The organism is Streptomyces daliensis (assembly GCF_054782395.1).
This window is the reverse complement of the sequence record NZ_BAAGSO010000123.1, coordinates 1-55,290: the sequence shown is the minus strand read 5'-3', so window position 1 is coordinate 55,290 and position 55,290 is coordinate 1. Positions and strand designations below refer to the sequence as shown.

At 72.3% G+C, this 55,290-nt stretch carries 53 protein-coding genes and 1 pseudogene; 34 read left to right on the top strand and 20 right to left on the bottom strand.

The genetic code is table 11. The features are described 5' to 3' along the window. The first annotated feature begins 482 nt into the window (after positions 1-482). From ACYVOO_RS35655 to ACYVOO_RS35635, 5 genes are all read left to right on the top strand, one after another. Positions 483-1,529, top strand: coding sequence for a ParA family protein (locus ACYVOO_RS35655; RefSeq protein WP_461019870.1), 1,047 nt, complete (start codon positions 483-485; stop codon positions 1,527-1,529). Next, complete coding sequence (locus ACYVOO_RS35650; RefSeq protein WP_461019869.1) at positions 1,526-2,401, top strand: hypothetical protein; 876 nt, start codon at positions 1,526-1,528, stop codon at positions 2,399-2,401. The genes ACYVOO_RS35655 and ACYVOO_RS35650 overlap by 4 nt, the downstream gene beginning before the upstream one ends. A gap of 96 nt (positions 2,402-2,497) precedes the next feature. Beyond that, positions 2,498-3,664 carry a segregation and condensation protein A gene (locus ACYVOO_RS35645; protein WP_461019868.1) on the top strand — a complete coding sequence of 389 codons (1,167 nt, stop codon included), beginning with the start codon at positions 2,498-2,500 and terminating at the stop codon, positions 3,662-3,664. Next, positions 3,661-4,380, top strand: coding sequence for an SMC-Scp complex subunit ScpB (scpB, locus tag ACYVOO_RS35640; RefSeq protein ID WP_461019867.1), 720 nt, complete (start codon positions 3,661-3,663; stop codon positions 4,378-4,380). Before ACYVOO_RS35645 ends, scpB begins: the two co-directional genes overlap by 4 nt. Next, on the top strand, positions 4,380-5,720 hold the full coding sequence (locus ACYVOO_RS35635; protein WP_461019866.1) for a pseudouridine synthase: 1,341 nt from the start codon (positions 4,380-4,382) through the stop codon (positions 5,718-5,720). Before scpB ends, ACYVOO_RS35635 begins: the two co-directional genes overlap by 1 nt. A gap of 39 nt (positions 5,721-5,759) precedes the next feature. On the opposite strand, the gene ACYVOO_RS35630 is transcribed toward ACYVOO_RS35635, so the two are convergent. Next, positions 5,760-6,080 (bottom strand): DUF952 domain-containing protein, encoded by a 321-nt coding sequence (locus ACYVOO_RS35630; RefSeq protein WP_453350979.1) that lies wholly within the window; start codon positions 6,078-6,080, stop codon positions 5,760-5,762. Positions 6,081-6,208: 128 nt separating this feature from the next. Here ACYVOO_RS35630 and aroH point away from each other — a divergent pair, with 128 nt between their 5' ends. The 5 genes from aroH (at position 6,209) to der (ending at position 10,846) form a co-directional block, all read left to right on the top strand. After that, positions 6,209-6,571, top strand: a complete 363-nt coding sequence (gene aroH, locus ACYVOO_RS35625; RefSeq protein WP_461019865.1) for a chorismate mutase — start codon at positions 6,209-6,211, stop codon at positions 6,569-6,571. Next, the gene (locus ACYVOO_RS35620; protein WP_461019864.1) at positions 6,571-7,659 is read left to right on the top strand and encodes a prephenate dehydrogenase; all 1,089 of its coding nucleotides are present in this window, start codon (positions 6,571-6,573) and stop codon (positions 7,657-7,659) included. Before aroH ends, ACYVOO_RS35620 begins: the two co-directional genes overlap by 1 nt. A 155-nt stretch (positions 7,660-7,814) precedes the next feature. Further along, entirely contained in the window at positions 7,815-8,546 is a 732-nt protein-coding gene (gene cmk, locus ACYVOO_RS35615; protein WP_461019863.1) for a (d)CMP kinase, read from the top strand. Positions 8,547-8,620: 74 nt separating this feature from the next. After that, complete coding sequence (locus ACYVOO_RS35610; RefSeq protein WP_461019876.1) at positions 8,621-9,208, top strand: lysophospholipid acyltransferase family protein; 588 nt, start codon at positions 8,621-8,623, stop codon at positions 9,206-9,208. 150 nt (positions 9,209-9,358) lie between these two features. Further along, positions 9,359-10,846, top strand: a complete 1,488-nt coding sequence (der, locus tag ACYVOO_RS35605) for a ribosome biogenesis GTPase Der (RefSeq protein WP_461019862.1) — start codon at positions 9,359-9,361, stop codon at positions 10,844-10,846. Between the two features lie 107 nt (positions 10,847-10,953). Here der and ACYVOO_RS35600 read toward each other — a convergent pair whose 3' ends face one another. Next, positions 10,954-11,247, bottom strand: a complete 294-nt coding sequence (locus ACYVOO_RS35600; RefSeq protein WP_461019861.1) for a hypothetical protein — start codon at positions 11,245-11,247, stop codon at positions 10,954-10,956. A 167-nt stretch (positions 11,248-11,414) separates the two neighbouring features. Then, positions 11,415-12,242 (bottom strand): hypothetical protein, encoded by an 828-nt coding sequence (locus ACYVOO_RS35595; protein WP_461019875.1) that lies wholly within the window; start codon positions 12,240-12,242, stop codon positions 11,415-11,417. A 469-nt stretch (positions 12,243-12,711) separates the two neighbouring features. Between ACYVOO_RS35595 and ACYVOO_RS35590 the strand changes: the two genes are divergently transcribed. Then, positions 12,712-13,335: a LysM peptidoglycan-binding domain-containing protein gene (locus tag ACYVOO_RS35590; protein WP_461019860.1), complete on the top strand. Its 624-nt coding sequence runs from the start codon at positions 12,712-12,714 to the stop codon at positions 13,333-13,335. A gap of 213 nt (positions 13,336-13,548) precedes the next feature. Further along, positions 13,549-14,271 (top strand): transglycosylase family protein, encoded by a 723-nt coding sequence (locus tag ACYVOO_RS35585; RefSeq protein WP_461019859.1) that lies wholly within the window; start codon positions 13,549-13,551, stop codon positions 14,269-14,271. 7 nt (positions 14,272-14,278) lie between these two features. Here the strand turns inward: ACYVOO_RS35585 and ACYVOO_RS35580 are convergent, their stop codons facing one another. Genes ACYVOO_RS35580 through ACYVOO_RS35570 form a run of 3 tightly spaced genes read right to left on the bottom strand, consistent with a single transcriptional unit; the run spans position 14,279 to position 18,089 of the window. Next, positions 14,279-14,956, bottom strand: coding sequence for an ATP-binding cassette domain-containing protein (locus ACYVOO_RS35580; protein WP_461019858.1), 678 nt, complete (start codon positions 14,954-14,956; stop codon positions 14,279-14,281). Further along, positions 14,953-17,559, bottom strand: a complete 2,607-nt coding sequence (locus tag ACYVOO_RS35575) for an ABC transporter permease subunit (RefSeq protein WP_461019857.1) — start codon at positions 17,557-17,559, stop codon at positions 14,953-14,955. Before ACYVOO_RS35575 ends, ACYVOO_RS35580 begins: the two co-directional genes overlap by 4 nt. Continuing rightward, a complete protein-coding gene (locus tag ACYVOO_RS35570) occupies positions 17,556-18,089 on the bottom strand; it encodes a hypothetical protein (protein ID WP_461019856.1) in 534 nt (177 codons plus the stop codon). The genes ACYVOO_RS35575 and ACYVOO_RS35570 overlap by 4 nt, the downstream gene beginning before the upstream one ends. A gap of 127 nt (positions 18,090-18,216) precedes the next feature. Here ACYVOO_RS35570 and ACYVOO_RS35565 point away from each other — a divergent pair, with 127 nt between their 5' ends. The 6 genes from ACYVOO_RS35565 (at position 18,217) to ACYVOO_RS35540 (ending at position 24,350) form a co-directional block, all read left to right on the top strand. After that, on the top strand, positions 18,217-18,750 hold the full coding sequence (locus tag ACYVOO_RS35565; protein WP_461019855.1) for a hypothetical protein: 534 nt from the start codon (positions 18,217-18,219) through the stop codon (positions 18,748-18,750). Positions 18,751-18,841: 91 nt separating this feature from the next. Beyond that, complete coding sequence (locus ACYVOO_RS35560) at positions 18,842-20,116, top strand: ABC transporter substrate-binding protein (protein WP_461019874.1); 1,275 nt, start codon at positions 18,842-18,844, stop codon at positions 20,114-20,116. Positions 20,117-20,332: 216 nt separating this feature from the next. Continuing rightward, the gene (locus ACYVOO_RS35555) at positions 20,333-21,589 is read left to right on the top strand and encodes a glycosyltransferase (protein ID WP_461019854.1); all 1,257 of its coding nucleotides are present in this window, start codon (positions 20,333-20,335) and stop codon (positions 21,587-21,589) included. A 410-nt stretch (positions 21,590-21,999) separates the two neighbouring features. Further along, positions 22,000-23,058, top strand: coding sequence for a hypothetical protein (locus ACYVOO_RS35550; RefSeq protein WP_461019853.1), 1,059 nt, complete (start codon positions 22,000-22,002; stop codon positions 23,056-23,058). 44 nt (positions 23,059-23,102) lie between these two features. Beyond that, positions 23,103-23,273, top strand: coding sequence for a hydrophobic protein (locus ACYVOO_RS35545; protein ID WP_453351141.1), 171 nt, complete (start codon positions 23,103-23,105; stop codon positions 23,271-23,273). Positions 23,274-23,351: 78 nt separating this feature from the next. Beyond that, positions 23,352-24,350 (top strand): helix-turn-helix transcriptional regulator, encoded by a 999-nt coding sequence (locus tag ACYVOO_RS35540; RefSeq protein WP_461019852.1) that lies wholly within the window; start codon positions 23,352-23,354, stop codon positions 24,348-24,350. Here the strand turns inward: ACYVOO_RS35540 and ctaD are convergent. The 11 genes and pseudogenes from ctaD to ACYVOO_RS35485 all read right to left on the bottom strand — a co-directional run bounded on the left by ctaD (position 24,271) and on the right by ACYVOO_RS35485 (position 31,744). Then, entirely contained in the window at positions 24,271-26,019 is a 1,749-nt protein-coding gene (gene ctaD, locus ACYVOO_RS35535) for an aa3-type cytochrome oxidase subunit I (protein WP_461019851.1), read from the bottom strand. The two genes, ACYVOO_RS35540 and ctaD, sit on opposite strands and share 80 nt — an antisense overlap. Positions 26,020-26,169: 150 nt before the next feature. Continuing rightward, on the bottom strand, positions 26,170-26,484 hold the full coding sequence (locus ACYVOO_RS35530) for a gas vesicle protein K (RefSeq protein ID WP_461019850.1): 315 nt from the start codon (positions 26,482-26,484) through the stop codon (positions 26,170-26,172). Between the two features lie 101 nt (positions 26,485-26,585). Next, positions 26,586-26,732, bottom strand: a pseudogene (locus ACYVOO_RS35525) (gas vesicle protein); the annotation flags it as partial. A 199-nt stretch (positions 26,733-26,931) separates the two neighbouring features. Beyond that, positions 26,932-27,837 (bottom strand): GvpL/GvpF family gas vesicle protein, encoded by a 906-nt coding sequence (locus ACYVOO_RS35520; RefSeq protein ID WP_461019849.1) that lies wholly within the window; start codon positions 27,835-27,837, stop codon positions 26,932-26,934. Continuing rightward, positions 27,834-28,145, bottom strand: coding sequence for a gas vesicle protein (locus ACYVOO_RS35515; protein ID WP_461019848.1), 312 nt, complete (start codon positions 28,143-28,145; stop codon positions 27,834-27,836). The genes ACYVOO_RS35520 and ACYVOO_RS35515 overlap by 4 nt, the downstream gene beginning before the upstream one ends. After that, positions 28,142-29,197, bottom strand: coding sequence for an SRPBCC family protein (locus ACYVOO_RS35510; protein ID WP_461019847.1), 1,056 nt, complete (start codon positions 29,195-29,197; stop codon positions 28,142-28,144). Before ACYVOO_RS35510 ends, ACYVOO_RS35515 begins: the two co-directional genes overlap by 4 nt. Next, a complete protein-coding gene (locus ACYVOO_RS35505; protein WP_461019846.1) occupies positions 29,190-29,921 on the bottom strand; it encodes a DNA primase in 732 nt (243 codons plus the stop codon). The genes ACYVOO_RS35510 and ACYVOO_RS35505 overlap by 8 nt, the downstream gene beginning before the upstream one ends. Position 29,922: 1 nt before the next feature. Continuing rightward, positions 29,923-30,177 (bottom strand): gas vesicle protein GvpG, encoded by a 255-nt coding sequence (locus ACYVOO_RS35500; protein WP_461019845.1) that lies wholly within the window; start codon positions 30,175-30,177, stop codon positions 29,923-29,925. A gap of 5 nt (positions 30,178-30,182) precedes the next feature. Next, the gene (locus ACYVOO_RS35495) at positions 30,183-30,965 is read right to left on the bottom strand and encodes a GvpL/GvpF family gas vesicle protein (RefSeq protein WP_461019844.1); all 783 of its coding nucleotides are present in this window, start codon (positions 30,963-30,965) and stop codon (positions 30,183-30,185) included. Continuing rightward, complete coding sequence (locus ACYVOO_RS35490) at positions 30,965-31,411, bottom strand: gas vesicle structural protein GvpA (RefSeq protein ID WP_461019843.1); 447 nt, start codon at positions 31,409-31,411, stop codon at positions 30,965-30,967. The genes ACYVOO_RS35495 and ACYVOO_RS35490 overlap by 1 nt, the downstream gene beginning before the upstream one ends. A 60-nt stretch (positions 31,412-31,471) precedes the next feature. Then, positions 31,472-31,744 (bottom strand): gas vesicle protein GvpO, encoded by a 273-nt coding sequence (locus ACYVOO_RS35485; RefSeq protein ID WP_453351267.1) that lies wholly within the window; start codon positions 31,742-31,744, stop codon positions 31,472-31,474. A 269-nt stretch (positions 31,745-32,013) separates the two neighbouring features. Between ACYVOO_RS35485 and ACYVOO_RS35480 the strand changes: the two genes are divergently transcribed. Beyond that, positions 32,014-32,229, top strand: coding sequence for an I78 family peptidase inhibitor (locus ACYVOO_RS35480; RefSeq protein WP_453351268.1), 216 nt, complete (start codon positions 32,014-32,016; stop codon positions 32,227-32,229). Between the two features lie 144 nt (positions 32,230-32,373). On the opposite strand, the gene ACYVOO_RS35475 is transcribed toward ACYVOO_RS35480, so the two are convergent. Then, entirely contained in the window at positions 32,374-33,504 is a 1,131-nt protein-coding gene (locus tag ACYVOO_RS35475; protein ID WP_461019842.1) for a phosphatase PAP2 family protein, read from the bottom strand. Positions 33,505-34,006: 502 nt separating this feature from the next. On the opposite strand from ACYVOO_RS35475, the gene ACYVOO_RS35470 reads away from it, so the two are divergent. Both ACYVOO_RS35470 and ACYVOO_RS35465 read left to right on the top strand, forming a co-directional pair. Then, positions 34,007-35,848: an MFS transporter gene (locus tag ACYVOO_RS35470; protein WP_461019841.1), complete on the top strand. Its 1,842-nt coding sequence runs from the start codon at positions 34,007-34,009 to the stop codon at positions 35,846-35,848. 43 nt (positions 35,849-35,891) lie between these two features. Further along, positions 35,892-37,073 (top strand): acyl-CoA dehydrogenase family protein, encoded by a 1,182-nt coding sequence (locus tag ACYVOO_RS35465; protein WP_461019840.1) that lies wholly within the window; start codon positions 35,892-35,894, stop codon positions 37,071-37,073. A gap of 67 nt (positions 37,074-37,140) precedes the next feature. On the opposite strand, the gene ACYVOO_RS35460 is transcribed toward ACYVOO_RS35465, so the two are convergent. Next, complete coding sequence (locus tag ACYVOO_RS35460; protein WP_453351026.1) at positions 37,141-37,587, bottom strand: cell division protein SepF; 447 nt, start codon at positions 37,585-37,587, stop codon at positions 37,141-37,143. Positions 37,588-37,939: 352 nt separating this feature from the next. Here ACYVOO_RS35460 and ACYVOO_RS35455 point away from each other — a divergent pair, with 352 nt between their 5' ends. Beyond that, positions 37,940-39,220 (top strand): DUF5685 family protein, encoded by a 1,281-nt coding sequence (locus ACYVOO_RS35455; protein ID WP_461019839.1) that lies wholly within the window; start codon positions 37,940-37,942, stop codon positions 39,218-39,220. A gap of 153 nt (positions 39,221-39,373) precedes the next feature. Here ACYVOO_RS35455 and ACYVOO_RS35450 read toward each other — a convergent pair whose 3' ends face one another. Then, positions 39,374-40,360 carry an ABC transporter substrate-binding protein gene (locus ACYVOO_RS35450; protein WP_461019838.1) on the bottom strand — a complete coding sequence of 329 codons (987 nt, stop codon included), beginning with the start codon at positions 40,358-40,360 and terminating at the stop codon, positions 39,374-39,376. Between the two features lie 524 nt (positions 40,361-40,884). Between ACYVOO_RS35450 and ACYVOO_RS35445 the strand changes: the two genes are divergently transcribed. From ACYVOO_RS35445 to ACYVOO_RS35390, 12 genes are all read left to right on the top strand, one after another. Next, positions 40,885-41,787 (top strand): amino acid ABC transporter permease, encoded by a 903-nt coding sequence (locus ACYVOO_RS35445; RefSeq protein WP_461019837.1) that lies wholly within the window; start codon positions 40,885-40,887, stop codon positions 41,785-41,787. After that, entirely contained in the window at positions 41,784-43,787 is a 2,004-nt protein-coding gene (locus ACYVOO_RS35440; RefSeq protein ID WP_461019836.1) for an FAD/NAD(P)-binding protein, read from the top strand. Before ACYVOO_RS35445 ends, ACYVOO_RS35440 begins: the two co-directional genes overlap by 4 nt. A 185-nt stretch (positions 43,788-43,972) precedes the next feature. Then, positions 43,973-44,725 carry an amino acid ABC transporter ATP-binding protein gene (locus tag ACYVOO_RS35435; RefSeq protein WP_461019835.1) on the top strand — a complete coding sequence of 251 codons (753 nt, stop codon included), beginning with the start codon at positions 43,973-43,975 and terminating at the stop codon, positions 44,723-44,725. Between the two features lie 14 nt (positions 44,726-44,739). Next, positions 44,740-45,759, top strand: coding sequence for an LLM class flavin-dependent oxidoreductase (locus ACYVOO_RS35430; protein WP_461019834.1), 1,020 nt, complete (start codon positions 44,740-44,742; stop codon positions 45,757-45,759). Positions 45,760-45,884: 125 nt separating this feature from the next. Continuing rightward, positions 45,885-47,156: an NtaA/DmoA family FMN-dependent monooxygenase gene (locus tag ACYVOO_RS35425; protein ID WP_461019873.1), complete on the top strand. Its 1,272-nt coding sequence runs from the start codon at positions 45,885-45,887 to the stop codon at positions 47,154-47,156. A 40-nt stretch (positions 47,157-47,196) separates the two neighbouring features. Beyond that, positions 47,197-48,075: a DUF1684 domain-containing protein gene (locus ACYVOO_RS35420; RefSeq protein WP_461019872.1), complete on the top strand. Its 879-nt coding sequence runs from the start codon at positions 47,197-47,199 to the stop codon at positions 48,073-48,075. A gap of 154 nt (positions 48,076-48,229) precedes the next feature. Then, positions 48,230-49,135, top strand: coding sequence for a S1 family peptidase (locus tag ACYVOO_RS35415; protein ID WP_461019833.1), 906 nt, complete (start codon positions 48,230-48,232; stop codon positions 49,133-49,135). A 204-nt stretch (positions 49,136-49,339) separates the two neighbouring features. Then, positions 49,340-50,368: a slipin family protein gene (locus ACYVOO_RS35410; RefSeq protein WP_461019871.1), complete on the top strand. Its 1,029-nt coding sequence runs from the start codon at positions 49,340-49,342 to the stop codon at positions 50,366-50,368. 301 nt (positions 50,369-50,669) lie between these two features. Further along, on the top strand, positions 50,670-51,740 hold the full coding sequence (locus tag ACYVOO_RS35405) for a S1 family peptidase (RefSeq protein ID WP_461019832.1): 1,071 nt from the start codon (positions 50,670-50,672) through the stop codon (positions 51,738-51,740). A 201-nt stretch (positions 51,741-51,941) separates the two neighbouring features. Beyond that, the gene (locus ACYVOO_RS35400; RefSeq protein ID WP_461019831.1) at positions 51,942-53,171 is read left to right on the top strand and encodes a helix-turn-helix domain-containing protein; all 1,230 of its coding nucleotides are present in this window, start codon (positions 51,942-51,944) and stop codon (positions 53,169-53,171) included. Positions 53,172-53,349: 178 nt separating this feature from the next. Continuing rightward, on the top strand, positions 53,350-54,603 hold the full coding sequence (locus ACYVOO_RS35395; RefSeq protein WP_461019830.1) for a helix-turn-helix domain-containing protein: 1,254 nt from the start codon (positions 53,350-53,352) through the stop codon (positions 54,601-54,603). A gap of 121 nt (positions 54,604-54,724) precedes the next feature. After that, a complete protein-coding gene (locus ACYVOO_RS35390; RefSeq protein WP_461019829.1) occupies positions 54,725-55,132 on the top strand; it encodes a hypothetical protein in 408 nt (135 codons plus the stop codon). Positions 55,133-55,290: the final 158 nt, after the last annotated feature.

Below are 55,290 nucleotides of genomic sequence, written 5' to 3'. Positions count from 1 at the left end.
CGTCAACGTCGGCAACATCACGTCACCGGCCGGACCTTGCCGCGCGAGGTTCGGCCGGTGGCGTAACCGATGGCACACCGCCGACCCTGTGGCCATGGCTCAACTCGCCTTGAACGTCACACTCTCACCGTTTTGCCCACCCGGGAAACGGGTCCGAGTGCCCTCTGTGCCTCTTGACATCAGGGTGTTGACTTGCCGACACATCGTGCCGTCTCCGGCGGATTGTGTTGCTGTGAACCGCCGACACGCCATAGAGTCGCCAACCGTCGGCATGGTGTCACGCTGACCTGTCTAGAAGTTTCCTGGTCACCAAGGAGGTAGGACGACTTGTGAATGAGTCGACATTTTCTCCCGGGGGTGGTCAACCAGGAGCGCCTGCGAGGGACCGGGGTCCCTCGGGGCCCGAGGCTGTCGGCTCCGTCGCCGTCCGCACCTTCGCATCCCGTCAGAACTCCACACCGAACACGACAGCCCACCAGAGCATGGACGGCCACCACGTGAACGCCATGGCCGGGGACCCCGCGGGCGGCCAGTCCGCCGAGCGCGTCGCCGACTACAGTGACCCGAAGTACGCCGTTCCGCACGGCGAGCTGCCCGAGGGGCACTTCTACGACCCCGACGCGGAGTACGAGCCGGACCCCGAGTACGCGGCCACTCTCGCGCCCGACGCCGCGCGTCAGCGCCGCGAGCGTGTCGGCCCGACCGGGCGCCCCCTCCCGTACTTCCCGATCCCCGGACCCGTCAGCGAGCACGGCCCGGCGAAGATCATCGCGATGTGCAACCAGAAGGGCGGCGTCGGCAAGACGACGTCGGCCATCAACCTGGGCGCCGCGCTCGCCGAGTACGGACGCCGGGTGCTGCTGGTCGACTTCGACCCGCAGGGCGCGCTCTCCGTGGGCCTCGGTGTGAACCCGATGGAGCTGGACCTCACCGTCTACAACCTGCTCATGGAGCGGGGGCTCGCGCCCGACGAGGTGCTGCTGAAGACGGCGGTCGCGGGGATGGACCTGCTTCCCAGCAATATCGACTTGTCGGCCGCCGAGGTCCAGTTGGTCAGCGAGGTAGCGCGCGAGTCGACACTCCAGCGCGCCCTGGGCCCGCTGCTGAACGACTACGACTTCATCGTCATCGACTGCCAGCCCTCGCTGGGCCTGCTCACGGTCAACGCGCTGACGGCCGCGCACAAGGTGATCGTGCCGCTGGAGTGCGAGTTCTTCGCGCTGCGCGGTGTGGCCCTGCTGACCGAGACGATCGAGAAGGTGCAGGAGCGGCTCAACCCGGAGCTGGAGCTCGACGGCATCCTCGCGACGATGTACGACTCGCGCACCGTGCACAGCCGCGAGGTCCTGGCGCGGGTGGTGGAGGCGTTCGACAACCACGTCTACCACACGGTCATCGGCCGCACCGTCCGCTTCCCCGAGACCACCGTCGCCGGTGAGCCGATCACGACGTACGCCTCCAACTCCGTCGGTGCCGCCGCCTACCGCCAGCTCGCCAGGGAGGTGCTCGCCCGGTGCCACGCCGAGTGAGTCTGCCGGCAGCCGACGAACTGTTCCGTACCACCGGGGGATCCGCCGTCCAGCCCTCGGCCCCCCAGCAGGAGAACCAGTCCAACGGTGAGGCACCCCCGCACGGCGGCGCCGGAACCGGTCAGGGCTCCGGTTCCGGCGCCCGCCCCGGACGGGTACCGGGGCCCGCCGCCGAGCCCGGCACAGGCACGGGGCCGACGGGCGCGGGGCACGGGGACGACGCGCACACGTCCTCGGACGAGGACGCCGAGTCCCCGTCCGCCGGTGGCACCTCCTCGGGCTCCGGGACGGGCCCGGGGGCGACGGGCGACGAGCACGGCGGCAGGGAAGCCCAGGAAAGCCAGGGGAAGCGTCAGCCGCAGCGGCAGAACTCCGTTCCGGCGCAGGGCACGGGACCGGGTCAGGCCCAGCGGCACGGCCAGCCCCAGGGCCAGCAGGGTCTGGGCAACGGCACGTCCGAGGGGCGGCGCTCCGTCGCCCAGGCGGCGGCGCAGGGCGTCCAGTCGCCGCAGTCGCAGTCTCCGTCGCAGGCGTCCCAGGGGCAGGGCCAGGGCCAGGCGGGTCCGGGGTCCTCGGCCGCCGCGCGCGGCCAGGCCAAGGGGCGGCAGGCCGCGGGCGGTTCGACGGCCAGGCGTGGCCGCGGGGCCAACCGCCGGCCCAGCGGGCGCGAGCGCCACGATGAGAAGATCACGGTCTATGTCTCCGCCGAGGAGCTGATGGACCTGGAGCACGCGCGGCTCGTGCTGCGCGGCGAGCACGGGCTCGCCGTCGACCGCGGCCGTATCGTCCGCGAGGCGGTCGCCGTGGTCCTCGCCGACCTCGAATCGCGGGGCGACGCGAGCATCCTCGTACGCCGCCTGCGGGGACGCTGAGCGGGCCCGGGTCCGGGTCCGGGCCCGGCGCCGGGCGGCCGTTGACCGGCCGTGCCGCCGCCGTCGGCGGTGGTGGTTGCCAGTACGCTGCCCGCGATGTCCACTCCTGACGACTACGCGGAGCCCCCGTCCAGAGCCGCACGCCGCCCCCTGGGCCGGGGCCCGGGCGCGTTCCCCGCGGTTCCGGAGGGCGAGGGCGAGCCGGAGCGCGCACCGGAGCCGGAACCGGCTCCCGAGCCGGAACCCGAGCCCGAGCTCGAGCCGGTCGTCACCGTCCCCGCACCGGCCGGGCCGGTACCGGCGGAGGCCCCCGCTCCCGTGGCGGAGGAGCCCGAGACGGAGCCCGAGGGGGAGTCCCCTCCCGAGAGCGAACCGGCCCCCGCCCCGGAACCGGACGACGGGCGGTTCAAGGTCGTCCTCGACAACTTCGAGGGGCCCTTCGACCTGCTCCTCCAGCTCATCTCCAAGCACAAGCTGGACGTCACCGAGGTCGCGCTGTCCAAGGTCACCGACGAGTTCATGGCGTACATCCACGCGATGGGCCCCGACTGGGACCTGGACCAGACGACGGAGTTCCTCGTCGTCGCCGCGACGCTGCTCGATCTGAAGGCCGCGCGGCTGCTGCCCACGGCGGAGGTCGAGGACGAGGCGGACCTCGCGCTGCTGGAGGCGCGGGACCTGCTGTTCGCGCGGCTGCTCCAGTACCGCGCGTACAAGGAGATCGCCGGAATCTTCGCGCGGCGGCTGGCCGACGAGTCGCGGCGCTACCCCCGTACCGTCGGCCTGGAGCCGCATCACGCCGAGCTGCTGCCCGAGGTCGTCATCAGCATCGGGGCCGAGGGCTTCGCCAGGCTCGCCGTGAAGGCGATGCAGCCGAAGCCGAAGCCGCAGGTGTACGTCGAGCACATCCACGCGCCCCTGGTCAGCGTCAGGGAGCAGGCCGAGGTGGTCGTGGCGCGGCTGCGGGAGCTGGGCGAGGTGACCTTCCGGACGCTGACCGAGGACGCGCCGGACACCCTCACCGTCGTCGCCCGCTTCCTGGCCCTCCTGGAGCTGTATCGCGAGCGCGCCGTAGCGCTGGAGCAGGAGGAGGCGCTGGGGGACCTCGTCGTGCGCTGGAGCGGGGGCGAGGCCGAGGCGGCGGAGGAGCTGGTGTCCGACGAGTTCGACCAGGGCCCGCAGCCGCTGCGCGACGAGCAAGCCCAGCGAGCAGAGCCGGACGCGCCGGAAGCACGGGACGACGACGAGGGAGCACGCGCATGAGCGAGGAGACGTACGAGCTTCCGGAACCCGCGGGGACCGAGCCCCAGGCCGGGGCGCAGGCCGGATCCCAGGCCGACCCCTCGGCCGAGCCCCCCGCGGGGGCCAGCGCGGTCGCCGAGCTGGAGCTGAAGCCCGCGCTGGAGGCCGTCCTGATGGTCGTCGACGAGCCCGCGACCGAGGAGCACCTGGCGAAGGTGCTCCAGCGCCGCCGCCGCGAGGTCTCGGACGCGCTGCGCGAGCTGGAGGACGAGTACGCGCGCCAGGGCCGCGGCTTCGAGCTGCGCCTCGTGGCCGGGGGCTGGCGCTTCTACACCCGCGCCGAGTACGCCGACGCCGTCGAGAGCTTCGTCCTCGACGGCCAGCAGGCGCGGCTCACGCAGGCCGCACTGGAGACGCTGGCCGTCGTGGCGTACCGGCAGCCGGTGAGCCGCTCCAGGGTCTCGGCGGTGCGCGGAGTGAACTGCGACGGGGTCATGCGGACCCTCCTCCAGCGGGGTCTGGTGGAGGAGGCGGGCACGGAACCCGAGACAGGTGCGATCCTGTACAGGACGACGCATTACTTTCTGGAGCGGATGGGCCTGCGCGGCCTGGACGAGCTTCCGGAACTGGCGCCCTTCCTCCCAGAGGCCGAGGCCGTCGAGGGGGACTCCCAGGAAGGCATGCCGTCGTTCGACGTAGACGACAGCGGCGACGACCCCCAGACGACGGAACATTGATGCGAAGCAGCGGCAGGAACACCGGCGGTAACCGCGATTACCGGGGCGCGGGCAACAAGCGCGACGACAAGCAGCAGCGTGCGGGCCGACCCCGTCCGGAAGAGCGCCGCTACGACCAGGACGGCGGCCGCCCTGGCGCGGGGCAGTCCCGTTCCGGCGGCGGCCCCTCCCGTTCCGGCGGCGGACAGGGCGGCTCGGGCGGCGGCGCGGGCTCCGGCTCCGGGGCCCGTAAGGGCGCGTCCGCGCCGAAGGGCGCGCGGACCGGCGGCCCCGGCGGGCCCGGTGGCCCCAAGGGCGGCCCCAAGAGCGGCCCCAAGGGCGGCTCCAGGAGCGGCGCGCCCTCCGGAGGCGGTCGGGGCGGCCCGCAGGGCTCCGGGGGCTCTCAGGGCGGCCAGGGCGCTCCGAAGGGGCCGCGCGGCGGCCCCGGCGGCTCGCAGGGCGCTCCGAAGGGCCCGAAGAGCGCGGCGCGGAACGTCACCAAGAGCGGCGCCCCCAAGGCGCGCGCCCGCAGGGCCTCGGCACCGGCACGGCCCCGCGAGTACGAGGCGCAGATCGAGGAGCGCAACAGGGCCCGGCACAGCAAGCCCGCGCTCCAGCTCCCCAAGACCTTCGGCGAGGTCGACGGCGAGCGGCTCCAGAAGGTGCTCGCCCGCGCGGGCATGGGCTCGCGCCGCGCCTGCGAGGAGCTGATCGAGCAGGCCAGGGTCGAGGTGAACGGCCAGATCATCCTGGAGCAGGGCCTGCGCGTCGACGCGCAGAAGGACGAGATCAAGGTCGACGGGCTGACCATCGCGACGCAGTCCTACCTCTTCTTCGCGCTGAACAAGCCCGCGGGCGTCGTCGCGTCGATGGAGGACCCGGACGGGCGCCAGTGCCTGGGCGACTACGTCCAGAACCGGGAGACCCGCCTCTTCCACGTCGGCCGCCTGGACACCGAGACCGAGGGCCTCATCCTGCTCACCAACCACGGCGAGCTGTCCCACCGGCTGACCCACCCCCGGTACGGCGTGAAGAAGACCTATCTGGCGGCCATCCAGGGCCCGCTGCCGCGCGATCTCGGCAAGCGGCTCAAGGACGGCATCAAGCTGGACGACGGGTACGCGCGTGCCGACCACTTCAAGGTCGTCGAGAACACGGGCAAGAACTACCTCGTCGAGGTCTCCCTCCACGAGGGCCGCAAGCACATCGTGCGGCGCATGCTCGCCGAGGCGGGCTTCCCCGTCGACAAGCTGGTGCGCACCCGCTTCGGGCCCATCGCGCTGGGCGACCAGAAGTCCGGCTGGCTGCGGCGCATGACCAACACCGAGGTCGGGATGCTGATGAACGAGGTCGGCCTCTGAGCGGTGCCGGTGCCTGAGCGGGGCCGGATTCGGCCCCGCTCAGGACCAGAGCGCCAGTGACACCGCGCGGCCGTCCTCGTCGCGCCGGACCTCCAGTATCCCGACGACGGCGGTCCGGTTGACGCGGCCGTAGACGTGGGGCCAGGGCTCCCAGCGGACGCGGGCCTCCAGCTTGTGCTCGTCGATCATCAGGGCCATCACGGGGCCCGCCGTCCCACGGAAGCGCGCGTCGGCCTCCGCCAGCGCAGCCTGCTCGTCGGGGGCGCAGGCGACGAAGCCGTCGTCCGTGAGGGCGGCCGGGGCGAACGGGCGGTCGGGGGCGACCAGCCAGTCGTCGAGCGGCGCCACAAGGAAGATCATGCCTCCCTGTCTAGCGTCTCAGTGTGCGGTCCCGAGGGACATCCGCGCGCGGACACGCTTACGCTGGTCGCCGCGGTGCCGAGCCGCGACGAGCACGGCAGGAACACGAGCGGGAGCGGAGCGAACACGTGGCGGTACGAGCGGTACGGGGCGCCGTCCAGTTGGACCGGGACGAGTCCGGGCACATGCACGAGCGGGTCTCCGAGCTGATCACGACCGTCCTGGAGCGCAACGCCCTGACGCCCGACGATCTGATCAGCGTCTGGTTCACGGCCACCCCCGACCTGCACAGCGACTTCCCGGCGGCTGCCGCGCGCAAGCTCGAGATCGTGGACGTTCCGCTGATCTGCGCCCAGGAGCTGGAGATCGAGGGCGCCATGCCGCGCGTGGTGCGCGTGCTCGCGCACATAGAGACCGGGCTGTCCAAGCAGGACGTCAGCCACGTCTACCTCGGCGCCGCCGCCGCGCTCCGCAAGGACATCGCCCAGTAATGCGCACAGCCCTCGTCCTCGGCACCGGACTCATCGGCACCTCGGCCGCGCTCGTCCTCGCGGCGCGCGGGGTGCGGGTGCATCTGCGTGACCACGAACCGGAGCGGGCCCGCACGGCCGCCTCCCTGGGCGCGGGCACCCTGGACGAGCCCGAGGGCCCCGTCGACCTGGCGATCGTGGCCGTGCCGCCCACGCACATCGCCGCCGTCGTCGCCGAGGCGCAGGGCCAGGGGCTGGCGCGCGGCTACATCGACGTCGGCAGTGTGAAGGGCGGCCCGCTCGGGGAGCTGGAGCAGCTCGGCTGCGATCTGTCGACGTACCTCGGCACCCACCCCATGGCGGGCCGCGAGCAGAGCGGCCCGCTCGCAGCGGCCGGCGACCTCTTCGAGGGCCGCCCCTGGGTGCTGACCCCGACGGCGGCCACGGACACCGCGGTGCTCAACATGGCGCTGGAGCTGGTCGCGCTGTGCGGAGGGGTGCCGGTGGTGATGGACGCCGACGCGCACGACCGCGCCGTCGCGCTCGTCTCGCACACCCCGCAGTTGCTGTCCAGCATGGTCGCGGCCCGCCTGGAGAGCGCCGACGAGACGGCCGTACGCCTCTGTGGCCAGGGCATCAGGGACGTGACCCGGATCGCGGCCTCCGACCCCGCGATGTGGGTGGAGATCCTCTCCGCCAACCCGGGGCCCGTCGCCGACATCCTCGCCGAGGTGGCGGGGGACCTGGACGAGACGGTGCGGGCGCTGCGCGCCCTGGAGTCCGCCGACCTGGAGAAGCGCGGCGGAGGCGTGGACGGCATCGAGCGGATGCTGCGCCGGGGCAACGCGGGCCGCACACGGGTGCCGGGCAAGCACGGCCAGGCCCCCGCAGCCTACGAGACGGTCGCGGTGCTGATCAGCGACCAGCCGGGCGAGCTGTCGCGCATCTTCGCGGACGCGGGAGCGGCCGGGGTGAACATCGAGGACGTGCGGATCGAGCACTCCACGGGCCAGCAGGCCGGACATGTGCAGATCATGGTCGAGCCGGGTGCCGTGCGGATGCTCAAGGCGGCCCTGCGGGAGCGGGGCTGGTCCATCCGCCAGGAGTGAGCGCGGGGCCGGGCCCGGGACGCCGTGTGAGGGGTGGGACGGCGGGGGCCGCACCGGTTTCCCGATGTCGGCTCCTCGCGTGAGGCAGGTAGCCTTGGGCGGGGCCATTCGGCCCTCGCGCTCCTGCCCGTGTTTCGAGAAAGGTCACCCCCACCGTGTCTGTAGTGATTGTCGCCATCGACGGCCCCGCCGGCACGGGCAAGTCCAGCACGTCGAAGGCGGTCGCGGCCAAGCTGGGGCTGAGCTACCTCGACACCGGAGCGCAGTACCGCGCGATCACCTGGTGGATGCTGACCAACGGCGTCGACGTGAACGACGCGGACGCCGTGGCCGCCGCCGCGGGCAAGCCCTCGATCGTCTCCGGCACGGACCCGGCCGAGCCCACGATCTTCGCCGACGGGCAGGACGCCTCGGGCCCCATCCGTACGCAGGAGGTCTCGGCGGCGGTCAGCGCGGTCAGCGCCGTGCCCGAGGTGCGCACCGTGATCACCGAGCTTCAGCGCACCATCGCGGCCGGGGCCGAGCGCGGCATCGTCGTCGAGGGCCGGGACATCGGCACCACCGTCCTGCCGGACGCCGATCTCAAGGTCTTCCTCACCGCCTCGGCCGAGGCCAGGGCGGCCCGGCGCAGCGGCGAGCTGAAGGGCAAGGAGGCCACCGACCTCGGCGCCACGCGCGAGGCACTGGCCAAGCGGGACCAGGCCGACTCCAGCCGTAAGACCTCCCCGCTCAAGAAGGCGGACGACGCGGTCGAGGTGGACACCACCGAGCTGTCCCTGGACCAGGTCATCGAGTGCGTCGTCACCCTGATCGACAAGGCGGCGACGGAGAAGGCGGCACGCGAGCAGGCCGCTGAGGACCAGAAGGCGGGGCAGGCCGCCACGTGACCGGCAAGGCAGAGCCGGCCCCCGTGCCCAGCGCGCGCGGGGCCGCCACGGGGCGGCGCATCGGCATCGGGCTGATGTACGGGCTGTGGAAGCCCCGCGTCCTGGGCGCCTGGCGGGTGCCGCCGACGGGGCCCGCGATACTGGCGGTCAACCACTCCCACAACATCGACGGCCCGATGCTGATGGGCACGGCCCCCAGGCCCGTGCACTTCCTGATCAAGGCGGAGGCGTTCGTCGGCCCCCTCGACCCGTTCCTGACGGGCATCGGCCAGGTCAAGGTCGACCGCACCACCGCCGACCGCGCCGCCATCGGCAACGCGCTCGGCGTGCTGGAGCGGGGCGGGGTGCTCGGCATCTTCCCGGAGGGCACCAGGGGAGAGGGCGACTTCGCCTCGCTCCGCTCGGGCCTCGCGTACTTCGCCGTACGCTCGGGGGCGCCCGTCGTCCCCGTGGCCGTGCTGGGCAGCGCCGAGCGGCGCTCCCGGCTGATAGGGGCCCTGCCGCCGCTGCGCAGCAGGGTCGACGTCGTCTTCGGCGACCCGTTCGAGGCGGGGGACGGCAGCGGGCGGCGCACCAGGGCGGCGCTGGACGAGGCGACGGTGCGCGTCCAGAAGCGGCTCACCGACCACCTGGCCGAGGCGAAGCGGCTCACGGGGCGCTGATGGTGCGGACTCCGGGGCGCGGATGCTCCGGGGCCGCGGCCCGACCGTACAGAACCGTACAGACGTGAAGCAGCGGCCTCCCGTACGTGCCCGAACCGGCGCGCACGGGGGCGGCGGACCACCTGAGAAGAACGACGAGGACGAGACGTCATGAACGACCAGAACCACTCCGGCGGCTCCGGCGGCGACGAGCACGAGCATGGTGAGCTGGGCGACGCCGAGTTCGCGGAGTTCATGGAGATCGCCGCGGAGGAGGGCTTCGACCTCGAAGAGGTGGAGGGCGCGCTCGGCGAGGCCGGGCACGGCCCGCTGCCGGTCCTGGCGGTCGTGGGCCGCCCGAACGTCGGCAAGTCGACTCTCGTGAACCGCGTCATCGGCCGCCGCGAGGCCGTCGTCGAGGACCGTCCCGGAGTCACCCGCGACCGCGTCACCTACGAGGCGGAGTGGGCGGGCCGCCGCTTCAAGGTCGTCGACACCGGCGGCTGGGAGCAGGACGTGCTCGGCATCGACGCCTCCGTCGCCGCGCAGGCCGAGTACGCGGTGGAGGCGGCCGACGCGGTCGTCTTCGTCGTGGACGCGCAGGTCGGCGCGACGGACACGGACGAGGCCGTCGTGAAGCTGCTGCGCCGCGCGGGCAAGCCCGTGGTGCTGTGCGCCAACAAGGTGGACGGCCCCTCGGCCGAGGCGGAGGCCGCGTACTTGTGGTCGCTGGGCCTCGGCGAGCCGCACCCCGTGTCGGCCCTGCACGGGCGCGGCACGGGCGATCTGCTGGACGCGGTGCTGGAGGCGCTGCCCGAGGCGCCGGAGCAGAGCTTCGGCGCGGGCGGGCTCGGCGGGCCCCGGCGGGTGGCGCTGATCGGCCGTCCGAACGTGGGCAAGTCGTCGCTGCTGAACAAGGTGGCGCGCGAGGACCGCGTCGTCGTCAACGAGGTCGCGGGCACGACCCGTGACCCGGTCGACGAGCTGATCGAACTGGGCGGCAAGACCTGGAAGTTCATCGACACGGCGGGCATCAGGCGCCGCGTCCACCTCCAGGAGGGCGCCGACTACTACGCCTCACTGCGCACCGCGGCGGCGCTGGAGAAGGCGGAGGTCGCTGTCGTGCTGATCGACGTCAGCGAGGAGATCAGCGTCCAGGACCAGCGCATCATCACCATGGCGGTGGAGGCGGGCCGCGCGCTCGTCATCGCCTACAACAAGTGGGACACCCTCGACGAGGAGCGCCGCTTCTACCTGGAGCGGGAGATCGAGCGCGACCTCGTGCAGGTGCAGTGGGCGCAGCGCGTCAACGTCTCGGCGCGCACAGGGCGGCACATGGAGAAGCTGGTCCCGGCGATCGAGACCGCGCTGGAGGGCTGGGAGACCCGGGTGCCGACCGGGCGGCTGAACTCCTTCCTCGGCGAGATCGTCGCCTCGCACCCGCACCCGGTGCGCGGCGGCAAGCAGCCCCGCATCCTGTTCGGCACCCAGGCGGGCACCAGGCCCCCGCGGTTCGTCCTCTTCGCCTCCGGCTTCCTGGAGGCGGGCTACCGGCGCTTCATCGAGCGGCGGCTGCGCGAGGAGTTCGGCTTCGCGGGCACGCCGATCCACCTGTCGGTGCGGGTGCGCGAGAAGCGGGGCCGGAACAAGAAGAAGTAGGACGCGCTGGACGTCCGCTTGGGCGCGCGACAGGGGCGGGGCGGTGAGCATGTGCTCGCCGCCCCGCCCCTGTTCCTGCCGCCCCCTCGTGCGTGCGCCGTCCCGGGTCAGAGGCCGTACGCATGCCCGTCGCGCGGGCCCGGCGGGAGGGCGGGGAGTGGCCGCTGCCGTGCGGCCTCCACGCCCCAGTTGCTGCTCCAGCTTCCGCTGTGCCAGGCGGTGGTGTCCCAGTTGCCCGTGCCCGTGCCGTGCACCGTCCCGAAGCCCTCGAACCGCAGCTCCTCCTCGCCCGTGCGGTCTCCCGGGAGCGCCCGGAAGAGTCTGCGGTACTCCGCGTAGAGCGAGTCGTAGATCGGCGTGCCGGAGCCTGTTCCGGGAAGCGTGTCGTGCGCCCCGCGCATGCCGGGGATCTGGCTCTGGTTGAGGTGCGGATTGTGGGCTCGGGGAGGTTCGTAAGGGTGCACGTCTGAGCCAACGACCGCGTTGCCGGGCGGATGCGGGCGCCGCCGTTGAATGACCTGATCGCACGGGTGGCGGTGCGGTGGCGCGGGCGCGTGGCCGGTGCCGCTCATGTACCCGCGAGGGGCATCGTCGCGGCGACGAGCACGCCGTGCAGCGCGGCCTTCTCCAGCGCCTCGCGCAGCAGGTCCTCGCGGGGCTGCTGGCCGATGGATCCGGCGGGGGCGCCGTAGACGATGACGCTGCTGTTCTTGTTGGCGGCGGTGCGCCAGCCCTCGGTGACCGCGAGCGGCTGGTGCGCCTGCCACCAGGAGGTGGGCTGGGCGCTGCCCTGCGTGGGCGGCTGGAGGATGGCGTGCAGCTGGCCGACGGCGAGCAGCACGGACCAGCCGCCCAGCGTCCCCGGCACGTACGCCACGTCGTTGACCGGCGTGAAGCCCTGCTCGATGAGGAGGGGGAGGAAGTCGTCGCCGGGCCCGTCGGAGCCGGGGCGGGCGATGGGGCCCGTCGGCTCGACGACGAGCGCGGCGTGCAGCGTCTCACCGAGGAGCACCTGGCCGCAGGTGACGCCCAGCACGGCCTGGCGCGGCGCGGGCCGTGGCCCCTCGGCGGGGACGGGGGCCATCGGTGCGGGGGACGGAGCGGGCACGGTCCGGGCCGCGCCGCCGTCGTCGCCGGTGATGGTCCGTACGGCGCCCTGGACCTGCTCCTCGGAGACCGCGACGACCTGCGAGGGGATGCAGGTGGCGTGCGCGAAGGCGAGCACGGCCGTCTCCTCGCCGACGAAGAGGACGGTGCTGGTGCGCTCCTGGCCGGTGTTCCCGGGGGTGCGGCACGAGGTGCAGTCGTAGCTGCCCGGGGCGTTCTCTCCGGCGAGAAGGCGGTTGGCCTCTTCGTCGCCGATCTCGGCGCGTACGTCGTCGCTGACATCGAGCATGGGGGACACGGGGGGCTCCTGGTGTTCGGTTCCTGTCCGTAAGGACAACGGGCGATCTGTGGTAGCGGTCACGCGCGAGCGGGAGCGGAATCCGCGCGTCCCCTGCGGAGGGTGAAAAAGCGGGGGAATCGCTCACGCTCCGTTAATCCCTGCCGGGGGCACGGAAGTTGAGGCGGTGAACTGAGTCACAGATCGCGACCGACGTCGGGCCTGAAATGATGACAAGAGGGTTTTTAGTGGGTGTCCGGAAATCGCCGCTATAACCGGTAACCGGCAACTGGCCTGGAGTGACGGGGAAGCGGTTGATGTCCGGGCAGGCACCTCCCTAGATTCCCGGCGGTGCAGAGAGCACCGCCCGGGACGGCGGGCGGGCGCCGACGCCGGACGCGTACGGCACCCGCGCGCAGCGGGGGAGACGGGGGTCTCCCGGGTTCGTGGAGAGGGATTCCTCTTGTCCATACGTCTGTCCATGCGTCGGACAACGGCAGTGCTCACAGGGGCCGGGCTCGTCGCCCCGCTCGCGCTGCTCGCCGCCACCGCCACGACGGCAGCCGCGGCGCCGAACGACGGAGTGTGGGACCGCCTCGCCCAGTGCGAGAGCGGTGGGAACTGGAGCACCAACACCGGCAACGGCTACTACGGCGGACTCCAGTTCTCCGCCGGTACGTGGCGTGCCTACGGCGGCGGGGCCTACGCGCCGACCGCCGACAAGGCCAGCAAGGCGCAGCAGATCGCCGTCGCCACCAAGGTCCAGGCCGCACAGGGATGGGGCGCCTGGCCCACCTGCTCGGCGAAGGCCGGGGCGAGCGGCAGCGCGCCCGCCGCGCCCCGGACCGGCGGTGGGAGCGACGGACAGGGCGACGGCCGGAGCGGTGGCCAGAGCGGCGGCCAGGGTGGCGCGGAGCGCGCCGACCGGGCCGACCGCGCTGGCGGTGCCTCGGGCCGCGGTGACTACACCGTGCGCGCGGGCGACACCCTGGGCTCCATCGCCGCAGCCCACGGCACGGACTGGCGCGCCGTCTACCGCGCCAACGAGGGCGTTATCGGCGCCGATCCCGACCTCATCGTGCCCGGCCAGCGGCTGACGCTCTGAGCGGTGCGCGGTGAGGTGCGCGCGGTGCGGCGTACGTGGTGACGCGTACGCGGTGAGGCGTGGACGGTGAGGTGTACGCGCCTCCGGGAACACCCCTTAGGGCCCCGCCCGGTCCGCCGACCGGGTGGGGTCCGCGTGTCGGGTGGGCCCGGTTGGGGTGTTCCCGGACACGGGCATGCCTAGCGTGTGCCGATGGCACTGAAGTGTGATCGTATGTCCCGAATCCGCGTGCTCGGCCGCGCCGTGTCCCGTCCGGCCGACCGGCACGAGAGCACTCCTGAATCCCTGGCCCGGTCCAGAGCCAGGGCCTGGTCGGGCTCCTCCACGGTGCGTACGGGCGCCGTCGCCTTCACGGCTCTGGCGGCGGCGCTGATGCCGGGAGGAGCCGCGTTCGCGAGTGCGCCGTCGGGTGCGCCTGCCACCTCCGTGTTCGACGGATCGAGCGCCGGCAGATCGGACTGGCACCGCCTCGCGCAGTGCGAGAGCGGCGGGCGCTGGAGCACCAACACGGGCAACAACTACTACGGCGGGCTCCAGTTCGGGCAGCCCACCTGGAAGGAGTTCGGCGGTCTCAAGTACGCGCCGCGCGCCGACCTGGCCACCCCCGACCAGCAGATCGCCGTCGCCAAGAAGGTGCTGAAGACTCAGGGCTGGAAGGCGTGGCCCGTGTGCTCCAAGCGACACGGGCTCAGCGGCGGCGGCTCGGCGCGGCCCGCCGCCGAGCCGCGCGCCCAGCGCTCCACGCAGCGTGCGACGACGCGGCCCGGCGACCGCGTCCACGTCGTGCGCGAGGGCGAGAACCTGTCCGTCCTCGCCGAGCGCTACCGGCTCAGGGGCGGCTGGCAGTCGCTCTACCGCGCCAACTCCCGGGCCGTAGGGCCGCGCCCCGAGATGCTGGCCACGGGTACCAAGCTGGTCGTCCCGGGCAGTCGCTGACCCCTCTTCAGCGGGGAGCCCCCGGTTCGGCGGGCTCCCCGCTGAAGGCGACCGTGCCGCGCCGCAGTTCGTGCACGACGCAGGTGACGTCGGCGAGCGGCGCGCTGAGCGCCGTCTCCGCCACCACGACGGTGCGGCCCTCGCGGGTCGCGGCGGCCAGGAGCGCGTACGTACGGGCCGCGTGGGCCGGAGACATGCCCGAGGTGGGCTCGTCGAGGAGCAGAACGCGCGCGGGCGAGAGCAGGGCGCGGGTGACGGCGAGCATCCGCTGCTCGCCGCCGGAGAGGGTGGCCGCGTGGCGCGGGAGCAGCGCGGAGAGCGCGGGATAGGGGAGCGGGTTCGTCTCCGTGCCGGTGGGCTCGTTCCTCGTACGTGAGGAGAGCGCGAGGTTCTCGGCCACGGTGAGCCCGCCGAAGACCGCGCCCCGGTCCGGCACCAGGAACATGCCACGGCGGGCCCGTACCTGCGCGGGTGTCCCCGTCACGTCGGCGCCCCGCCACACCACCCGGCCGGCCGAGAGCGGTGCCATTCCCGCGAGGGCGCGCAGCACCGTCGTACGTCCCGAACCGTTGCGCCCCAGCAGCGCGGTGATCCGCGCCGAGGGGCAGACCAGGTCCACACCGTGCAGGGCCTCCAGCGGGCCGTAGCGGACACGGGCGCAGTGCAGGGCGAGTTCGACGGTCATCCGGGCGGCTCCAGGGTGTGGACGGTGTCCGCGAGTTCGGCGACGAGTGCGCGGTCGTGCTCGATGACGAGCAGCGCCATGCCGTCGGCTGCGAGCGCCCTCAGCAGGCGCACGAGGTCCGCCGTCTCCGCCGTGTCCAGACCGGCGGTGGGCTCGTCGAGAAGCAGCGTGTGCGGGTTCGTGGCCAGCGCGCGGGCGAGTTCGACGCGCCGCAGCACGGCGGTGGGCAGCCCGGCGGCCTGGGTGTCGCGCAGCGGCCCGAGCCGCAGCAGGCGCAGGGCGCGGTCGGTCGCGTCCCGCGTGGCGGGGGCGGAGAGGCCCGTGTACTCGGCGCCGACGCGCACGTTCTCGGCGACGGTCAGGGAAGGGAAGACGGCGAGCTGCTGGAACGTACGGGCGACGCCCAGCCGCGTGCGCGCGTGCGGGGGCAGCCCCGTGACGTCCCGCGTGCCGAGCAGCACCGTCCCGGAACGCGGACGCAGCGTGCCCGCGAGGCAGTGGAACAGGGTGCTCTTGCCCGCTCCGTTCGGGCCGACGAGGGCGGTGACGCGGTACGGGGGGACGGTGAGGCCGGTGTCGCGGAGCGCGAGGTGGCCGCCGTAGGCGGCAGTGACGGAGTGGGCGCGCAGGAGGGACGGGGCGGGGGTGGTCGGGCCTGGGTGCGGGCCCGGACATGTGCCCCCGTCCGCGTCCGCGCCTGTGCTGGTGGCGGTGATTGGGTTCGGGTCCGCGTCCGGGGCGGTGCGTGGTGTTCGGGCGTTGGGGGACGGCGCGGCGCTGGGGCGTTTCCTCGGGTGGACGACCGGGCGCCGTGGTGCGGGGCTTCCGTACGTCAGGCGTCGTGCCGCTTCCGTCAGGGCGGGGACCACCCCCGGGTGACGGCCCGTCAGCACCGCGAGGACGCCGATCACGGCAGCGGCCCAGCCGCCCTGGGCCCCCGCGTCGAGGCCCACCAGGAGCGCGGCGGCGGCCAGGGCCCCGATCACGCTGTCGGAGCCGAGGACCACGATCGCCGCGAACCACAGCAGCCCTCGCACGGGGTCGAAGGCGCCCGCGTCGAAGGCCCGTACGCCCATCGTCAGCATCCCGCCCCCGAGCGCCGCCAGCGCGGCGCCCGTGACGAATGTGGTCAGCTTCAGTGCGGGGACGGCGACTCCGGCGGCCGAGGCGGCGCGTTCGTCGTCGCGCAGTGCGGTGAGCGCGCGGCCGTGGCGTCCCCGGCGCAGCAGGGCGACGGTGGCGGCGGCGAGGGCGAGGAGGGCGAGTTCGAGCGTGTAGTAGGCGCGGTCGCCGTGGAACCAGGCGGGCCTGTCGGGTGCGAGACCGGCCGTCGCGTAGGGCTGGTCGAGCACGAATCTGCTCACCGTCAGCGAGAACGCGAGCGTGGTCAGCGCGAGTGCGAGGCCCTGGCGGCGGATCGCGGGCCAGCCGGTGAGCAGGCCGAGCGGCGCGACGAGCGCGACGGCCGCGGCGAGCGCCAGCAGGTTCGGCAGATGCGGGGACAGGTGTGCTGTGAACAGCGCGCCGAGGCCCGCGTAGGCGGCCTGGCCGAGCGAGATCTGTCCGCCGCGCCCGGTGACGACGACCAGGGACAGCAGGATCACCGCCAGCGCGGGCACCTGCACGGACGTGCGCAGATCGCTGCCCGCGAAGCCGAGCGGCAGGAGGAAGAGGATGGCGGCGACGAGCGGCAGCGGACCAGCGCCGTGCCTCGCGGCGAGGCGCGGGGGAGTGGGGCGTGACGCGGCTGAGGACGCGCCGGGCGTGGGCGGCGCGGGCAGGGCGAGGGCCGCGACGAGCAGCGCGACGGCGAAGAGGTTGGCGCCGAAGGACTGGAGGAGCGGCTGGGCCCAGTTCTCCGGGTGGAACCGGGTGAGCTGGCTCTGCGCGACGGCGACGGCGAGCGCGGCGCCGATCGCGACGGGCAGCCCGCGCATCCGCGCCACGACCGCGACGGCCATCACCTCCATGACGAGCAGCGGCAGCCCGTACGGGTCCAGGCGCAGCGCGGGCGCGAGGAGGACGCCGGTGAGACCGGCGGTGAACGTGCCGAAGGCCCAGCCCGCGGCGGAGACGCGGTCGGCGTGGATTCCGGTGAGGCGGGCGAGCGCGCGGTCGTCGACGACCGCGCGCAGTTCGCGACCGAAGCGCGTCCAGCGGGTCACGGCGGCCACGGCGAGGGCCAGCGCGAGGGTGGCGGCGAGCTGGATCCACGGGTCCTCGGGCAGGATGCGCGGCGCGTCGGAGCGTGCCCCCGTGCCCCACAGCAGCGTCGCGACGCCGACGAGGAGGACGAACACACCGAGCGAGGCGACGAGCGCGGGCACGGTCTCCCCGGCGAGGGGGCGGAATACGGCCAGGTCCAGCAGCAGCCCGAAGGCGGGCGCGAGAACGCACAGTGTGACGGCCGCCGCCAGCGGGAGGGGCCAGCCCCACTCGACGGTGAACTGCCGCAGCGCGTACGCGGCGACCATCGCGACGGCCCCGTGCGCGAGGTTGAGGACGCCGGTCGCGCGGTACGTGACGATCAGCCCGATGCCCGTCAGCGCGGCGGCGCTGCCGACGGCGAGTCCGGCGAGCGTGAGGTCGTAGGTGAGGCTCACGGCGTGCGCCCCGCACGGGGCGGCGCGTGGTCCCCCGGCTCGGGGCCGTGCGGCGGGGGACCGGACGACGGTGCGGGGTGGTCCGGTTCGCAGACGGGGCAGGGCTCGGCGCCCTGCGGCGCCGGTACCGCGTCGGGTCTGCCGTCCACGAGGGGGCAGTCGGGGCGGTGGGCGAGCCGTCCGCCGGGCACGGACAGGGGCGGCTCCGTCGAAGAGGCCACCGGTTCCAGGGGCTCGGGGGGTTCGGAGGGCTCCGGAGCCTCCCGTTCCGCACCCGCGCCCGTACCCGTACCCGTACCCCGGCCGATCCCCCCGGACAGCAGCACCGCACCCGCGACGATCAGCGCGGCCCCCGGCACCGTGCACGAGGCGAGATAGGGGAGCTGGCGCTCGGCGAAGCGTTCGCCGGAGACGCCGTACCAGCCGAGCGCGCACAGGACGCCGCCCGCGGCCAGGGCGGCCCAGCCCGCCCAGACTCCCCAGCCCGCCGTCCCAGCGCCGTCTCCCGGGCGCGCGCTCCAGGTCCTCATTCGGCTCCCCTTGTGCCTGTGCACGGCACGCGTTGAGGGGCACTATGCCGTGAGGAAGCCGAACGCAGAAGACCGACTACGTGCGGTGGTGAGGCAGATGTGCCGTGGGGGGCGTTGGGTGACGGTTGTGGCCGTTCTCGTCCTGGGGGCGGGCGCGACGGCGGGGTGCGGCGACGCGTCCGAGAACCGCGAGAACGAGCCGGGGCCGACGGAGGAGGTCGTGTCCCCGTCGGCCGAGGAGGACACGTCCGCCCCCGAAGAGGAGACGGACGCGTCGGATGCGACGACGGGCGCGCCCGCCGACCCGGCGGCGGCCGAGAAGGAGGTCACGAGGAACTGGGAGCGGTTCTTCGACCCCGCCGTCTCCCAGGACGAGAAGACGAAGGTGCTGGAGGACGGCGAGCGGCTCAGGCCGCTGCTCAAGGCGTTCAACGGCGACGAGCGCGGCGAGCAGGTGCGCGCGGACGTCTCGAAGGTGGACTTCACCTCGGCCCGGGAGGCCGACGTGGCGTACGCGCTGACGCTCAAGGGCGCCACCGCGCTGCCCGACGCGCAGGGCACGGCCGTCGAGCAGGACGGCGACTGGAAGGTCTCGGTGAAGACCCTGTGCGCGCTGGTCGCGATGAGCGGCACGGACGTCCCCGAGTCGTCGGGCTGCTGAACCCGTGGGCTTACCCGTGCCCGTACGCCAGGGCGCGCGCGGCGCCTCCGTCCCCGCCCCTGTCTTCGCCTTCGTCGTCGTCCTCGTCGCGCTGCTCGCCGCCGCGTGCGGCAGCAGACTGCCCGAGAGCGACTTCGAGGCACGCGGCGGCGCCCGCGACGCCCGCACGGACGGCACCGGTACGGGCGGTGCGAGCGCCGCACCGCTCAAGGTCGGCATCATCACCAGCGCCACCAGCCCGGTCGGCGGCGACGCGTTCGCCGGGCCGCGCGACGGCGCCAAGGCGTACTTCGACCGGCTGAACGCGCGCGGTGGCATCCACGGCCGCCGCGTCTCCGTGGCCACCTGCGACGACGGCGGCAGCGGCGCGGGCAACAGCGAGTGCGTGCGGCGGCTGCTGGGCAAGGAGAAGGTCCTCGCGCTGGTCGCGGGCGCCTCGCTGGACTACGCGGGAGCGCGGCAGGTCGCCGAGGCGGGCGTCCCGGACATCGGGGGGCAGCCCATCGGGCCCGCCTACGACACCTATCCGCACCTGTACGGCATCTACGGCAGCCTCGCCCCGCGCCGTGGCGGCGAGCTCGGCTGGGACGGGCGGCTGTACGGCGGTACCGAGGTGTACCGCTACTTCAAGCGCGAGCACGGAGCGCGCAAGGCCGCCGTCGTCTCGTACAACCAGTCGGCCTCCGCCGCCTACGCGCGGCTGGTGACGCGCGGGCTGAAGGCCGAGGGGTACGAGGTGGTGCCGCAGCAGGTGGACTTCGCGCTGCCGAACTTCCGGGCGGTCGCGGCGGAGCTGCGCGCCCAGGGCGTCGATCTCGTCTTCGACGCCATGGACACGCACGGCAACGCGCGGCTGTGCGAAGCATTGGACGCGGCCGGGGTGCGGCTCACGGCGAAAGTCACCAACGTGCAGAACTGGTCGTCTTCGGTCGCGGACGATTACGCGGACGCGCCGCGCTGCCGGAACGCGCTGTGGGCGACGAGTAGCAGTCGCAACTACGCCGACGCCGACCATCCGGCGGTCCGCGACTTCCGGCGGGCCATGGAACGCACGGGCCCGGGGCGCGAGGGACTGTCCCAGTGGCAACTGGAGGGATGGGCAGCCGCCATGTGGTTCAGCGACGCCGCGGCCTCCTGCCGGGAGCCCACGCGAGCGTGCGTCGAGCGCTTCATGCAGCGCGACACCCCGTACACCGCAAGGGGCCTGCTGCTGCCCGTCCGCTACGAGCGGCGCGCCGAGCCCCCGCGCGAGCGGCGCACCTGCCTGTCCGTGGCACGCTGGCGCGACGGCCGGGGGTGGGTCACACAGGGCCCCGGGATGGAGCGGACGTGCTTCACCGTGCCGCAGCTCGGATACCGCCCATGAGCGCGCAGAGAACAGGGGAGCGTCTGGCCGCGGCCCCCACTTCCCTTAACTGAACGGCAAATCGCTCCGTTCGGTTCCCACGTCGCGGTCACGATGCCTGAACTCTTGTGGAACAAGGTGGTCATAGCACACAACCTGACGGGGGGAATTCCCATCCCACAGGGTGTCAGGCGGGACAAGGGGGACGTCCCGCAGGGAACCGTGGGATCGGGTGACATGCGCATCTCGTTTCTGATCAACAGCGGGTACGGCATCGGGGGAACGATCCGGACCACCTTCAATCTCGCACGCACGCTCGCGGAACAGCATGAAGTGGAGGTGGTCTCCGTGTTCCGCTACCGCGACCGGCCGGTCTTCGACCCGGGCCCCGGTGTGCGGTTGCGGCACCTCGTCGATCTGCGGGGCCACAGCCCCGACTACGCGGGGGACGACCCCGAACACCGGCTGCCCGCGCGGGTCTTCCCGCGCGCCGACGGCAGATACGCGCAGTACAGCGCCCTCACCGACCGGCTCATCGGGGAACACCTCGCGACGACGGACGCCCACGTCGTGATCGGGACGCGCCCCGGGCTCAACGCGCACATCGCCCGTCAGACGCGCAAGGGACCGCTGCGTGTGGGGCAGGAACACCTCACGCTCTCCACGCACTCGGCCCCGCTCAAGCTGATGCTGCGCGACACGTATCCCCGGCTCGACGCGGTCACCACCGTCACCGAGGCCGACGCGCGCGACTACCGGCGACTGCTGCGGCTGCCCGGCGTCCGCGTCGAGGCGGTGCCCAACAGCGTTCCCGCGCCCGAGGTCCGACCGGCCGACGGCACTGGGAAGTGGGTCGTCGCGGCCGGGCGGCTTGCCCCTGCCAAGCGCTACGACCTGCTGATACGGGCCTTCGCCAAGGTCGTCGCCGAGCGCCCTGACTGGCGGCTGCGGATCTACGGCAGCGGCCGGGAGTACGCGAAGCTGCGCTCCCTCATCGACACGCTCGGCCTCTACAACCACGTCTTCCTGATGGGCGCGGCGCACCCCATCGAGGCGGAGTGGACCAAGGGCTCCATCGGCGCGGTCACCTCCAGCCTGGAGTCCTTCGGGATGACCATCGTCGAGGCCATGCGCTGCGGCCTGCCCGTCGTGGCCACCGACTGCCCGCACGGGCCCGGCGAGATCATCCGCCCCGGCGTCGACGGCAGCCTGGTGCCCATGGGCGACGCCGACGCCGTGGCCGCGGCACTGCTCGGGCTGATCAACGACGACGAACTGCGGCAGCGCATGGGCCAGGCCGCGCTGTCGGACGCGGCGCGCTTTGACCCGGCGCGGATCGGGGCGCGCTACGAGTCGCTGCTGACCGATCTGCTGGCGCGCGGCAGCAGGGGACTGCACCGGGCGCGCGGGGCGCTGCTGGGCGGCGCCTACCGGGCCAAGGACGCGCTGCTGGGAACGGGATTCGACGCGCTGCCGCAGGGGGGCCGGGCATGAGCACACAGGTCACGACCACACCGGGAGCGACGACGGCGGGAGCGGACGCGTCGAGAGCGGGCGCACCGGGAGCGGATGCGTCGAGAGTGGGCGCGTCGGGACCGGATGCGCCGAGAACAGGCGCGTTGGGAGCGACGACGGCGAGAACAGACGCATCGGGAGCGACGACGGTGGGAGCGGACGCGTCGAGAGCGGGCGTACCGGGAGCGGATGCGTCGAGAACAGACGCGCCAGGAGCGGGCGCATCGGGAGCGGATGCACCGAGAGCGGGCGCGTCGAGCATGGACGCGCGGGGAGCGACGACAGTGGGAACGGACGCGGCGAGAGCGGGTGCGCCGCCGGACGCGTCGAGAACCGGCGTCCCGAGAGCGGGCACCCGGCCGGGCACTCCGCCCGGCGGTGCCGCCGTCATGGGCGCCGCGTCCTCCGGGGCGCGCGGCCCCGGCGGACCGGCCGCGTCCGGCACCGGTGCCGACCCCGACCCCGCCGCGCCCACGGCTCCCGTGCACGGCGGCGGCAGCCGCCCCCGCGGGCGGCCCGTCTCGCCGCGCCCGCGCGCCGACTGCACCGCCGACCGCGCCGGAGGGCTCACCTTTGACGTGCGCCTCGCCGATCAGCGTGCCGAGGAGGTCAGGGACGCGGCGCTGCTGCTGCGACGGCGCGGCGGCGACGACGAGCACGGCGACACCGTACGGTTGCCCCTCACCCCCGTGGCGGCGGAAGGACCGCTGCGCGCCGCGCTGCCCAGCACCATGTCGCTGCCCGAGGGCCGCTGGGACGCCTCGCTCCTCCTCGGCGAAGCGGAGCCCAGACGGCTGCTGCCCGGCGTCCACGACCTGCGCTCCCTGGTGGACCGCACCCCGCGCTCGGGGCGCACCTGGCTGGGCGTGCGCATCCCGTACGCCACCAAGTACGGGAACCTCACCGTCCGCTCCTGGCTGCGCTGGCCGCACGCGGAGGCGGGGGAACTGCGCGTCGAGGACGACGGCATGGAGCTGAGCGGACGGCTCTACGGCGCACGCCTGTCGCCCACGGCCCGGTTGGAGGCGCACCCGCGCTGCGCGAGGGCAGCGGCGGACGGTGACGTGGTCGCCGTACCGCTCGCGTCAGCACAGGAGCGCGGGCAGGAGGATGGGCAGGGCCACGAAGACGCGGATGGCGCCGCGTTCACGGCCGCGCTGCCCTACGCGCCGCTGACCCGGCACCCCGTCTGGGACCTGTGGCTGCGCCCCTCGGCCGAGGCGTGCGCGGTGCGGATCGCCCGCATCCTCGACGACGTCCCCGACAAGAAGCGGATCTTCACTTATCCACCGAGAGATGTGACGGTGACGGACGGGGCGGACGGAACGGACGGTGCGGGAGAGCCGCGCACGTACGCGCTGCGCCCGTACTACACGCTCGACAACGACCTCGCCGTGCGTGCCGTGGCTTCCGTCGCCGTTCCTGAAGAGGGTGAAGAAGCGGTGTAGAAAGGCCGATCGGGGCAACTCGGAGCCTGGAGGTGTTGTCATCCATGGTTCCGATTCTTCTCGTACTTCTGCTGGCCCTCATCCTCTTCGGAGCGGGCTTCGCGCTGAAGGCGCTGTGGTGGATCGCGATCGCGGTCCTGGTGATCTGGCTGCTCGGCTTCCTGCTGCGCTCCACCGCCGCGGGCGGACGGAGGGCACGCTGGTACAGGTGGTGACCTCACCCAGGTGACCCCGTGAACGGGTGCCACCGGTCGCGGACAGAAGCTGTCCGCGACCGGTGGCACACTCACGCCATGCTTGAGACTTCGGCACGGCTGCTGCGTCTGCTCTCGCTCCTCCAGGCCCACCGCGAGTGGTCGGGGGCCGAGCTGGCCGACCGGCTCGGGGTGACCGCGCGGACCGTCCGCAGGGACGTGGACCGCCTCCGCGGCCTCGGCTATCCCGTCCACTCGGCCACCGGCACCGCCGGTGGCTATCAACTGGGCGCGGGGGCCGAGCTGCCGCCCCTCCTGCTCGACGACGAGGAGGCCGTCGCCGTCGCGATCGGCCTCCAGGGCGCGGCCGACGGCGCCGTGCGCGGCATCGAGGAGTCCTCCGTCAGGGCGCTGGCCAAGCTCGAACAGGTGCTGCCGCACCGGCTGCGCCGCAGGGTCGCGGCGCTCACCGAGTACACCGTCCCCATGACCCGCTCGCACACGGGCCCCTCCGTCGATCCCGCCGTGCTGACCCAGCTCGCGCACGCCTGCCGGGACCACGAGCGCGTCCGCTTCGCCTACGAGTCGCACGACAAGAGCGCGTCACGCCGCAGCGTCGAACCGCATCGGCTGGTGAGTACGCGGCGGCGCTGGTACCTCGTCGGCTGGGACCTGGACCGCGCCGACTGGCGCACCTACCGCGTCGACCGGATCACGCTCACGCCGCCGCACGGGCCGCGCTTCGCTCCCCGTACGCCGCCCGCCGAGGACCTGGCGGCATGGGTGTCCGAGGGCGTCTCGACCCGCGCGTACGCCGTGAGCGCCACCGTGCTGCTGCGGGCGCCCATGGAGCGCGCGGCGGAGCGGATCTCGCTCTCGACGGGCACCCTGGAGGCCGTCGACGCGGAGAGCTGCCTGCTGCGCACGGGCGGCTATTCGCCGGAGGCGCTCGTCGTGCACATCCTGCTGCTCGGCTTCGACTTCGAGGTGCGCGAACCGGAGGGGTTCGACGCCTACGTCACGGCTCTGCGCGACCGTCTCTCCCGCGCGCTGCCTGACCGGCCTGGCCTGCCGGACCCGACGGGCCGGCCGAGCTGACCAGGCCCGGCTCCTGGGACTCGGCGGGGATCTCCGGGTGGTGCAGGTCGAAGGCGGGGGACTCGGAGCGGATGCGGGGCATGGTCGTGAAGTTGTGGCGCGGCGGGGGACAGGACGTCGCCCACTCCAGGGAGCGCCCGAAGCCCCACGGGTCGTCCATCTCGACCCGCACCCCGTACTTGGCGGTCTTCCAGACGTTGTAGAGGAACGGCAGCGTGGACAGGCCGAGCAGGAAGGCGCCCACGGACGAGAGGGTGTTGAGCGCGGTGAAGCCGTCGGCCGCCAGATAGTCGGCGTAGCGGCGCGGCATCCCCTCCACGCCCAGCCAGTGCTGCACCAGGAAGGTGGTGTGGAAGCCGACGAAGAGCGTCCAGAAATGGATCTTCCCGAGGCGTTCGTCGAGCATCTTCCCGGTGAACTTCGGCCACCAGAAGTAGAAGCCGCCGAACGTCGCGAAGACCACGGTGCCGAAGACCACGTAGTGGAAGTGGGCCACCACGAAGTAGGTGTCCGTCACATGGAAGTCCAGCGGCGGCGACGCCAGCAGGACCCCCGTCAGACCGCCGAACAGGAAGCTGACGAGGAAGCCGACCGACCACAGCATCGGCGTCTCGAAGGAGACGGAGCCCCGCCACATCGTGCCGATCCAGTTGAAGAACTTCACCCCCGTCGGCACCGCGATCAGGAACGACATGAACGCGAAGAACGGCAGCAGCACGGCCCCCGTAGCGAACATGTGGTGCGCCCAGACCACGACCGACAGGCCCGTGATGGCCATCGTGGCGCCGACCAGCATCACGTAGCCGAAGATCGGCTTCCGTGAGAACACCGGGATGATCTCCGTGACGATGCCGAAGAACGGCAGCGCGATGATGTAGACCTCCGGATGCCCGAAGAACCAGAAGAGGTGCTGCCACAGCAGCGCTCCTCCGTTCGCCGACTCGAAGACGACGGCACCGAAGCGCCGGTCCGCCTCCAGGCACAGCAGCGCGGCGGCCAGCACCGGGAAGGCGATCAGGATGAGGATCGAGGTGAAGAGGGTGTTCCAGGTGAAGACCGGCATCCGGAACATCGTCATGCCCGGCGCGCGCATCCCGATGATCGTCGTCAGGAAGTTGACCGCGCCGAGGATCGTGCCGAAGCCCGCGAGCGCCAGGCCCATGATCCACAGATCGGCCCCGATGCCGGGCGAGCGGGTCAGGGAGTTGAGCGGCGCGTAGGCGAACCAGCCGAAGGCGGCCGGGCCAGAGGGCACGAGGAAGCTGCTGAGCACGATGATGCCGCCGAAGAGGAACAGCCAGAACGAGAGCATGTTCAACCGCGGGAACGCCACGTCGGGCGAGCCGATCTGAAGCGGCATGATCTCGTTCGCGAAGCCCGCGAAGGTGGGGGTGGCGAAGAGCAGCAGCATGATCGTGCCGTGCATCGTGAACGCCTGGTTGAACTCCTCGTTGGTCATCAACTGGAGCCCGGGGCGCGCGAGTTCGGCCCGCATCATCAGCGCGAGCACGCCGCCGACCAGGAAGAAGCCGAACGAGGTCACCAGATAGAGGTGGCCGATCTTCTTGTGGTCGGTGGTCGTCAGCCAGTCCACGACGACGCTGCCGGGCCGCCGGGTGCGCCGTAACGCTCCCGGACCCGTGCTCGCCTCAGTGGTCTGCGTCGCCATCCCTGCCCCCTCGCTTCCGCTGTGCGTGCGTAACGGGCTGCGCCGCTCGTGCGGGCCACGGCTGGACGTGCGCGGCATGCGCGGCATGCGCGGCATGGGCGCACGGCACGGGCACGGGGCCTTTACACGGGCTCACGCCATGATGGGGCGTCACCGTGGCGGCAGCAATGGCCCGAGCGGCCCGAGGTCGAGGTTGAGGTCGCGCGGGTCGAGTTCGTAGCGCTCGCACAGTTCGTCCATGCGCTCCGAGAGCAGCATCAGCGTCAGCCCGATCCGCTCCTCCTGATCCTCCGTCAGATCGCCGACGTCCACCCGGCGCAGCGCCTGCCGCTCCATGAGCTGCCGCAGTAGCTCGATGATGGTGAGCACCAGCTTCATCAGATCGCGCTCGACGGTGTCCCGGTCCAGCTCCACGGTGCGGTGCGGCGTCCGTTCGCTGTCGCGCGTATCACGCGTGTCGCTCATGAGGGGGGCTCCTCGGTCGCGTCGTCGTCCTGCGGGTCGTACGGGTGGTCCAGCGGGCGCTCCCGCGGCGGGTCCTGGGCGGCGCGCGGATCGTCGAGGGGCTTCACATCGGTGAAGGGAGAGGGCACTCGTTCGTTGACGGAGCTGATCAGCGCGCGCAGATCGATGCGGACCAGGTCCACGTCCGCGATGCGCAGTGTCAGATCGCCCGCGATGACCGCGCCGCCCGCCAGCAGCCTGTCCAGCAGGTCGACGAGGGCGACCTGGCGCTGCGCGAACGGCTCGCCGGGTACGGGCTCGTGGAGATCGGGGTCGGGCCGCCGCCTGGCCCCCGTGCCGACGGTGGGTCCCCGCTCCTGGAGGGCCCGCTCGACGGGGTCCACGTCGCGGGGTCCGGGACGGCCGCGGGGCGCGGGGGCTTTGCGGGGGCCCGTGCCGGTGCCGGAGTCAGCCGTGTGCGGGCGCGTCACGTGTCACCACCTCGGCGAACGAGTACGGGGCCCACGGGCCCGTCAGCTCGATCCGCACCCCCTTCTTGCTCTCGGCCAGCTCGGTCACGCGCCGCGCGAACTCGGCCGACGACTGCCCGTCCGGCACGAGATACGCCGCGTTGAGCAGGTTCTCGGCCCGCTCGCCCGACAGCTCGGGGTGCTGCGGGCGGTGCAGCCTGTGGCGTTCGGCCAGGCCGGCGAGGATGTCGTGGACGCCTCGCGCGCACGCGTCCGCGCGTGCCGTGCGCTCCTCCTCGGTGCGACGGGCCTGGCCGCGCTGCCGCAGATACGCGCGGCCCGCGCCGCGCGAGGGGACGGTGCGCGTGCGGGTTCCGCTGCCGGTTCCGGTTCCGGTGCCGCCCGCGCCGGTGCCGTCGCCCGTCGTGGGGGAGGGGGCTGCGGGCTCCTGCGGCTCCTTCGTCTCCGGCTCCGTCTCCGTGAAGACCTTGACGCCCCACTCGACCCGCCCCTCCAGCGCGGCGATCGCCGCGCTGAACCGGTCATGGCCCTCGTCGAGGAGGCGCCTGACACCCTCCTCGTCATGGCAGACGGTGCCCAGCCGCAGGGGGAGGACGCAGGCGGTACGGGCCGCGTGGTCGACCACGCCCTGATGGGCGCGGGCCGCCGCCTCCAGCCACGCCATATCCTCCAGATGCCGCCGCAGGCCCGCCTCGTCGAAGTCCTCGGCGGGCACGGGGCTGGTCAGCGCGGCCAGCCCCGCGTGCCGCACGGTGTGCACGGGCGCTCCGGCCACTCCGGTCACTCCGCGCAGCTCCGCCGGGGGACCGTCCCGCTCCTCGGCCCCCGCCAGGACGGCGTCCTCGTGGACGACCCCGTAGACGTAGGTGAGTCGCGCGTTCAATCTTCCAGTTCCTTCCGTTCCAGCTCGGCGATGCGCTCGCGGAGACGGTCGTTCTCCCTGCCCAGCTCGTTCCTGCGCGCGTTGGAGGAGAGCGACGGGTCGTCGCGCCACCAGTCGATGCCCATCTGCTCGGCACGCTCGACGGAGGCGACGATCAGCCGGAGCTTGATGGTCAGCAGCTCGATGTCGAGCAGGTCGATGCGGATGTCGCCCGCGATGATGATGCCCTTGTCGAGGACGCGTTCCAGGATGTCCGCGAGGTTCGAGCCGCCGTTGGAGGAGGCATAGCGTTCGGGAACAGTCGTCATCGCACACGCTCCGGTTCGGGTTCGCGCTCGTCCGCCTCGGCTTCCGCTTCTGCTTCCGCTTCCGCCTCCTCGTCCTCGGCGGGCTCTTCCTCCTCTTCCTCCTCGTCCTCATAGACGTCGTCCTCGTGGGCGCCGCGGTCCTCGTCCTCCGGTTCCTCGTCGTCCGGGGCCTCGTCGTGGGTGCCCCGGTCCTCGTCCTCCAGGGCCTCCTCGTGGGTCCGTACGACCTCGCCGTCGCGGATCTCGCCGCGCCACTCGCCGGTGGCCTCGCCGCGCATCATCACGAAGCGGCGGAAGTGCTTGAGGTCGAGCCGGGCCCTGCGGCCCTGCGCACGCCAGATGTTGCCGGTCTTCTCGAACAGGCCCTTGGGGTAGTACTCGATGACCAGCAGCACCCGCGTCAGGGTGTCGGTGAGCGCGTGGAAGGTGACGACGCCGCGCGTGGTGCCCTTGGCGCCCTCCGAGGTCCAGGCGATCCGCTCGTCGGGCACCTGCTCGGTGGTGTTCGCCTGCCAGCTGCGGCTGGACCAGAAGATCTTGGCGCGCCAGTTGGACGACACGTCGTCCGTGGCCTCCACGCCCTGCACACCCTTGGCGAACGTGCTGAACTCCTGGAACTGCGTCCACTGGTTGTACGCCTCGCGCACCGGGACGCCGACGTCGGCCTGCTCGACGATGGTGACGAACTTGCCCTTGCCGCCACCGCCCTTCTTCTTGCCGCCGCCGGTCAGGTTCTGGAAGGCGTCCTTGGCCTTGTCCTTGACGCCGCTCGCGCCGATCTCCAGCACGGAGCGCAGCGGGCCCTTGCCCTCGGCGAACTTCTTGCCGCCCTCCTTGGCCATCTTGGTGAGGCCCGGACTGCGGCCCTCCGCCACGTCGTTGAGGAGGTGGGTGGTCTCGCCGAGCTTCCTGCCCGTCGAGACCAGCAGGCGCTGGGCCTGGGCCGCCGCGTAGGCGGCGGCGGCCTCCTTGAGCCGCCCGGTCGCCGGACTGTTGGTGAGGGTGTCCTTGATCCCGCTGACGGGACCGCCGTCGCGCTGCCGCTCAGCCACGGCCGCCACCCCCTCCCGCTCCCGCGGTACCGGCCTTCTTGGCGCTCTTGGCCGTCTTCGCCGTCTTGGCCGTGCGCTTCGCGGCCGAGGTGGTCTTGGACGTGGCGTTCCTCGTCGCCGACTTCGCGCCCTTGGCGGACGCGGCGCTCTTGGCCGTCTTCGCGCTCCGCGTGGTGCGCTTCGGCGAGGCGGCCGTCTTGGTGGCGGACCTGCGCCCTTCGCCCTTGCCGCTCGGGCCGCTCTGGCCGTCGTCCCGTTCCTCGTCGGCCTCGTCCCGTTCGTCCCGCTCGTCGCGCGGGTCCCGCTCCTCGTCCTCGCCCTCGGACTCCTCCTCGTCTTCGTACTCGTCCACGACGTCGTCCTCGCCCTCGTCCTCGGACTCCTCGTCGCGACGGGCGAGGCGCGTGGGGTCGAGCTGGTCCTGGATGTCCAGGGTGCGGTCGTGCAGCGAGTCGGCGAGAGCGTCCAGGCGGCGGTTGATGAGCGCGCCCGTGGCCGCCTTGCCCACGCCGGAGAGGTCGTCCTTGAGCTGACCGCCCAGCTCGGCGAGCTGCGGGTTGGCCTTGACCTGGTCGCTCACCAGCCTGGTGAGCTGCTGGGGGCTCAGATTCAGCCGCTTGCCCAGGACCATGCCACCGATCCCGATGGCCAGTTTCGCCTTCTTCGTGCGGCCCAGCACATAGCCGCCCGCGACGGCCAACGTGAGTGCCAGCCGGTTCGTCATCTCAGTGAGCTCCTTGCTGTGTCTGTCGTCTGCGCGCGTCCTCCAGGCGTTCCAGCAGGGCGTCCTCGCGCTGGTCGAACTCCTCCTCGTCGATGGCCCCGCTCTCGAGGTCCTCCACGAGGCCCCGGAGTTCGAGCTGGATGGCCGCCGGGTCGTAGTACTGCCGTTCCGCCTCCGCCACCACCTGCCGCAGCACCCAGCCGGCCCCGCGTACGGGGGCGGCCGGGAGCAGCAGGATTTCGCTGATGAGGCCCATCAGGGTTACTCCGCGTTCTGCGGAGCGGGCCGCGGGGCGTTCTCCGGAGCGGGCGCCGCCGCGTCGTCGGGCGCCGTGACGAAGCTGTACGGGGGAAGCGGGCCGGAGAGCTGGATGTCCAGGTGGGGGTTGCGCTCCTGCAACTCCTCCACGGCCAGCAGGAGGTCCTCCGTGGCCTCCCGGCCCACCAGGTAGGACAGGTTGGCCAGCCAGCCGGTGCCCTCGGGGCCAGGGCAGTAGCGCTCGGCGTGCGGCGCCAGCGCCTCCTCCAGGTTGCGCGCGTCCCGGACCTCGCGGTCCCGGATCGCCTGCGCGACCATCTCGCCCAGCCGCAGCCGGTCCTGGTGGGAGCCGCCGCCCGCGGCCTGGTTGGCCGCGCTGAGGGACTGGATCTCCGGCTCCTCCATCACGACCTGGTGGAGCACGGCGTCCTCGCGGTGCGCCGCCTTCACGTTGTACTCGACCCGCCCCTCCAGCTCCGAGAGCTGGTCGCGGTAGTGGTCGGCGTGCTCCGAGAGGACCTCGCGTACCGCGTCCTCGTCCTCGGAGACGCTGCCGAAGCGCAGCGGGAGCACGACGTCGGAGGCGCTCGCCTCGGACAGCACCTGCTGGTGCGCCAGCAGGTCACGCCGCTTGGGCCGCAGGTCAGGCGGGCAGTCGCTGACGACGGCCGCGAGGCCGCCCTCGCGCAGCGAGCGGACGGGACGGGGCGGGTCGCCCACGCCGTCCATCCGGTCGGGCAGCGCGGGGTGGTCGGCGCGTGCGATGCCGTACACGTAGACGCTCATTACTCGGACTCCTCCTTCCTGCGGGTGGTCGAGGTGCTGCTGCGGCGCTTGCGCGGCGCGGACTCACGGCTCTCCTCGCGGCCCTCGCCGCCCTCCCGGCCCTGCTTGAAGGCGTCGGAGAGGGTCTCGGCCGCTCCGGAGAGCGCGCCCTTGGACTTGCCGCGCGCGCCGGACTCGGTGATTTCGCCGACGACGTCGGGGAGGCCGGGGCTCTTGTTGGGCCCGGATTCCAGGTCGAGGCGGTTGCAGGCCTCGGCGAAGCGCAGGTAGGTGTCCACGCTCGCCACCACGACACGGATGTCGATCTTGAGGATCTCGATGCCCACGAGCGAGACGCGGACGAACGCGTCGATCACCAGGCCGCGGTCGAGGATCAGCTCCAGTACGTCGTACAAGCCACTGGTGCCGCCGCCTCCGGACTGCTGTTGTGCGGGAACTACGGTCATGTCGCTGTGTCACCCCTCCTGGGTGCGCTGCTCTCGGACGATGGGCGCGGGCTTCAGCGCTCAGGACTTGTCCGCTTTGCCGCGTTCATAGCGCCGGATGCGCTGGTAGCCACTGAGCTGTCCGTCCTTGGTGAGGGTCACCTCATAGGTGGACAGCAGGCTCATCGTTTCGGGGATGCGGGCGAGTTCGAGTACCTCAACCTGCACGAGCCACCCGTCCTCGGTGGACTCCAGGCGCGAGACCGTCTCCGCCTTCAGGCCCGTCAGCTCGGTGAGTTCGTCGCGAGCCGCTCGCATCACTTCGATCGGTGCGATGTCTTCTTCATCTGCCATGAGTTACCCCGGCGCCGCGAGTACCCCGAACGGACGAACCAAACGGCGGAATTGGATGTCAGGAAGAATTCTTGTAGAGGTGGTGGACACGCGTTTCCTGACGGGAAATCGGGGAAGTGCGAGGCGCGGAAAAGGACCGGGCACAGAAGGCACGTACGAGTGACACGGGTAACGTCAAACCACCCGGGGAGCGTTGTGACACAAGTGTGACGCGGCAAGGATCCGGTCACTACTTCCGGCTGTATGGGGCAGGCCGTACGGTTGCTGCCATGGCACCAGAATCCGCAGCCCAAGACCCTGCCCAGGACGAGCCCGAGACCTATGTGGGGCTCACCGGCGCCGAGGCGGAACAGCGTGCGTACGCGCACGGGTGGACGACCGTACGGACGCTCGCACCGGACGCCATCATCACGATGGAGTACCTCACGGGACGCCTGAACCTCGCCGTCGAGGACGGCACCGTCGTGCGCTGCTGGAAGGGCTAGGGGACGTCCCAGCGTCCCGCTCGCGCCGGGAGACGGACCGGCTGGACGGTTACGGGGCCCCCGGAGCAGACCAGGAGCAGAACGCGGCCGGCGCGTACAGGGAACCTTCTCCTGTACGCGCCGGCCGCGTTCTGCTCCGGACCGCTACTTCGCGCGCGGCCCCAGAGGCCGCGGCCCGAAGGGCGTCGTGCGCGGGGCCTGGCGGTCGGTGTGGGGGCGCCGGGGGCCCGCGGCGGGGGCCGGGGTGACGGGGGCGCGCTCGGCGCGCAGCGGATGCTGCTGGCGCGAGGCGGAGTGGTGCAGCCGTACGGCGGCCCCGGTGCCGGACGAGGAGGCGGCCGAGGCGGCCGAAGCGGAGGCGGTGGAGGCGGTCCGGGCACCGGCGACCCCCGCGTCGCCGGGAGATCCGGGCCCGCCGGGCGTGCCGGGCGCTCCGTCGTCTTGGTGCGCCAGCTCCTCGGCCGAGAGGCCGTGCGGCAGCAGCGGCTTACGGGCGCCGACCGGCGTGGCCACGGGCGAGGGCGAGAGCCCCGGCGCCCCGGCGGCGCGCAGCCGCTCCCGCCAGGCGAAGATCAGGGCCTCCGCGCGGGCGATGGCGGGCTCGCACCAGGGGAGCCCGAGAAGGATCAGCAGCCCCGCGGCCCAGCCGAGTAGCACGTCGCTCACCCAGTGCGTACCGAGGTACACAGTGGTCGCGCCGACACCCAGCGCGAAGAAGGCGCCGACCACGGAGAGTACCCGTCGTGCGCGGGGCGTGGTGGCGAGGTAGGCGAGGATGCCCCAGGTCACGACGGCGTTGGCGGTGTGGCCCGAAGGGAATATATCCCCCCCGGCGAACAGCTCGGCCGAGCCGATCGAGGTCGCGTAGTGGGGGCCGAGCCGCCCGAGGCCGATCTTGATCGCGCCGACCGTCACGTTGAGCAGCAGCAGCGAGGTGCCGAGCACCAGCAGGGGCCGCAGGGTGCGCTGCCGCCACGAGCGCCAGCCGAGCCAGGCCATCACGAGCACGGCCGTGGGGCCGCGCTGCCCCAGCACCACGAAGTAGTCGAGGAAGGCGTGCACTTCCGGCCACTGCTTGTACGGCCGGAACAGCATCACCTGCCAGTCGAGCTGAACGAGGCCCGTTCGCACCAGCACGGCGAGAACAATGAGCGCATACAGTCCCAATGTTGAACCGAACAACACCTTGCGGGTTCGGCTCATCCGCGGGACATCGCGGCTGCTCGGTCGCTCAGGCTCTTGCTCCAGCCTGGCGAGGATTCGGTCGGTACGCACCCAATCGACGGTACAACGGGTCCGAGAGGTGCTCGGACATGTCACCGGGTTCGTGATGACGATGTGATGTGGAGTGCGTCTCATCGCAGCCTTTCTTCCACGAATTCCTCCAGCTTATCCCTCACTTAGATCCCGCATTCCGGCATGACTTTGGCGAGCCGCTAAGAGTGTCACTCGGAGAATTCCGTTCACCGCCGCTTAATGGGGAATTCCCCTATCGCTTCCCAGGCCGCGTGTGAACGGGTCAAGGCCGGGGGCGCAGGGGTCCATGCCGGTGAGCACCGGTGCGCGCTGGGCCGCGCCCCCTCCGCTCGCCTACGCTGCTGCCGACGCCGAGGTGGGACGCCGAGGTGAGACGCGCCACGCACCACCCGGAACGTCTCGCGTACGCTAACGCCCACTCGCCCTTCCGCGCCGGGCCGGTCGGTGGCCTGTCCCGACGTCGCACCCGGCGATTCCCCCCACGAACTGGGGAGGCGCGAGCGCAAGAGGAGGTGCGTACATGTCAGGGACGACCACGCCCGTACCCGAAGAGACGGCGGACGTCCCCGTACACAGAGCAGGCCCGTCCGGAGCGGGCGGGAGCGCGAACCGCTGGATCGTCCTCATAGTGCTGTGCGCCAGCCTGCTCCTGGTGGCCGTCGACGCCACGGTGCTGCACGTCGCCGTGCCCGCCGTCTCCGAGGACCTGCGGCCCGGCTCGATCGAGCTGCTGTGGATCGTCGACGCCTATCCGCTCGTGTGCGCCTCCCTGCTCATCCTCTTCGGGACCCTCGGCGACCGCGTAGGCCGCCGCCGGGTGCTGCTCTTCGGGTACGCGCTCTTCGCCGTCGCCTCGGCGCTCGCCGCGTACGCGCACACACCCGGAGTGCTGGTCGCGGCCCGCGCGCTACTCGGCGTCGGCGGGGCGATGATCATGCCTGCGACGCTCTCGATCCTGCGGCAGGTCTTCCCCGACCGCCGCGAGCGCGCCCTCGCCATCGGCATCTGGAGCGCGGTGGCCGCCGTCGGCGCGGCGGTGGGGCCGCTGGTCGGCGGGCTGCTGCTGGAGCACTACTGGTGGGGCTCGGTCTTCCTGATCAACATCCCGCTGATGGCGGCCAGCCTCCCGGTCGGCCGCTGGCTGCTGCCCGAGTCCACCGGCGAGCGCGACGGGCCCTGGGACGTGCTCGGCGCGCTGCTGGCAGCAGCCGGCCTCTTCGGGGTGATCCTCGGCGTCAAGCACGCGGGCGGCGGCGACCCGTTCTCCCCGCACACCGCGCTGCCGCTGGCGACGGGCGCCGCGCTGATCGCGCTCTTCGTGCGGCGCCAGCGGCGCCTGGCCCACCCCCTCATCGACTTCCGCACCGTCGCGCGCCCCGCCTTCGGCACCGCGCTCGGCTGCATCGTGCTCACGGTCCTGGCGCTGGTCGGGCTGGCGCTGATCGCGGCGCAGTACCTCCAGCTCGTCCTCGGCCTCTCCCCGCTCCAGACCGGGCTGCGGCTGCTGCCGCTCTCGCTCGCCGCCATCGCCGCCGGGCTCGTCGGCTCCCGGCTGCTCCAGCTGCTCGGGCCGCGCACGATGGTCGCGCTCGGCTTCGTGCTGACGGCCGTGGCCGTGCTGTGTCTGACGTCCGTGGGGCAGGAGGACCGCCCGGCGCTGCTGGTCGGCGGCTTCATGCTGCTGGGCTTCGGCCTGGAGACCACCCTGTTCGCCTGCTACGAGTCGATGCTCAACGAGGCGCCCGCCGAGCAGGCGGGCGGCGCCGCGGCCGTCGGCGAGACCGCCTACCAGCTCGGCGCCGGCATGGGCATCGCCCTGCTCGGCAGCGTGATGAACGCCGCCTACGCGCCGGGGGTGCGCGATACCAGGGGCGTGCCCAGTTCGGCGAGCGGCGACGCCAGCCACTCGCTGGGCGAGGCGTACGAGGTCGCGGGCCAGCTCGGCGGCGCGGCGGGGCAGGCGCTGCGCTCGGCCGCGCGCGACGCCTTCGTCCACGGCCTCCATGTGACGCTGCTGGTCAGCGCCGCGCTGCTGCTGCTCGGCGCCCTCGCGGCGCTGCGGCTGCCGCGCACCGTGGACGGCGCGAAGAGGACGGCGGACGGGCCGGGTGGCGACGGGGACCGGGGCGAGGGCACGGCCCAGGACCAGGCCGAGGGCCGGGACCGGGACCGTCAGGGGCCCGGTGAGGGTGAGCGGCGCGGCCCGCCCGCGCCGCGCGTCAGCGAGGAGTGCGGGGGCCACGCGCCCGCTTCCCGCGAGGGCGCCCCGTCGCGGAACGGCGGCCCGGGTGGTCAGGACGGCGCGAAGGGCCGGGGGAGCGGTCCCGGGAGCCTCTTGTCGAGCGGCATTACCCGGCCGTAGCGTCAGCCGCGAGCCGCTGATCGTTTCCCGCCGGAGGCACACCATGAGTCCCAAGCCCGCGTTCGACGTCCACGACCCGCTGGGTATCGACGACCTGCTGAGCGACGAGGACCGCGCCGTGCGCGAGACCGTGCGCTCCTGGGCCGCCGACCGCGTCCTGCCGTACGTCGCCGACTGGTACGAGCGAGGCGAACTCCCCGGCGTGCGCGAACTGGCCCGCGAACTGGGCTCGATCGGCGCCCTCGGCATGAACCTCACCGGCTACGGCTGCGCGGGCGCCAGCTCCGTGCAGTACGGGCTGGCCTGCCTGGAGCTGGAGGCCGCCGACTCCGGCATCCGCTCCCTCGTCTCCGTACAGGGCTCGCTCGCCATGTACGCCATCCACCGCTTCGGCAGCGAGGAGCAGAAGCGCGAGTGGCTGCCGCGCATGGCGTCCGGCGAGGTGATCGGCTGCTTCGGCCTGACCGAGCCCGACCACGGCTCCGACCCCGCGGGGATGCGCACGTACGCCAAGCGCGACGGCGACGACTGGGTGCTCACCGGACGCAAGATGTGGATCACCAACGGCTCGGTGGCCGGGGTCGCCGTGGTCTGGGCCCGCACGGACGACGGCGTCCGCGGCTTCGTCGTGCCCACCGACGCGACGGGCTTCTCGGCGCCCGAGATCAAGCACAAGTGGTCGCTGCGCGCCTCCGTGACGAGCGAACTGGTCATGGACGAGGTGCGGCTGCCCGCCGAAGCGGTGCTCCCGGAGGTGACCGGACTGCGCGGACCGCTGAGCTGTCTGAGCCACGCCCGCTACGGAATCGTGTGGGGCGCGATGGGCGCTGCCCGCGCGAGCTTCGACGCGGCGCTCGACTACGCGAAGAGCCGGGAACAGTTCGGCAAGCCCATCGGCGGATTCCAGCTCACTCAGGCGAAGCTCGCCGACATGGCGGTGGAACTCCACAAGGGCGTCCTTCTCGCGCACCATCTCGGGGTGCGTATGGACGCGGGCAGGCTCCGGCCGGAACAGGTGAGTTTCGGGAAGCTGAACAACGTGCGGGAAGCGATCGAGATCTGCCGTACCGCGCGGACGATTCTCGGCGCCAACGGGATTTCCCTCGAATACCCCGTGATGCGGCACGCGACCAATCTGGAGTCGGTCCTCACCTACGAGGGCACCGTCGAGATGCACCAGCTCGTGCTCGGCAAGGCGCTCACCGGAATCGACGCCTTTCGGTGACGTCGCCGTGCGCGGTGGCGCACTGACGTCGTGGCGCCGGTCCAGCCGGTGAGCGGCCCTGCCGGGCTCAGCTCTGGTTGAAGAAACCGCCCTCGGTGGAGCGGCGCTCCTCACCACTGACAATTTTGTAGTCGGCCGGGGTCAGCAGGAACACCCGTGTCGCCACGCGCTCGATCGACCCGCGGAGGCCGAAGGTCAGCCCGGCCGCGAAGTCGACGACGCGCTTGGCGTCGCCGGGCTCCATCATCGTGAGGTTCACGATGACGGGGACGCCGTCCCGGAACAGCTCACCGATGCCACGGGCGTCCCGGAATCCGTCCGGGGTGACCGTGGCGATCCGCGTGCCCTGGTCCTGCGCGGTCTCCGCCGTCACCCGGACTCTCGGGTCGGTCACCCACGACTCGCGCGCGGCGTCCCCGGATTCCGGCCCCTCGGCGTAGTCATCGTCGTAGTAACGCATCTCGCTGTCGTCGACGAGGCCCAGCCAGGCACTCGCCTTGCGCACCGATCCCATGGACGCCTCCTCTCCTCTGCGCGCGGTCTTCGTACCGTCCGCAACTCTATGGTCGTCCATGATGCGGATGATGCGCCAAGCGGATACCCACCAGATACGTGATTCGTGACGGTACTGGTGCAGAACATATGGCGCCGGATCAGGGATCTTGTGGCGTACGCGTGGTGACGATGTGCAAGATTCGCGGAGCCCCGCCGGACGGGTGGTGACGGGGGCAGACGGGTGAGGGGCCACCACCGTTCGTCAGGTGATCTTCCGGCTATCGTGCTCCCCGCACAAGGTCCAGGAACGGTGAATCGGGGGAGCGGTGTTCGGAATAGTCAGGCCATGCCGCCACAGGCTGAGCGCACGCATGCGGACGGAATGGATGGCCCACCTGTGCGGACTCTGCCTCGCATTGCGGGCCGACCACGGGCAGTTCTCCAGGGTGGCGACCAACTACGACGGACTCATCATCTCCGTACTCGTCGAGGCGCAGTCGCGTCGTCCACAGGACGCGGACCACGCGGATCGCACCGACCGGTGGCGGCGCACCGCGGGCCCCTGCCCGCTGCGCGGGATGCGCACGGCGTCCGTCGCGCGGGGCGAGGGCGCCCGGCTGGCCGCGGCCGTCTCACTGGTGCTGGCCTCGGCGAAGGTGCGTGACCATGTGGCCGACGGGGACGGCGTGCTCGCGCGGCGCCCGGTCGCCGCGGCGGCGCGCAGGGTCGCGGCCGGCTGGGACCGCGCGGGCGCCCGCACGGGTGCGGAGCTGGGCTTCGACACATCGGTCCTGGTCGAGGCCGTGGACCGGCAGCAGGAGATCGAGACGGCGCTGACGCGGCGTCACGCGTTCGCGGGGGACGTGGCTGACGCGGGTTCTTCGGGCAGCGCGGTCGGCGGGGGCGGCAGCGGTGCGTCGCTGCTGCTGGTGACGGAGCCGACGGAGACCGCGACCGCGGCGGCCTTCGCGCACACCGCCGTGCTCGCGGGAAGCGCCGGGAACCAGGAGCCGCTGGCCGAGGCGGGGAGGCTGTTCGGGCGGCTCGCCCATCTGCTGGACGCGGTCGAGGACCTGACGGCGGATGAGGAGGCGGGCGCCTGGAACCCCGTAGCCGTCACGGGCGCGGACCTGGCCGACGTGCGGCGGCTGTGCGACGACGCGGTGCACGGGGTGCGGCTCGCGCTGCGCGACGTCGACTTCGTGGACGGCAAGCTGGCCCACATCCTGCTCGGGCACGAGCTGAAGCGGTCCGTCGACAGGGTCTTCGGCACGACGTGCGCGCACGGGCACGGGCACGCGCACGGTTCAGGGGCCGGGCCCGGACAGCACCCGAACCAGTCGCCCTGGATCACCCGCGACCCGACGGGACCCCCGCCGCCGCCCCGGCCCCCGTCCCGGCGGCGCGGCCTCGTCGCGGGCTGCGCGCTGTGGTCCGGGCTGTGCTGCACGGGCCAGGTGTGCTGCAAGAACCCCTACGAGGACCCCTGGAGCGGCGAGCCCCGCGAGGGCTGGTGCCACAAGTGCGCCGACTGCTGTGACTGCTGCAACTGTGACTGCTGCAACTGCTGCGGCGGCGGCGAAGGGGGAGAAGGCGGCGGGGACGGCGGGTGCTGCGACGGCTGTGACTGCGGCTGCGACTGTGGTTGCTGACCGGCGCCGACGGGTGCTGACGGGCGCTCGGCCGAATGGCTGATGTCGTTCCCGCAGGGGTGATCGCATGGACGGGGTCACCCGTGAGGGGGCTCAGGAGGGGCCCGGCGGCCGGCCGCTTCCGGCCGCCGGACCCCCGTCGCCCTGCCCGGCTCACTTCAGCTCGGGCGGGCTGATCCGGGACCGCTCGATGGCGGACTCACTGGTGCCCCACTTCCGCAGGACGCGGTCGTAGGTGCCGTCCTCCTTGAGGTGCTCGACCGCGGCCTGGAAGGCGGGCGCCAGCGGTGAGCCCTTCTTGAAGGCGAAGCCGACGTCGAGCCGCTGGTACTCGTTGAGGAAGCGCAGCCCCGGCTGCTGTTTCACCGCGTACCGCAGCCCGTTGATGGTGCTCATCACCACGTCGCTGCGCCCCTGCTGGAGGGAGATCCACAGGGCGCCCTGCTCGGCGTACGTCGCGACGTCGTAGGGCTTCTTGCCCGCCTTCGCGCAGGCGGACCTGTGCTGTTCCAGGGTGGTCTCGAAGGTGGTTCCCGCGCCCGTGGCCACCGTCAGGCCGCACAGTCGCTTCAGGTCGGTGACCTTCTTCAGCGGGCTGTCGTCCCTGACGGCGAAGCCCTGGCCGTCGTTGATGTAGGTCACGAAGTCGATCGTCGCGCGGCGCTCGTCTGTGACCCCGAAGTTTCCTGTGCCCAGGTCGTACTTGCCGCTGCCCAGGGCCGGGAGGATCGCTTCAAACCCGGCCACCTCCCGCTTGAGGCGCAGCCCCAGCGCCCGCGCGGCGGCGTCGGCGAAGTCGACGTCCTGGCCCGCGACGGTCCTGCCGTCCTCCCGGTAGGTGGCGCCGGGCGGGGTGCCGACGCTGGTGGCGACGGTGAGCGTGCCGCGCTCGCGCACGTCGGCGGGCAGCAGCGCCGCCGCCTCGGGGTCTTTCCGTACGGACGAGACCACGTCCTGGTCGGGGATCCTTCCCTTGCCCCCGGACTGGGCGCTTGCTCCGGTCCCGGTCCCGGCGCCCGAGGCGTCGCCGCCGCTGCCGCACGCGGAGAGGGACAGGGAGAGGAGAAGGGTGAGGAGGAGGACGAGGGCGGGGGCGGGGGCGACGACTTCGGGGAGCCGTCGAGGAGGTCTGGAGCGCATACGAAGCCCTTCTGCCGGGCGCGGGGAGGTACGGGCGTACGAGGGGACACGTGGGACACGAGGGGAGGGGCACGCACCGGCCCTGCGGCACCGTGGGCGGCGCCGGGCGCGGAGGCGTGTGACGTGGTGGAACCGTGTGAAGGCGCGGTCGCGCAAGGCGACGTTCAGCGCGGGAAGAGCTGGGGCGGACGGGCGCGGACCGGGCCGCGACGCGCGCCGAAGGGCGCGGGCGGCCTCACGGGCGCGGGATCAGCGCTGACAGGAGGACGACCACACCCGACCGAAGTCGATGTGGTCGCGGGTGACCAGCCGCTGCCGTGGACGCATGCGCTCAGTGGAACAGCGATCCGTGCCCACGTCAACTACCCCCTGGGGAAGGTCCGGAGCGGTCCGGAGCGGTACGGACGGTCTTGACAAGAACACGTGCACCGCGCTTAGCCTCATGGTCCGGCGGTGCTGAGGGGCGCCGCCGGGTGTGAAGGCGAATCCACCGTGTTCGATCCCTGCATCCACGGAGCCTTCGTATGTCCGCACAGCCGGATACCCTCCTCGAATCCCCGGACAGTCCGCTCGACAAGCCCCCGGCGTCCGGGTCAGGACCGCTCCGCGTGGTCCCCGTGCGCCGTACAGGACAGTGGGCCGCGGCCGCCGCCGTCGTGCTGCTGCTCGCCATGGCGGTCAACTCGGCCGTGCACAACGACGCCTTCCAATGGGCGGTCGTCGGCGACTACTTCACCTCGGCCGCCGTGCTCCGCGGACTCGGGCTCACCCTGTGGCTGACGGGGCTCGTGACGGTACTGGGCTTCGCGCTCGGCACCCTGCTCGCCGTGCTGCGGCTGTCGGCCAACCCCGTGCTGCGGCACGTGAGCCGGGGCTACGTCTGGCTGTTCCGCTCGGTGCCCGTGCTGGTCCAGTTGCTGTTCTGGTTCAACATCGGGGCGCTGTATCCCCGGCTCGGCCTTGGCATCCCCTTCGGGCCCGAGTTCCTGACCGTCAGGACCACGAATCTCCTGGGGCCCATCGCCGTCGCCGTCATCGGGCTCACCCTGCACGAGGCCGCCTACGCGGCCGAGATCGTGCGCGGCGGGCTGCTCTCGGTCGGCAAGGGGCAGACGGAGGCGGCGCAGTCGCTCGGTCTGGGACCGTGGCGGCGGCTGCGCCGCGTCGTGCTGCCGCAGGCGATGCGCGCGATCGTGCCGCCCGCGGGAAACCTGCTGATCGGCACATTGAAGGGCACGTCCATCATCAGCGTCATCGCGGTGCAGGACCTGCTCTACTCCGTGCAGTTGGTCTACCACCGCACCTACCAGGTGATTCCGCTCCTGCTGGTCGCCACCCTCTGGTACATCGCGGTGACCTCCCTGCTCGGCGTCGGCCAGCACTACGTGGAGCGGCACTACGGGCGCGGGACGGCGGACGCGCGATGAACCCGTCGGCCAACTCGTCGGTTCCGTCAGAGGCCGGAGCGCGGCGGCCCTCCCTCGTGATCGTCGGCGCCGGTCCGCGCGGCACGGGGCTCGTGGAGCGCGTCGCCGCCAACGCGGCCGAGCTGTACGGCGGCAGGCCCCTCGACCTGCACCTCGTGGACCCGCACCCGCCGGGCGGCGGCCGGGTCTGGCGGCCCGACCAGTCGCCGCTGCTGTGGATGAACTCGATGGCCGAGGACGTCACCATGTTCACCGACGACTCGGTGCGGTGCGAGGGCCCAATCAGCCCCGGGCCCTCGCTCGCCGAGTGGGCCGGGCGCGTACGCGACGGGGACGTGCCCGCGCCCGAAGACCCCGCGCTCGCCGCCGAGATCCGCGCGCTCCGGGGCACCGACTTCCCCACCCGCAGGCTCCAGAGCGCCTACCTCAACTGGGTGTACGAGCGCGCCGCCGCCGCGCTCCCGCCGGGCATCCGGCTGCGCCACCACCGGCGGCGCGCGGTACGGCTGACCGGGCCCCGCGAGGGCCGCCAGCGCGTGTGGCTCGAAGGCAGCGCCGTGCCGCTCGTCGCCGACCTGGTCGTCCTCGCCCTCGGCCATCTCGACGCCGAACCTGACGCGGAGCAGCGCGCCCTCGCGCGGTTCGCCGCCGCGCACGGGCTCGTCCATCTGCCGCCCGCGTTCACCGCCGACGCCGACCTCTCCGCGCTGCGGCCCGGCGAGCCCGTCCTCGTGCGCGGCTTCGGCCTCGTCTTCGTCGATCTGATGGTGCTGCTGACGGAGGGACGCGGTGGACGCTTCGTCAGCGCGGACGGCGCGAACGGCGCGGACGGCGGCCGGGGCGAGCTGGTGTATCTGCCCTCGGGCCGGGAGCCGGTGCTGTACGTCGGCTCCCGCAGGGGCGTCCCGTACCACTCGAAGATCGGCTACGGCTGGCGCGGCGCACACCCCACCCTGCCGCGCTTCTTCGGCCCCGCGCAGGTGGACGAGCTGCTGAGGCGGCCGGGGCAGCTCGACTTCCGGCGCGACGTGTGGCCGCTCATCGCCAAGGAACTGGGCCACGCCCACTACGAACGCCTCTTCGCCGCGCACCCCGAACGCACCCGTGGCAGCGCCCGGGACTTCGCCGAGCGCTACGCGGCCCTCGCCCCCGGCGACCCCGGCGACGAGCCGTCGCTGGCGGCGCTGGTGGAAGCCGCCGTGCCCGACCCCGCCGACCGCTTCGACCCGGCCGCGCTCGACCGGCCCCTCGCCGACGCCGAGTACGGGGACGCGGCGTCGCTCCAGGAGGCGGTGCGCGCATACGTCGCCGCCGACCTCGACCGCCGCGCCGATCCCGCGCACAGCCCCGACCTGGCCGTCTTCCTCGCGCTGCTCTCGGTCTACGGGCAACTGGTGCCCCTCGTCGGCTCGTCCCGTATCGCGCCGCGCTCGCGGATCGCGGACCTGGACGGCTGGTGGCACGGCTTCTTCAGCTACTACGCCTCCGGGCCGCCCGCGCCCCGGCTGCGGCAGTTGCTGGCGCTCTCCCGCGCGGGCCTCGTCCGCTTCCTCGGCCCCGGCATGACGGTCGAGGCCGACGCGGAAGAAGGGGTCTTCCGCGCCCGCGGCAGCGCGGTGCGCGGTGCGGGCAGCGAGACCGTGGCCCGCGCGCTGGTCGAGGCACGGCAGCCCGCGCCCTCCGTACGCCGCACCCGCGACCCGCTGCTGCGCGCCCTCCACGAGGACGGCGCGGGCGGCGAGGAAGTGCTCCGCGAGGACGGTGCCGCACTGCCGACCGGGCTGCTCGCCGTGGACCCGGACGACGGCCGGGTCCTGGAGCGCGACGGGCTTCCGCACCCGCGCCGGATCGCCCTCGGCGCGCACACCAACAGCCGTGCGTACGCCGCGTTCGCGCGGCCCCGCACCAACGCGCCCGCCTTCCGGCAGAACGACGCGACGGCGCGTGCCGTCCTCACCTTCCTCCGCGACCGCTGTGCGCCGCATGGCGCCGCGGCCTGAACGGCTCCGCGCCGACCCCTTTTCCCCTCCCCTTTCTTACGCCCGTTTCCCGCGCCCCTTCCCGCGCCCGACCCCGAGGAAGCCCCATGCCCCTGACCACCGATTCCGATACCGGTACCGATTCCGATACCGGTACCCGAACCCGTAACGCCACTGCTGCCCCCGCCCCCGTCCCCGCCCCGGTCATGGTCGATATCGCGGCCGTGCGCAAGCGCTTCGGCCCGCACGAGGTGCTGCGCGGCATCGATCTCCAGGTGGCGGCGGGCGAGGTCACCGTCGTCCTGGGACCATCGGGCTCCGGCAAGTCCACGCTGCTGCGCACCATCAACCACCTGGAGAAGGTGGACAGCGGCCGGATCAGCGTCGACGGTTCCCTCGTCGGCTACCGGCGCTCGGGGAACAAGCTGTACGAGCTGCGCGAGCGCGAGATCCTCAAGCAGCGCACCCGCATCGGCTTCGTCTTCCAGGAGTTCCACCTCTTCCCGCACCTCACCGTGCTGGAGAACGTCATCGAGGCCCCCATCGCCGTGCTGCGCAGGCCGTACGAGGAGGCGGTGGCCACGGCGGAACGGCTGCTGGAGCGCGTCGGGCTCGCGGACAAGGCGGGCGCGTATCCCGCGCGGCTCTCCGGCGGACAGCAGCAGCGCGTCGCCATCGCCCGCGCGCTCGCCGTCGAACCGAGGCTGCTGCTCTTCGACGAGCCGACCTCGGCGCTCGACCCCGAACTGGTCGGTGAGGTCCTCGACGTCATCAAGGACCTCGCGCGGCAGGGCACCACGATGATCGTCGTCACCCACGAGATCGGCTTCGCGCGCGAGGTCGCCGACACGGTCGTGTTCATGGACGAGGGCCTCGTCGTCGAACGGGGCACGCCCGCCGCCGTCCTGGACGCGCCGCGCCACGAGCGCACCCGTGCCTTTCTCTCCAAGGTCCTGTGAGGGGAACCGCCACCATGACCACCGACCGCACCCCGACCCCGCTCCGGCTCGCCGTCGCACTCGACGCGTCCGACCCACCTGTAGAAGAAGCAGCCGCTCCGGCCCTCTTCGCGCCCGGGCACTGGACCCGGCTCGCGCGTCTCGCCGAGCGCGGCACCCTCGACTTCGTCACCCTCGCCGACTCCTTCGCGGGCCCCGGCATCGACGCGGCGGCCACCCTCGCCAGGGTGGCGCCCGAGACCCGGCACATCGGGCTCGTCCCGGCCCTGACCACCACCCACACCGAGCCGTTCCACCTCTCCAGCACGCTGGCCACCCTCGACTGGGTCAGCCGGGGCAGGGCAGGGTGGACGCCCTCGGTCTCCGCGACGGAGGCCGAGGCCGCGCTCTTCGGCCGTCGGCAGGGCGCGCCGCCGGCCGCGCTGTGGCGGGAGGCGGGCGAGGTCGCCGACGTCGTGGCCCGGCTCTGGGACAGTTGGGAGGACGACGCGGAGATACGGGACGCGTCGACGGGCCGCTTCATCGACCGCGACAAGCTCCACTACGTCGACTTCGCGGGCGAGTACTTCTCCGTCCGCGGCCCCGCCATCGTCCCGCGCCCGCCCCAGGGCCGCCCCGTCACCGTGGCCGATCTGACGGACGAGGAGCCGCGCGGCGCGCTGGCGCCGCACACCGATGTCGCGCTGGTACGGGCAGCGGACCCCGTCACCGCGCGGGACCTGCGCGAGGAGTTGCGCGCCCGGGTGCCCGGTCTGACGGTGCTGGTGTCACTCCCCGTCGAGCTGCACGGGGACGGCGAAGCGGCCGGGCTCGCCGGTCTCCTCGCGGACTGGGCGGCGGAGGGCGCGGCCGACGGGTTCCATCTGTGCCCGGCCGAACCCGCGCGCGACATCGTGCGGATCGTGGACACCACCGTGCCCCTGCTGAGGGAACGGGGCCTGGCCCGCGACCGCTACGAGGGCGCCACCCTGCGCGCGCACCTCGGACTGCCCCGCCCCGACAGCCGCTACGCACCCGCCAGGGAGAGCGCATGACCTCCGCGCCGCAGTCCCAGCCCCAGTCCCAGCCCCAGCCCCAGCCCCAGCCCCAGTCCCAGTCCCAGCCCCAGCCCCAGTCGCGAACCCGTACCCGTACCGGCGCCGCCCCTGCCCGCAGGCGGATGCATCTCGCGGCCCACTTCCCGGGCGTCAACAACACCACCGTCTGGACCGAGGGCGGCCCCGAAGCCCTCGGCAACCAGATCGGCTTCGACTCCTTCGTCCACCTCGCGCGCACCGCCGAACGCGGGCTCTTCGACTTCTTCTTCCTGGCCGAAGGGCTGCGGCTGCGCGAGCACAAGGGCCGCATCCACGACCTCGACGTCGTCGGACGCCCCGAGGCGATCACCGTCCTCAGCGCGCTGGCCGCCGTCACCGAGAAGCTGGGCCTCGCCGCCACCGTCAACGCCACCTTCAACGAGCCCTACGAACTCGCCCGCCGCCTCGCCTCCCTCGACCACCTCAGCGCGGGCCGCGCCGCCTGGAACGTCGTCACCTCCTCCGACGCCTTCACCGGCGAGAACTTCCGGCGCGGCGGCTTCCTCGACCGCGCCGACCGCTACACCCGCGCCGCCGAGTTCGTCGCGGTGGCCCGCACGCTGTGGGACTCCTGGCCGGAGGGGGAGCGGGCGCCGCGCCCGTTCGCGTACCGGGGCGAGCACTTCGACGTCTCCGGGGAGTTCTCGCTGCCGCGCTCGCCCCAGGGGCGCCCCGTGGTCATCCAGGCCGGTGACTCGGACGAGGGCAGGGAGTTCGCGGCCTCGGCGGCCGACATCGTCTTCACCCGGCACGGCACCCTGGACGCGGGCCGCGCGTTCTTCGCCGACGTCAAGCGGCGGCTGGGCGCGTACGGGCGCGAGCCGGACTCCCTCAAGATCATGCCCGGGGTCACCTTCGTCCTCGGCGACACGGCGGCCGAGGCGCAGGAGCGTGCCGTGGAGGTCCGCCGTCAGCAGATCACCCCGCAGAACGCGCTCCTCGCGCTGGAGCAGGTCTGGGGCGTCGACCTCTCCTCGTACGACCCCGACGGGCCGCTCCCCGACATCGACCCCGACCCCGAGTCCCGGCTGACCCAGGGCCGGGTGCGGCACGCGGACCCGTTCGCGCTGGCCGAGCGGTGGCGGGCGCTGTCCCGCGAGAAGGGGCTGTCGATCAGGGAGACGGTGATCGAGGCGACGGGCAGACAGTCCTTCATCGGCACCCCGGAGGCGGTCGCCGCTGAGATGGACGCGTTCGTCCAGGAGGACGCGGCCGACGGCTTCATCCTGGTGCCGCATCTGACCCCGCACGGGCTCGACGAGTTCGTGGCCCGCGTCGTCCCGCTGCTCCAGGAGCGGGGCAGCTTCCGCACGTCGTACGAGGGCACGACCCTCCGCGACCACCTCGGCATCTAGGTTGATCGACATGAGCACAGAAGCATCACGCGCGGCACGCATGACCTCGGACGCGGACGCGGACGTGGACGCGGACGCGGACGCGGACGTGGACGCCCGGCGCGAGTGGGAGCGCTGGCGCGAGAAGCGCGTCCGCGTGGCCGCCGCGCCCTACGGCCCGCTCTCCGTGACGGGCACGCACTGGATCGCCGAAGCGGAGCACGGCCGCATCGCGGGCCTGCCGGGCGAGTGGGCCGAGACCGGGGACGGCGGGGGAGTGCTGCTGGAGGCGACCGTCGCCGACGGCCTCGCCGTCGACGGGGAACTGCTCGCGGGCGAGGTCCTGCTCGGCGAGGACGCGGGGCCGCCCGAGGAGTCGCGGGTCGGCTACGGGGCACGGCGGCTGGTGCTGCTGCGCCGCGAGGGGCTGTGGGCGGTACGGGTCTTCGACGCGGACGCGCCCGCACGGCGCGCCTTCACCGGGATCGACGCCTTCTCGTACGACCCGGAGTGGGTGCGGAAGGGGACGTTCCTGCCGTACGGGGAGGGGGAGCGGAGCGTGCGGGTGGGGAACGCGGACGGGCGCGAGCGCGGCCTCGGCCTCGCGGGCGAGCTGTCCTTCACCGCGCCCGACGGCACCGGGCACACCCTCCAGGTCTCCCGGGTGGAGGGCGGCGCGCTGTGGGCCGTGCTGGCCGACGCCACCAGCGGCCGTACGCCCGACGGCCCGTCCGACGCGACGGGGAGGCCGTCCAGCTACAGGTTCCGTTTCCTCCGCACGGAGGCCCCGGGCGCGGACGGTTCGGTGCGTGTGGACCTCAACCGGATCACGCTTCCGCCGTGCGCGTTCAACGACAACTTCCTCTGTCCTTTTCCGCCACCGGGCAACACCCTGCCGTTTGATCTCACGGCGGGGGAACGGCGGCTAAGCGGCAGTTGAGCGGCGGCTGAGCGTCGCTGCCGGGCGCGGATGGACGGATGCGGGCGAGAAGCGGACGTCCGAAAGGCGCCCTTGCGCGTCCTGATTTTCACGGCGAATACTCCATGCAGCGTTTGTCAGGAGCACGCTTTGATATCCCGATCGGGAGGAATAAGTGAGGATCAAGCGCACTACCACCAGTAGCAGCGCGGCCCGCCGGAGACGCACCAGGCTGATAGCCGCCGCGTCCGGCATGGCGGCCGCCGGAGCTCTCATGGTTCCGGTTTCAGCAGCCGCCGACGCTCCGACCACGTACAGCGCAAGCGAACTCAAGGCCGTGGGCGACGCCGTGCTCGAAGCCGACGTGGCGGGCACCGCGTGGTACGTCGACAAGAAGACGGACCGGCTGGTCGTCACCGCTGACAGCACGGTCTCCCAGGCCGAGCTGGCGAAGATCAAGCAGGAAGCGGGCGGCAAGGCCGGCGCGATCGACGTCAAGCGGACGCCGGGCAAGATCAACAAGCTTCTCTCGGGCGGCGACGCGATCTACGCGACGAGCTGGCGCTGCTCGGCGGGCTTCAACGTCCGCAGCGGCAGCACCTACTACTTCGTGACGGCCGGTCACTGCACCGACGGCGCGGGCAACTGGTGGACGAACTCCGGTCGTACCACCCTGATCGGCCCCACCGCCGGGTCCAGCTTCCCGGGCAACGACTACGGGCTGGTCCGCTACAGCTCCTCCGTCTCCCACCCCGGCACCGTCGGCAGCGTGGAGATCACGAACGCGGCCAACCCCACGGTCGGCCAGACCGTCACCCGGCGCGGCAGCACCACCGGCACCCACAGTGGCCGGGTCACCGCGCTGAACGCGACGGTCAACTACGGCGGCGGCGACGTCGTCTACGGCATGATCCAGACCACCGTCTGCGCCGAGCCCGGCGACAGCGGCGGGCCCCTCTACTCGGGCAGCACCGCGCTCGGCCTGACCTCGGGCGGCAGCGGCAACTGCTCCAGCGGCGGCACGACCTTCTTCCAGCCGGTCGTCGAAGCCCTGAACGCGTACGGCGTCAGCGTCTACTGATCCGCTGACCCGCACCACTCGCACCACCCGCTGATCCGGAACCGTCGGTGGATCAGCACCGCAGGACAGAACGGGCCCCCGTCCCGGCACACACGCACTCGTGCCGGGACGGGGGCTCGACCGGTTCTGCGGGCGGGGCTACGGTTGAGGGCACTTCTCTCCTTCCCTCCCAGAATGCCGGACTCATGGCGGCAGGAGGCCATCATGGTCGTGGAGTTGGTGGCGGCGGGGCTCTCCGGTGGTGCGCTGTACGTGCTGGCGGCGGCCCGGGTGGTCAGGCAGTACGAGCGAGGGCTGGTCTTCCGGCTCGGCCGGTTGCGGCCCACGGTGCGGGGGCCGGGGTTCACGATGATCGTGCCCGGCGTGGACCGGCTCCAGAAGGTCAACATGCAGGTCGTCACGATGCCCGTGCCCGCGCAGGAGGGCATCACGCGGGACAACGTGACGGTGCGCGTCGACGCGGTGGTGTATTTCAAGGTCGTGCACCCGGCCGACGCGATCATCCAGGTCGAGGACTACCGCTTCGCGGTCTCCCAGATGGCGCAGACCTCGCTGCGCTCCATCATCGGCAAGAGCGAGCTGGACGATCTGCTCTCCAACAGAGAGAAGCTGAACCAGGGCCTGGAGCTGATGATCGACAGCCCGGCCGTGGAGTGGGGCGTCACGGTCGACCGGGTGGAGATCAAGGACGTGTCGCTGCCCGAGACGATGAAGCGGTCGATGGCCCGGCAGGCCGAGGCGACCCGCGACCGCAGGGCGCGGGTCATCAACGCGGACGCGGAGCTGGAGGCGTCCAAGAAGCTGTCCGAGGCCGCGAAGCAGATGTCCGACCAGCCCGCGGCGTTGCAGTTGCGGCTGTTGCAGACGGTCGCCGCCGTCGCCACGGAGAAGAACTCCACGCTGGTGCTGCCCTTCCCCGTCGAGCTGCTGCGCTTCCTGGAGGGGGCGCGGGAGGGCACCGGGGCGCGGGCCGGGCGGGCGCCGCTGCCCGCCGAGGGGGCGGCCCGGCTGTCCGAGCCCGAACCGGACCCGCTGTCCGAACCGGGCCCGCTGTCCGACGCGCCGCCCGAACCATGCCCGTTGTCCGAACCAGGCCCGCTGTCCGGCACCGACCGGCCGACGAGCGTGGACGATTCGGGCTGCCTCAACAAACCGGGTGACCTGGACAAGGCGGATCAGTTGGCCGGAACGGGCGAGGCCGCCGGGGAGAGGCGGCCGGAATCCGGCGGCTGAGGATCGATTCCCGGACAGGCGCGGCCCTCACCAGGCGCGGGACCGGCGCACGGTGCCCGGTGTCCGTACAGGGGATCGACGTGCACGACTATCGGTGGCTACGCTCGTCGGGCGTCAAGAACGAACTTTCCGGTGCCTGTCGGGAACTGGACCTTGTGCGGCACGCCCTGTTCTCGTAATACTCGGCGCCACGAGTTGGCATGAACGCGACTTCCTCTTGGGAAGAAGCCTCGTGTCGGCACTTCCTCCGGGGCCGTTCTCCTCTGACGGGCGGCTCCAACCCCCCACTGGAGGTTCAGAGTTGCAGCACAAGCGACAGATATCGAAGCGCCGCCTCGCCATAGCGGGCGCCGGTGTGGCGGCCCTCGTGGCCGGATCCTTCACCCTCTCCCAGGCCAACGCGGCCGAGGACACCCCCACCCTGAAGACACTCTCCGCCGAGTCGGCCTCCAAGCTGGCCTCCACGCTCACCTCGGACATCAAGGGTGACGCGGGCTCGTACTACGACGCCAAGGCCAAGCAGCTGGTCGTCAACGTCGTGGACGGCGCGGCCAAGGAGAAGGTCGAGGCCGCGGGCGCCAAGGCCAAGGTCGTCCAGCACACGCTGGGCCAGCTCAACTCCGTCAAGGACACCCTGACGGCGAACGACGTCAAGGGCACGTCCCGCGCGGTGGACGTGAAGACCAACAAGGTCGTCGTCACCGCAGACAAGACGGTCAAGGGCGCCGCGCTCGACAAGCTGAAGAAGCAGGTCGAGGCCCAGGACGGCAAGGTCGAGCTGAAGCGGACAGCGGGCGAGTTCACCACCAAGATCGCTGGTGGGGACGCCATCTGGGGCGACGGCTCGCGCTGCTCGCTCGGCTTCAACGTGACCGTGGGCGGCAAGCCCGCGTTCCTCACGGCGGGCCACTGCACCACGGCCATCACGAGCTGGTCGGACAGCGAGGGCGGCGAGCCGATCGCCGAGAGCGGCGACGGCAAGTTCCCGGGCTCCGACTACGGCATCGCCACCTACACCGGCGACACCGAGCACCCGAGCGAGGTCAACCTCTACGGCAGCACCCAGGAGATCTCGGGCGCGGCCGAGGCCGAGGTCGGCCAGGAGGTCACCCGCAGCGGCAGCACCACGCAGGTGCACGATGGCACGGTGAAGGCCCTGGACGCCTCCGTCTCGTACCAGGAGGGCACGGTCGACGGTCTCATCCAGACCGACGTCTGCGCCGAGCCCGGCGACAGCGGTGGCTCCCTCTTCGCTGGTGACAAGGCCCTGGGTCTGACCTCCGGCGGCAGCGGCGACTGCTCGTCCGGCGGGGAGACCTACTTCCAGCCGGTGCCCGCGGCCCTGGAGGCCCTCGGCGCCGAGCTTCCCTGACGCCTGACGCCTGACGCACAGCGCATCTCTCACAGCGGGACCCCCGGCCGGTGGCGGCCGGGGGTTCTGCGGTGCGCGGGACTGCGGCGGCGCGCCGCCGCAGTCCCGCGCACCCGGCCGGACGATGCGGGCATACCTCCCTTACATCGCCACAACCCCAGGCGTAGCGTGGAGAGACACTCTCTCCGGCGGGGGCAGAACATGACGGCCGACAGCATCGGTGCGCGCATCGCGAGGCTGCGCGATTTCCGGGACCAGATGACACAGGAGCGTCTGGCCGAACGGGCGGACGTGTCCGTCGACACGATCCGAAAACTGGAGCAGGGCCGCCGCACCGGTGCCCGGATCGGTACGCTGCGGAAAATCGCGTCCGCTCTGGACGTCGAGCTGGAGCGACTTCTGGGACAGCCCACCGTGACGACGACCGTAGACGACGACGGAGGTCTGCTCGCCCTCCGCGACGCGATCCAGGACGTGGACGCGTTGCCCGGCGTCCTCGCGGACGACGGCCTGGACGAAGAACCCGACGCCCAGGCGTGGATGGCCACGGTCCGAGAAGCGCGTGACCTGTACTGGGCTGGTGAGTACAGCACGCTGGCCGGACGGCTCCCGCTGATTCTCCGGGACGGTGCCCGCGTCACGCGCTCGCTGACCGGAGCATCCGCAGCATCCGCCGAGACGGCATGGAACCGGCTCGCGCTCGCATACCAACTTGCCGCGTCTCTCGCGACGCAGGCGGGGCACGCGTCGTGGGCTTTCCAGGCGGTGGAGAAGCAACTGCACGCCGCGGAGCGGGCATCGGACCCGCTGATGTCCGGTATGGGCGTGAGCACCCTCTCGTGGGTGCTGCTACGGCAGGGCCGGTGGGACCAGGCGCAGCGCGTGGCCTCCCAGAAGGCCAACACGCTGGAACCCTCGTTCAGCAAGGGCACCCCGAGCGAGTACGCGGTCTACGGAAACCTCTTGATCGCGGCGGCCACCCCGGCAGCGCGCCGTAACCGGCACGACGAGGCGCAGGCATACCTCAACCTCGCCGAGACAGCAGCCGTCCGGTCAGGACCCGTACAGGTCTACGGCACCGCGTTCTCGCGTGTGGACGTACAGACCCAGCAGGTCAATGTGTCCATCGCGGGCGAGAACGCCGACTACGGCACCGCCCTGGATGTGGCGTCCCGCATCGACAGGAGCGCGATCTCCCGGCCGGTACACAGTGCCGCACACCGCGTGGACGTGGCGCACGCTCAGTACGAGACCGGGGACTGGGACGCCGCGCTGGAGACGCTGCTGGATGTGGAGCGGGATCAGCCGGAGTGGATCCGGTACCAGACGCTCGCTGCCGCCACGGTGGGGACCATGCTGGAGGCGGAGCGGCGCCGGGACACCACGCTGCGCGGACTCGCCGCCAGACTGGGCGTCGACCCTTTGATCTGACCGTGCCGCTCTCTGATGGGGGTCGGGGGTGGGTGTGATAGACACCTGCGCCTCCTCCACCGCTGCGTCCGTGTCGTTGATGCCGCCCTTACCCGATGTTCACGATCATGCCTACCCGGCTGCCGGAGACCGTGGCACGCTGACAGTCCGTACCACCATCAGAGGGGGCCACCCGGACATGAGCATCGAGAGTGTGGGCGACCGGTTCAACGAGACCTTGGGTGACCGGATCCGGGCCTGGCGGGGCACGAGACAGATGAGCCAGGCACAGTTGGCGCAGCGGTCCCACGTCTCGGTGGAGTACCTCCGGAGCATCGAGACGGGGCGACGTGTTCCGGCGCGCGGGACCCTCAACAACATCGCGGCTGCGCTCCACGTCAGCGTTCCCGTTCTGGAGGGGCAGCCTCACCTGGGCGCCGAAGCGGAGGAGCCCATGCACAGCGTGGTTCCCGAGCTGTACAAGGTCCTGCTGTGCTACGACGCCCCCGATGATCTGGCCCAGGCGCCTCGGCCTCTGCCGGTGTTGACCGCGGAAGTCGACCAGATCTCCGCGATGCGCCGGGACGCCCGCTACGGGCCGATGGGCCCGCTGCTGCCCCCGCTGCTGACAGAACTGACGCACGTGGCTCTCGACTCCGCCGGAGAGACGCAGCAGCGGGCCTTCTGGGAGCTGGCCCGCACCTACCGCGCTGCGAACTCGCTCGCGCACAAGCTCGGCTACCAGCACCTCTCGTCCACCGCGTTGGAGCGGGTGGCGTGGGCTGCGGCGAAGTCCGGCGATCTGCTGATGGAGGTCACTGCGGGCTATCTGAAGGCCGGGGCGATGCTCCGGGCAGGCGCGTACGGGCCGGGGACGCGCCTGCTCGAACGCCTGATGAAGCGAGTCGAGAGTGCGGTTCCGGAGGGGTGTTGGCGCGAGGACCAGCTCGCCGTCTACGGCGCCCTGCGGCTGAAGCTGGTGATGTTCGAGGCGCAGAGCGGTGGCGGCGCGGAGAACGTCCGAGGGCAACTGGCCGAGGCGCGGGATGTCGCTGCGGCCATGGGTGGACGCGACTCCCTCGCCTACGAGACATCCTTCGGTCCGACCAACATCCGCATCCACGAGGTGGCTGCGCTGCTGGAGACCGGGGACACCGAGCAGGCGGTGGAAAGAGTGCGGGAGTGGGGGCGTGAGCAGAGGCGGGATCTGTGGACGCCACCGGAAAGCACGGTCAAGGAGCGGGCGAGTCACCACCACATCGACTTCGCCGCAGCGCAGTTGGCCGAGGGGGACCGTGGCGGCGCCCTGGCCTCCCTCCAGGAAGCACGGAAGATCGCTCCGCAGCACACCCGGCACCGCCCCAAGGCCCGTGACACCGTGTCGACTCTGATCCGCCTGGAGGGGGACGCCCCCGAAACCCTGGCTGGCATGGCGCGCTGGATCAGCCGGTAACCGACTGCCCGTTATTGGTCAAGAGTTACGGCGCGGTAGTCCCCGGTACAGATCTGTACCGGGACGGCCCTTGTTACGGCGAGACGATCCCCTCACTGACGCAGAGTGAGGGGATCGTCCTATGCCAGCCACCTTAGAGCGAGTCCGTGAGTGGCTCGCGAGCGCCGATGACGACCCGAAGCACGCGTACCGGTGGTGGGCATCCACCGGCAGCGTCTACCTGCCAGTCGGCCGATCCTGGAACATCGTCCGTACCTCCGTGCCCCTCGGCGTCCGCGTCGCCCGCCGCGTCCCCGGGCCGGTCATCATGGATCCGGCTCAGGACCAGGCTCTCTTCATGGTCGGCCTGAGCGACACTGCGTCGGCGTCCTGGCCCGACGCCGTCGAGTACGTACGAGAGGGCTATGCGGCCATCCCGTCACCCCACCTCGTCACTGCGCCTGGCCTGCACTGGTATCGGCCTCCCGTCGCTGGCCAGCTCGTTGGTTTCGCCGCGCTCCATCGGGCTCTGGCGGAGGTGTCGGGCTGATGGAAACGAGCACGCACTGGGCACCGCCCTCCGGTGTTGCCGCCGAGTTGTTGCCTGCCGGGGTGTTCTGGGATGGGGTGCGGGTGCGCCGTGAGGCGCTGATTTTCCGAGTGGAGGTGAGAGACCTTCGCCGCTGTGCTGTCGCAGCAGTGCGGTGA

Bases quoted from the DNA above. Each gene is read 5' to 3' on its own strand.
- ACYVOO_RS35430 (WP_461019834.1), top strand. From the start codon at position 44,740: ATGACCACCGACCGCACCCCGACCCCGCTCCGGCTCGCCGTCGCACTC.
- ACYVOO_RS35495 (WP_461019844.1), bottom strand. From the start codon at position 30,965: ATGAGCGTCTACGTGTACGGCATCGCACGCGCCGACCACCCCGCGCTG.
- ACYVOO_RS35655 (WP_461019870.1), top strand. From the start codon at position 483: ATGGACGGCCACCACGTGAACGCCATGGCCGGGGACCCCGCGGGCGGC.
- ACYVOO_RS35500 (WP_461019845.1), bottom strand. From the start codon at position 30,177: ATGGGCCTCATCAGCGAAATCCTGCTGCTCCCGGCCGCCCCCGTACGC.
- ACYVOO_RS35545 (WP_453351141.1), top strand. From the start codon at position 23,103: ATGGTTCCGATTCTTCTCGTACTTCTGCTGGCCCTCATCCTCTTCGGA.
- ACYVOO_RS35590 (WP_461019860.1), top strand. From the start codon at position 12,712: ATGCGTCGGACAACGGCAGTGCTCACAGGGGCCGGGCTCGTCGCCCCG.
- ACYVOO_RS35425 (WP_461019873.1), top strand. From the start codon at position 45,885: ATGCATCTCGCGGCCCACTTCCCGGGCGTCAACAACACCACCGTCTGG.
- ACYVOO_RS35485 (WP_453351267.1), bottom strand. From the start codon at position 31,744: ATGGCAGATGAAGAAGACATCGCACCGATCGAAGTGATGCGAGCGGCT.
- ACYVOO_RS35440 (WP_461019836.1), top strand. From the start codon at position 41,784: ATGAACCCGTCGGCCAACTCGTCGGTTCCGTCAGAGGCCGGAGCGCGG.
- ACYVOO_RS35645 (WP_461019868.1), top strand. From the start codon at position 2,498: ATGTCCACTCCTGACGACTACGCGGAGCCCCCGTCCAGAGCCGCACGC.
- ACYVOO_RS35470 (WP_461019841.1), top strand. From the start codon at position 34,007: ATGTCAGGGACGACCACGCCCGTACCCGAAGAGACGGCGGACGTCCCC.
- ACYVOO_RS35450 (WP_461019838.1), bottom strand. From the start codon at position 40,360: ATGCGCTCCAGACCTCCTCGACGGCTCCCCGAAGTCGTCGCCCCCGCC.
- ACYVOO_RS35455 (WP_461019839.1), top strand. From the start codon at position 37,940: ATGCGGACGGAATGGATGGCCCACCTGTGCGGACTCTGCCTCGCATTG.
- ACYVOO_RS35515 (WP_461019848.1), bottom strand. From the start codon at position 28,145: ATGACGACTGTTCCCGAACGCTATGCCTCCTCCAACGGCGGCTCGAAC.
- ACYVOO_RS35610 (WP_461019876.1), top strand. From the start codon at position 8,621: ATGTACGGGCTGTGGAAGCCCCGCGTCCTGGGCGCCTGGCGGGTGCCG.
- ACYVOO_RS35490 (WP_461019843.1), bottom strand. From the start codon at position 31,411: ATGACCGTAGTTCCCGCACAACAGCAGTCCGGAGGCGGCGGCACCAGT.
- ACYVOO_RS35600 (WP_461019861.1), bottom strand. From the start codon at position 11,247: ATGCGCGGGGCGCACGACACGCTTCCCGGAACAGGCTCCGGCACGCCG.
- ctaD (WP_461019851.1), bottom strand. From the start codon at position 26,019: ATGGCGACGCAGACCACTGAGGCGAGCACGGGTCCGGGAGCGTTACGG.
- ACYVOO_RS35505 (WP_461019846.1), bottom strand. From the start codon at position 29,921: ATGACGAACCGGCTGGCACTCACGTTGGCCGTCGCGGGCGGCTATGTG.
- ACYVOO_RS35410 (WP_461019871.1), top strand. From the start codon at position 49,340: ATGGTCGTGGAGTTGGTGGCGGCGGGGCTCTCCGGTGGTGCGCTGTAC.
- der (WP_461019862.1), top strand. From the start codon at position 9,359: ATGAACGACCAGAACCACTCCGGCGGCTCCGGCGGCGACGAGCACGAG.
- ACYVOO_RS35585 (WP_461019859.1), top strand. From the start codon at position 13,549: ATGTCCCGAATCCGCGTGCTCGGCCGCGCCGTGTCCCGTCCGGCCGAC.
- ACYVOO_RS35620 (WP_461019864.1), top strand. From the start codon at position 6,571: ATGCGCACAGCCCTCGTCCTCGGCACCGGACTCATCGGCACCTCGGCC.
- ACYVOO_RS35400 (WP_461019831.1), top strand. From the start codon at position 51,942: ATGACGGCCGACAGCATCGGTGCGCGCATCGCGAGGCTGCGCGATTTC.
- ACYVOO_RS35480 (WP_453351268.1), top strand. From the start codon at position 32,014: ATGGCACCAGAATCCGCAGCCCAAGACCCTGCCCAGGACGAGCCCGAG.
- ACYVOO_RS35445 (WP_461019837.1), top strand. From the start codon at position 40,885: ATGTCCGCACAGCCGGATACCCTCCTCGAATCCCCGGACAGTCCGCTC.
- ACYVOO_RS35595 (WP_461019875.1), bottom strand. From the start codon at position 12,242: ATGCTCGATGTCAGCGACGACGTACGCGCCGAGATCGGCGACGAAGAG.
- ACYVOO_RS35550 (WP_461019853.1), top strand. From the start codon at position 22,000: ATGGGCGCCGCGTCCTCCGGGGCGCGCGGCCCCGGCGGACCGGCCGCG.
- ACYVOO_RS35435 (WP_461019835.1), top strand. From the start codon at position 43,973: ATGGTCGATATCGCGGCCGTGCGCAAGCGCTTCGGCCCGCACGAGGTG.
- ACYVOO_RS35635 (WP_461019866.1), top strand. From the start codon at position 4,380: ATGCGAAGCAGCGGCAGGAACACCGGCGGTAACCGCGATTACCGGGGC.
- ACYVOO_RS35630 (WP_453350979.1), bottom strand. From the start codon at position 6,080: ATGATCTTCCTTGTGGCGCCGCTCGACGACTGGCTGGTCGCCCCCGAC.
- ACYVOO_RS35570 (WP_461019856.1), bottom strand. From the start codon at position 18,089: ATGAGGACCTGGAGCGCGCGCCCGGGAGACGGCGCTGGGACGGCGGGC.
- ACYVOO_RS35555 (WP_461019854.1), top strand. From the start codon at position 20,333: ATGCGCATCTCGTTTCTGATCAACAGCGGGTACGGCATCGGGGGAACG.
- ACYVOO_RS35530 (WP_461019850.1), bottom strand. From the start codon at position 26,484: ATGAGCGACACGCGTGATACGCGCGACAGCGAACGGACGCCGCACCGC.
- ACYVOO_RS35460 (WP_453351026.1), bottom strand. From the start codon at position 37,587: ATGGGATCGGTGCGCAAGGCGAGTGCCTGGCTGGGCCTCGTCGACGAC.
- ACYVOO_RS35390 (WP_461019829.1), top strand. From the start codon at position 54,725: ATGCCAGCCACCTTAGAGCGAGTCCGTGAGTGGCTCGCGAGCGCCGAT.
- scpB (WP_461019867.1), top strand. From the start codon at position 3,661: ATGAGCGAGGAGACGTACGAGCTTCCGGAACCCGCGGGGACCGAGCCC.
- ACYVOO_RS35580 (WP_461019858.1), bottom strand. From the start codon at position 14,956: ATGACCGTCGAACTCGCCCTGCACTGCGCCCGTGTCCGCTACGGCCCG.
- ACYVOO_RS35465 (WP_461019840.1), top strand. From the start codon at position 35,892: ATGAGTCCCAAGCCCGCGTTCGACGTCCACGACCCGCTGGGTATCGAC.
- ACYVOO_RS35540 (WP_461019852.1), top strand. From the start codon at position 23,352: ATGCTTGAGACTTCGGCACGGCTGCTGCGTCTGCTCTCGCTCCTCCAG.
- ACYVOO_RS35420 (WP_461019872.1), top strand. From the start codon at position 47,197: ATGACCTCGGACGCGGACGCGGACGTGGACGCGGACGCGGACGCGGAC.
- ACYVOO_RS35395 (WP_461019830.1), top strand. From the start codon at position 53,350: ATGAGCATCGAGAGTGTGGGCGACCGGTTCAACGAGACCTTGGGTGAC.